The organism is Dyadobacter sp. CY261 (assembly GCF_021440085.1).
GTDB lineage: Bacteria > Bacteroidota > Bacteroidia > Cytophagales > Spirosomataceae > Dyadobacter.
Genome location: NZ_JAKCPW010000005.1, coordinates 57,672 through 115,342 on the forward strand (window position 1 = coordinate 57,672; position 57,671 = coordinate 115,342).

General features: G+C 48.6%; 43 protein-coding genes (2 of these 43 cut by a window edge). 14 read left to right on the plus strand and 29 right to left on the minus strand.

Features of this window, described 5'->3' with window-relative positions; translation table 11 throughout:
- Window positions 1-672 carry the beginning of a C25 family cysteine peptidase gene (locus tag LZD49_RS15345; RefSeq protein ID WP_234668457.1) on the minus strand. 2,283 nt of this gene lie to the left of the window's left edge, so the window shows 672 of its 2,955 coding nt (coding positions 1-672); its start codon is at window positions 670-672; the stop codon falls past the left edge of the window.
- Window positions 673-976: 304 nt separating this feature from the next.
- Between LZD49_RS15345 and LZD49_RS15350 the strand changes: the two genes are divergently transcribed.
- Window positions 977-1,573, plus strand: a complete 597-nt coding sequence (locus tag LZD49_RS15350; protein ID WP_234668815.1) for a collagen-like protein — start codon at window positions 977-979, stop codon at window positions 1,571-1,573.
- Window positions 1,574-1,829: 256 nt separating this feature from the next.
- Window positions 1,830-3,356 (plus strand): malate:quinone oxidoreductase, encoded by a 1,527-nt coding sequence (locus tag LZD49_RS15355; RefSeq protein WP_234668458.1) that lies wholly within the window; start codon window positions 1,830-1,832, stop codon window positions 3,354-3,356.
- Window positions 3,357-3,405: 49 nt separating this feature from the next.
- Here LZD49_RS15355 and LZD49_RS15360 read toward each other — a convergent pair whose 3' ends face one another.
- The 15 genes from LZD49_RS15360 to LZD49_RS15430 all read right to left on the minus strand — a co-directional run bounded on the left by LZD49_RS15360 (window position 3,406) and on the right by LZD49_RS15430 (window position 30,603).
- The gene (locus tag LZD49_RS15360; RefSeq protein WP_234668459.1) at window positions 3,406-3,996 is read right to left on the minus strand and encodes a Uma2 family endonuclease; all 591 of its coding nucleotides are present in this window, start codon (window positions 3,994-3,996) and stop codon (window positions 3,406-3,408) included.
- A 107-nt stretch (window positions 3,997-4,103) separates the two neighbouring features.
- Entirely contained in the window at window positions 4,104-4,949 is an 846-nt protein-coding gene (locus LZD49_RS15365; protein WP_234668460.1) for a sugar phosphate isomerase/epimerase, read from the minus strand.
- A 6-nt stretch (window positions 4,950-4,955) separates the two neighbouring features.
- Window positions 4,956-6,038 carry a VCBS repeat-containing protein gene (locus LZD49_RS15370; RefSeq protein ID WP_234668461.1) on the minus strand — a complete coding sequence of 361 codons (1,083 nt, stop codon included), beginning with the start codon at window positions 6,036-6,038 and terminating at the stop codon, window positions 4,956-4,958.
- A gap of 160 nt (window positions 6,039-6,198) precedes the next feature.
- The gene (locus LZD49_RS15375; protein WP_234668462.1) at window positions 6,199-9,735 is read right to left on the minus strand and encodes a PVC-type heme-binding CxxCH protein; all 3,537 of its coding nucleotides are present in this window, start codon (window positions 9,733-9,735) and stop codon (window positions 6,199-6,201) included.
- Between the two features lie 123 nt (window positions 9,736-9,858).
- The gene (locus LZD49_RS15380) at window positions 9,859-11,658 is read right to left on the minus strand and encodes a hypothetical protein (RefSeq protein ID WP_234668463.1); all 1,800 of its coding nucleotides are present in this window, start codon (window positions 11,656-11,658) and stop codon (window positions 9,859-9,861) included.
- 203 nt (window positions 11,659-11,861) lie between these two features.
- The gene (locus tag LZD49_RS15385) at window positions 11,862-13,550 is read right to left on the minus strand and encodes a hypothetical protein (protein ID WP_234668464.1); all 1,689 of its coding nucleotides are present in this window, start codon (window positions 13,548-13,550) and stop codon (window positions 11,862-11,864) included.
- Between the two features lie 141 nt (window positions 13,551-13,691).
- Window positions 13,692-15,461 (minus strand): RagB/SusD family nutrient uptake outer membrane protein, encoded by a 1,770-nt coding sequence (locus LZD49_RS15390; protein ID WP_234668465.1) that lies wholly within the window; start codon window positions 15,459-15,461, stop codon window positions 13,692-13,694.
- Between the two features lie 15 nt (window positions 15,462-15,476).
- The gene (locus LZD49_RS15395; protein WP_234668466.1) at window positions 15,477-18,584 is read right to left on the minus strand and encodes a SusC/RagA family TonB-linked outer membrane protein; all 3,108 of its coding nucleotides are present in this window, start codon (window positions 18,582-18,584) and stop codon (window positions 15,477-15,479) included.
- A 35-nt stretch (window positions 18,585-18,619) separates the two neighbouring features.
- Entirely contained in the window at window positions 18,620-20,518 is a 1,899-nt protein-coding gene (locus LZD49_RS15400) for a RagB/SusD family nutrient uptake outer membrane protein (protein ID WP_234668467.1), read from the minus strand.
- Between the two features lie 10 nt (window positions 20,519-20,528).
- Window positions 20,529-24,026 (minus strand): TonB-dependent receptor, encoded by a 3,498-nt coding sequence (locus tag LZD49_RS15405; protein ID WP_234668468.1) that lies wholly within the window; start codon window positions 24,024-24,026, stop codon window positions 20,529-20,531.
- 22 nt (window positions 24,027-24,048) lie between these two features.
- Complete coding sequence (locus LZD49_RS15410; RefSeq protein WP_234668469.1) at window positions 24,049-25,122, minus strand: FecR family protein; 1,074 nt, start codon at window positions 25,120-25,122, stop codon at window positions 24,049-24,051.
- Window positions 25,123-25,208: 86 nt separating this feature from the next.
- Window positions 25,209-25,808, minus strand: a complete 600-nt coding sequence (locus LZD49_RS15415) for an RNA polymerase sigma factor (RefSeq protein WP_234668470.1) — start codon at window positions 25,806-25,808, stop codon at window positions 25,209-25,211.
- A gap of 117 nt (window positions 25,809-25,925) precedes the next feature.
- Window positions 25,926-27,164: a DUF6786 family protein gene (locus LZD49_RS15420; protein ID WP_234668471.1), complete on the minus strand. Its 1,239-nt coding sequence runs from the start codon at window positions 27,162-27,164 to the stop codon at window positions 25,926-25,928.
- 3 nt (window positions 27,165-27,167) lie between these two features.
- Entirely contained in the window at window positions 27,168-28,250 is a 1,083-nt protein-coding gene (rhaT, locus tag LZD49_RS15425; RefSeq protein WP_234668472.1) for an L-rhamnose/proton symporter RhaT, read from the minus strand.
- Between the two features lie 85 nt (window positions 28,251-28,335).
- The gene (locus LZD49_RS15430) at window positions 28,336-30,603 is read right to left on the minus strand and encodes a T9SS type A sorting domain-containing protein (RefSeq protein WP_234668473.1); all 2,268 of its coding nucleotides are present in this window, start codon (window positions 30,601-30,603) and stop codon (window positions 28,336-28,338) included.
- A 112-nt stretch (window positions 30,604-30,715) separates the two neighbouring features.
- Between LZD49_RS15430 and murF the strand changes: the two genes are divergently transcribed.
- The 3 genes from murF (at window position 30,716) to LZD49_RS15445 (ending at window position 33,492) form a co-directional block, all read left to right on the plus strand.
- The gene (murF, locus tag LZD49_RS15435) at window positions 30,716-32,023 is read left to right on the plus strand and encodes a UDP-N-acetylmuramoyl-tripeptide--D-alanyl-D-alanine ligase (RefSeq protein ID WP_234668474.1); all 1,308 of its coding nucleotides are present in this window, start codon (window positions 30,716-30,718) and stop codon (window positions 32,021-32,023) included.
- A gap of 216 nt (window positions 32,024-32,239) precedes the next feature.
- Complete coding sequence (locus tag LZD49_RS15440; protein ID WP_234668475.1) at window positions 32,240-32,791, plus strand: peroxiredoxin; 552 nt, start codon at window positions 32,240-32,242, stop codon at window positions 32,789-32,791.
- Between the two features lie 110 nt (window positions 32,792-32,901).
- On the plus strand, window positions 32,902-33,492 hold the full coding sequence (locus LZD49_RS15445) for a carboxymuconolactone decarboxylase family protein (RefSeq protein WP_234668476.1): 591 nt from the start codon (window positions 32,902-32,904) through the stop codon (window positions 33,490-33,492).
- Between the two features lie 92 nt (window positions 33,493-33,584).
- Here the strand turns inward: LZD49_RS15445 and LZD49_RS15450 are convergent, their stop codons facing one another.
- From LZD49_RS15450 to LZD49_RS15485, 8 genes are all read right to left on the minus strand, one after another.
- Window positions 33,585-34,340, minus strand: coding sequence for a carboxypeptidase regulatory-like domain-containing protein (locus LZD49_RS15450; RefSeq protein ID WP_234668477.1), 756 nt, complete (start codon window positions 34,338-34,340; stop codon window positions 33,585-33,587).
- A gap of 13 nt (window positions 34,341-34,353) precedes the next feature.
- Window positions 34,354-35,184, minus strand: a complete 831-nt coding sequence (locus LZD49_RS15455; RefSeq protein ID WP_234668478.1) for a hypothetical protein — start codon at window positions 35,182-35,184, stop codon at window positions 34,354-34,356.
- Between the two features lie 61 nt (window positions 35,185-35,245).
- Window positions 35,246-35,716 carry a hypothetical protein gene (locus LZD49_RS15460; protein WP_234668479.1) on the minus strand — a complete coding sequence of 157 codons (471 nt, stop codon included), beginning with the start codon at window positions 35,714-35,716 and terminating at the stop codon, window positions 35,246-35,248.
- Window positions 35,703-36,026, minus strand: coding sequence for a hypothetical protein (locus LZD49_RS15465; RefSeq protein WP_234668480.1), 324 nt, complete (start codon window positions 36,024-36,026; stop codon window positions 35,703-35,705). Before LZD49_RS15465 ends, LZD49_RS15460 begins: the two co-directional genes overlap by 14 nt.
- 96 nt (window positions 36,027-36,122) lie before the next feature.
- Complete coding sequence (locus tag LZD49_RS15470; protein WP_234668481.1) at window positions 36,123-36,464, minus strand: hypothetical protein; 342 nt, start codon at window positions 36,462-36,464, stop codon at window positions 36,123-36,125.
- 10 nt (window positions 36,465-36,474) lie between these two features.
- Window positions 36,475-37,941 carry a PKD domain-containing protein gene (locus tag LZD49_RS15475; RefSeq protein ID WP_234668482.1) on the minus strand — a complete coding sequence of 489 codons (1,467 nt, stop codon included), beginning with the start codon at window positions 37,939-37,941 and terminating at the stop codon, window positions 36,475-36,477.
- Between the two features lie 148 nt (window positions 37,942-38,089).
- Entirely contained in the window at window positions 38,090-38,815 is a 726-nt protein-coding gene (locus LZD49_RS15480; protein ID WP_234668483.1) for a LytTR family DNA-binding domain-containing protein, read from the minus strand.
- 2 nt (window positions 38,816-38,817) lie between these two features.
- On the minus strand, window positions 38,818-39,915 hold the full coding sequence (locus LZD49_RS15485; protein WP_234668484.1) for a sensor histidine kinase: 1,098 nt from the start codon (window positions 39,913-39,915) through the stop codon (window positions 38,818-38,820).
- A 314-nt stretch (window positions 39,916-40,229) separates the two neighbouring features.
- Between LZD49_RS15485 and ahcY the strand changes: the two genes are divergently transcribed.
- The 3 genes from ahcY to LZD49_RS15500 all read left to right on the plus strand — a co-directional run bounded on the left by ahcY (window position 40,230) and on the right by LZD49_RS15500 (window position 43,491).
- Window positions 40,230-41,546 (plus strand): adenosylhomocysteinase, encoded by a 1,317-nt coding sequence (gene ahcY, locus LZD49_RS15490; RefSeq protein ID WP_234668485.1) that lies wholly within the window; start codon window positions 40,230-40,232, stop codon window positions 41,544-41,546.
- 291 nt (window positions 41,547-41,837) lie between these two features.
- Complete coding sequence (locus LZD49_RS15495; RefSeq protein ID WP_234668486.1) at window positions 41,838-42,164, plus strand: T9SS type A sorting domain-containing protein; 327 nt, start codon at window positions 41,838-41,840, stop codon at window positions 42,162-42,164.
- 496 nt (window positions 42,165-42,660) lie between these two features.
- Window positions 42,661-43,491 (plus strand): hypothetical protein, encoded by an 831-nt coding sequence (locus tag LZD49_RS15500; RefSeq protein ID WP_234668487.1) that lies wholly within the window; start codon window positions 42,661-42,663, stop codon window positions 43,489-43,491.
- Window positions 43,492-43,552: 61 nt separating this feature from the next.
- On the opposite strand, the gene LZD49_RS15505 is transcribed toward LZD49_RS15500, so the two are convergent.
- A complete protein-coding gene (locus LZD49_RS15505) occupies window positions 43,553-44,467 on the minus strand; it encodes a mechanosensitive ion channel family protein (RefSeq protein WP_234668488.1) in 915 nt (304 codons plus the stop codon).
- A 221-nt stretch (window positions 44,468-44,688) separates the two neighbouring features.
- Between LZD49_RS15505 and LZD49_RS15510 the strand changes: the two genes are divergently transcribed.
- Window positions 44,689-44,850, plus strand: coding sequence for a hypothetical protein (locus LZD49_RS15510; protein WP_234668489.1), 162 nt, complete (start codon window positions 44,689-44,691; stop codon window positions 44,848-44,850).
- A 781-nt stretch (window positions 44,851-45,631) separates the two neighbouring features.
- Entirely contained in the window at window positions 45,632-46,471 is an 840-nt protein-coding gene (locus tag LZD49_RS15515) for a hypothetical protein (protein ID WP_234668490.1), read from the plus strand.
- A 55-nt stretch (window positions 46,472-46,526) separates the two neighbouring features.
- On the opposite strand, the gene LZD49_RS15520 is transcribed toward LZD49_RS15515, so the two are convergent.
- Entirely contained in the window at window positions 46,527-47,291 is a 765-nt protein-coding gene (locus LZD49_RS15520; protein ID WP_234668491.1) for an SHOCT domain-containing protein, read from the minus strand.
- Between the two features lie 195 nt (window positions 47,292-47,486).
- On the opposite strand from LZD49_RS15520, the gene LZD49_RS15525 reads away from it, so the two are divergent.
- Together LZD49_RS15525 and LZD49_RS15530 are read left to right on the plus strand one after the other, a co-directional pair.
- The gene (locus LZD49_RS15525) at window positions 47,487-48,374 is read left to right on the plus strand and encodes a hypothetical protein (protein WP_234668492.1); all 888 of its coding nucleotides are present in this window, start codon (window positions 47,487-47,489) and stop codon (window positions 48,372-48,374) included.
- A gap of 500 nt (window positions 48,375-48,874) precedes the next feature.
- Window positions 48,875-49,771 (plus strand): hypothetical protein, encoded by an 897-nt coding sequence (locus LZD49_RS15530; RefSeq protein ID WP_234668493.1) that lies wholly within the window; start codon window positions 48,875-48,877, stop codon window positions 49,769-49,771.
- Window positions 49,772-49,837: 66 nt separating this feature from the next.
- On the opposite strand, the gene LZD49_RS15535 is transcribed toward LZD49_RS15530, so the two are convergent.
- Window positions 49,838-50,926 (minus strand): M48 family metallopeptidase, encoded by a 1,089-nt coding sequence (locus LZD49_RS15535; RefSeq protein ID WP_234668494.1) that lies wholly within the window; start codon window positions 50,924-50,926, stop codon window positions 49,838-49,840.
- Between the two features lie 18 nt (window positions 50,927-50,944).
- Window positions 50,945-51,904, minus strand: a complete 960-nt coding sequence (locus LZD49_RS15540) for a YjgN family protein (protein WP_234668495.1) — start codon at window positions 51,902-51,904, stop codon at window positions 50,945-50,947.
- Between the two features lie 159 nt (window positions 51,905-52,063).
- Between LZD49_RS15540 and LZD49_RS15545 the strand changes: the two genes are divergently transcribed.
- Both LZD49_RS15545 and LZD49_RS15550 read left to right on the plus strand, forming a co-directional pair.
- Complete coding sequence (locus tag LZD49_RS15545) at window positions 52,064-52,324, plus strand: filamentous hemagglutinin (protein WP_234668496.1); 261 nt, start codon at window positions 52,064-52,066, stop codon at window positions 52,322-52,324.
- A 141-nt stretch (window positions 52,325-52,465) separates the two neighbouring features.
- On the plus strand, window positions 52,466-56,644 hold the full coding sequence (locus LZD49_RS15550; RefSeq protein WP_234668497.1) for a carbohydrate-binding protein: 4,179 nt from the start codon (window positions 52,466-52,468) through the stop codon (window positions 56,642-56,644).
- A 56-nt stretch (window positions 56,645-56,700) separates the two neighbouring features.
- On the opposite strand, the gene LZD49_RS15555 is transcribed toward LZD49_RS15550, so the two are convergent.
- Window positions 56,701-57,671: the 3' portion of a GlxA family transcriptional regulator gene (locus tag LZD49_RS15555; protein WP_234668498.1), read on the minus strand. Its footprint extends 49 nt past the window's final position; 971 of the gene's 1,020 nt are visible here — the last part of the coding sequence; the start codon falls outside the window, past its right edge — the gene reads right to left on this strand; its stop codon occupies window positions 56,701-56,703.

Below are 57,671 nucleotides of genomic sequence, written 5' to 3' on the forward strand. Positions count from 1 at the left end.
CGGATCATTCCCCACTCTCTTTTTGAGTGCAATAGGAAACGCACTGTAAATAGTATCCGCTGCATTGTCGTCAAGCGCTGTCCCGGTCCTTGTCTGCCCTTCTTCCATGAAGCTGTTCAAGTTGGTGGGGCGCAGGGATACCTGAGACGCATGTGTATATTGATTTGAATAAACCGTACGATCCATTCCATCATGAGAAGTAAGCACGTTGGCGCCGGTAGCATCACTGATCGTTTCCGTAACTGCCCTTTTGCCATTATCAGGATCGATAGTGAGAAAATAAGAGCTTTCGTCGGAGTACATGCTATAATACGGATTGATGCGTGAGCTTGTAGGCCGGTACAACAGGGAATCGGAAGATCCGTCGTTGGGTAATCCGTAAAATTCGATTTCAGTGGTATTTGCTTTAAGCAGCGCAACCTCCAGTCCGCGATGAAACAATCGTAATTTGGCAGGATCCGCGCCACTCAAAAATCCTGCTGGCAAGGTTACGCGGTGAACTCCCCTGACCGTGACGCCAATACGGAGCCATTTCTGATTGTACTTCCCTTGTAACCACTCATTTCCAAATGTCCCATTCCATGGCGTGCCCTGCGAGCATACTTCACCACAAACCAACAAGGATAAAAACAGAACAGAGAAGAAGGTTTTCGTAAAAGTAAATTTGTTCATAATGTATTTATATTATAGTGCTATAACTGGTAAAATAAATGACAATAAGCCTTTTATATACAATTCATGCATAAAAATATCATTTTTTCATGAGATGTTCCCTAATTTCTTATCCTTAAAAAAGCTCATAGCAACTTCCTGATAAATGGCATGATTTTATTGTTCCTTTTCATGAATATCGGGTACCGCCCGCTATGTAAACGTTTTTGATAAATGAACGCATATACGTTTCAGTTATAACAATTGTTATTTTTTCAGTTACTTTGCGCCATATGGCTTTATTTTAACTAAACTCATCTTGACTATGCTCAAAAAGTTAACATTTATCTTACCGATTTTGATTGCTGTAATTTTCGTAAGCTGCGACGGAGACAAAGGCGACGTAGGACCCGCAGGACCGGCAGGGGCACAGGGACCGGCAGGGGCGCAAGGACCAAAAGGGGACTCCGGAGTTAATGGAGAGGATGGCAAAGACGGTGTTGGAGCTTTGATGATTTCCTCCGGTCCAGTTAAAAGTTATCAAGGCGGCTACGTCTTAGGAAAGTCAGGTCTGACAGCTGCTGATTCTGTGCTAATCTCTAAAAGCGCTGTCCTAACCTATGTCAAAAGCCAAAACAGATACTATGCTGTGCCAGGTGTCGTGAAATTTGATACAGATACTAAGTTCACCAATTTCAACGCATGGAGCCAGTATTTCGATACCAGATTCTATGTGGTGGTCGACCCGATAAGTTGGTCGGAGGACCAAGCGACTGCTCCTGAGCGAGATTTTCAAGACGTTAAAGCGATTATTGTTCCCGCTGAAAAGTACAGGTTGAACGGCAGCGTCGACTGGACGGATTACGAGGCGACTGTAAAATCTCTGGGCGCAAATGTGCGCGTTATTACGGCTGACAAATAAAAATCAGGCGACGAACATTAAGCAAGAGAGGCAGCGCAAATGCGCTGCCTCTCTTGCTTAATGTTCGTCCATATTTCCAATTATTAAAACAATCCAAGTTTTAATTGCCCCCTGCAAAGAACTTGCGATACCTCTTAATTTTTATTTTTGGAATTATACTATTTTCGAAACAAATATTGTTAGGATGATTGTTACCTAATAGCAATTTGTACTTTTCCGGGCTTAGGCCCTCTTACCATATTTACTTTTTTTCGTGATGAATACCAAAAAGTCTTCAAAAACGAGCTCACCTGACGTGGTTTTGATTGGGGCAGGCATTATGAGCGCTACGCTCGGGGTTCTGCTAAAAAAGCTTAGTCCTTCCATTACCATTTCCATCTTCGAACGCCTTGACCGCGTAACCGCCGAGAGCTCAGATCCATGGAACAATGCTGGCACCGGCCATTCCGCCTTCTGTGAATTGAACTACACGCCCCAGCTGGCCGACGGTTCTATTGAAACCAAAAAAGCCGTCAAGATCGCCGAGTCGTTCGAAGTCTCCAAGGAGTTTTGGTCATTTCTTGTTGAAAATGGGGTGATCGATTCACCTGATACATTTATCCACAATATTCCACACCTGAGTTTTGTTTGGGGTGAAGAAAACGTAGAGTATCTCCGCAAACGGTATGAGGCTTTGACAAGCCATCACCTTTTTCACGGAATGGAATACACCGAGGAGAAGGACGTGATCGCAGACTGGGCGCCACTAACGATGGACGGCCGGAATGCAGACGAAAAAGTAGCCGCTACCCGTATGGAATTGGGCACCGACGTCAACTTTGGCGCGCTAACCAAGGCGATGTTCGATTACCTTGAAACGCAAGATGGTGTCAATCTTTTTCTCAATTATGAAGTAGATGATCTAAAGCGCAATAAGGATAATTCCTGGCAGATCGAGGTAAAAGATCGCGCAACGAAAAAGGAAAGTGGGGTGCGCGCCAAATTTATATTCATCGGTGCAGGAGGGGGCTCTCTGCCTTTGCTCGAAAAATCGAATATCCCGGAAGGAAAAGGTTTCGGTGGTTTTCCTGTAAGTGGTCAATGGCTCGTTTGCAATAAGCCGGAAATCATTGAAAAGCATCAGGCCAAAGTATATGGTAAGGCTTCGGTAGGCTCGCCTCCGATGTCCGTCCCTCACCTCGATACCCGCATTATCGACGGTAAAAAAGCATTACTATTCGGGCCATATGCCGGCTTTTCTACCAAGTTTTTGAAAAACGGTTCATATCTGGATCTCCCGCTTTCCATTAAGCTCAATAATATTAAGCCAATGCTTGCGGCCGGTTTGCATAACATTCCGCTGACAAAGTATCTAATCGATCAGGTAAGGCAGTCACCGCAAGATCGTCTGGAAGCATTGAGAGACTACTTCCCAGAGGCTAAACTGGAAGATTGGGACCTTGAAACAGCGGGACAGCGTGTTCAGGTTATTAAGAAAGATAAAAAGGCAGGCGGTGTTCTGGAATTCGGTACCGAAATGGTGACTGCTGCGGACGGCTCCCTGGCTGCATTACTAGGCGCATCGCCGGGCGCATCCACAGCCGTATCGATCATGCTCGAATTGATCCATAAATGTTTTCCAGAAGCCAAAAGCCCGGAATGGCAACGCGAATTCAAAAAGATTATCCCATCATTCGGAAAATCACTTTCAAAAGAAAAAGACCTGGCGATAAAAACCCGCGCATGGACTACCGAAGTGCTACATTTGAGCGCCTCGCATCTCGAAGCTGAAGTGACTGTGTGATTTACATATATTGAAAAGAAACCCCGGAGATTGACTTTCGGGGTTTCTTTTATTCAGCAAAGATTTCTGAAAGGTTGACGGCAAGATCGGGAAAAACGGCTGATTGCAAAATTTCACCAATATTTTTAGGATGTTGCCCCACAAATTTACCGTCCTGATCAAGCAAATAAACAATAACGTGTTCATAGTCTGGGTAGACAACCCAATATTCTCGTACTCCGCATTCTTCATACACATTGTACTTGTGGTTCATTTCCTTCGAGGTATTTCCCGGAGAAAGAACTTCAATTACCAGATCCGGCGCACCAAGGCAACCTCGGTCGTCCAGTTTTGACAAATCGCAGACTACGCAAAGATCAGGTTGTAGAACAGTAGTGATTTCCTGATTGCTTTTTTTGTCTTTAATCGGCAATCTAACATCAAATGGAGCTGCATATGCCCGGCATGGATTGCTTTTCAAATGACTCCAAATGAACCCGCTTAAATTGAATACAACCTCCTGATGCCGACGCGACGGAGCCGGGGACATTTTGTAAATGTATCCCCTAATCAGTTCCAAACGCTCCTTGAATTGCCACTTAAGATAGTCAGCGTAGGTGTATTGTTTGGTAAGATCCAGCTGGTCGAAACTTGTGATCATAAGCCTGTTCGTTTTCACAATAATACCAAATCCCTGCACCTATTCCCACTGCGGATGCTAAACATCCAGGTTGACTGTGCAATGGCACCAACCGAATGATCCACGAGCTAAAACGCCAGCGACCGCAAAAACCGCAGCCCGTCAACAGCAATCGCTTCTCGCGAAGGCTCCACTTGCCGCCAAATGGAAGCTGCTTTGGCTATAACTTTTACATCCGGCGTAAAAGATTCGATGACGATATCGCCTTGGTAATGGATGCGATCCAATGCAGCGAAAATGCGGTCCCAGTTGATCTGGTCATTACCGGGTGTACCACGGTCGCTACCAGATGCATGCAGAAGACCTAGCTTGTTACCGGCTTTTTTGATGGCAAGGGCCGGGTCTTTTTCTTCCAGGTTCATATGAAAAGTATCCAGATGTACTTGCAATGCGTTGCTGCCTACGTCTTCGATCATACGCAGAGCCTGATCACACGTATTGATAAAATCGGTCTCATAACGATTAAGAGGCTCAATAGCAAGCTTTACGCCGTGCATTGTTGCAAAATCAGTGAGCACTTTAAGATTATTCACAACAAGTTCCCACTGTTTTCGCTTCTCGTCGTCGGGTACCAGCTCGGCCCTGCCAACGGCCGAGTAAATCGGACCGGCAATCAGCTTGCTACCCAGCACAGGTGCGATGCGGATAAGCGCCTCCACATACTCGATCGCCGTTACCTGGTCTTTCCGCGTGCCACGCAAGTCACGCCCCGGACCTGTCGCCGCACATACCGACCTGCATTCCAGTCCTGCTTCGTCCAGTGCTTTCCTAACCAGTTGCGGATCAATATTCGCAGGATCCTCCAACGCTATCTCTACAAAATCGAAGCCCCAATCTTTAAACTGAGGAAAATAAGAGGTGCTTTCGTTCGTGAATGGTGAAGAAAACAGGTAGGTATTGATACCGAACTTCATTGATGTTTACTTCCCTTTTTGCTGTGTGAAAATGCGTACGCCTTTTTTGTTGCCGGTGACAATGTCCAGCAGTCCATCGCCATTCAAGTCTTCCACGGTAACGTGTAAGCCTACACCCGAGTTGTCATCAATATCGTGCCGGAGCCAGGTCGGGACCTTGCCTGGCTTGTATTCAAACCACGAAATGAATGCGGGCTCGAATTCGCCCGGATCGTTACCATTGTGTGCGAAATAGCGCTTACCGGTAATAAAGTCGGGATGCCCGTCGCCATTAAGGTCCTTCAATGTCAAACCATGCGTTTGAGATATGGTTTTATCGATGTCGTGATGGATCCAGACAGTCTCTTTTCCTTCCATTTTCTGCTCATGCCACCAGATGCCATAGTTGTGAGCGGAGGCGCTCAGGACGTCGTTCAATCCGTCGCCATTCAGATCCAGCACATACATCTGTGAGCAATCCTGCCCCAGATCGGCCGGATGAAATTTCCAGTCTTTATCCTTGGGATATTTGGCCGGGCCTTCCGCAGGTCCCTCCCACCAGCCGTTTCTGACCAGCACGTCCTTGCGTCCATCGCCATTAATATCGCCATAACCAATCCCGTGTGTGTACATATGCGTTGAATTGTTCGGATCGTTGCTGATGACGTATTTCTCCCAGGTCGTTTCCCCCTTTTTCGAAGGAGATTTCAACCAGATCACTTTTTTACCCGTCGGATCGTTGCAAAGCAGATCCGGCCGACCGTCACCGTCGATATCCACCAGTTGTGGCGACTCGTTTCCAACGGATGAATAGATGGTATGCATCGGCCAATGGCCTGGCTTGTTTTGTGGGTTTTCATGCCAGGCAGCTGCTTTGCCCGGCCAGTCGATACGGATCAGGTCGATCCACCCGTCCTGGTTCACATCCATTGCGAAATCCAGGAAAGAATCGCTGTAACTGCCATTAACGATGAACGAATCCGGTTTGGCCAGCTCGTGCGCCTTCCAGGACGGTGCCTCGAACCAGTAGGCTCCGGAAAGAATATCTTTTTTACCGTCTTTATTGACATCGCCCATCGCGGCTCCTTCTGCAATGAATTTTTTGGTCAATTCGGTCTTTTTGAAAGTGGTGGCCGATCCGCCTTTCGCTTTTGTCTGCGCTGAAACACTAGATCCTGTTAGGACGATTATGTTGATTAAACAAAGCCATCTCAAAACTCTTCCGGTCAAAATCATCAGGTTTATGGGTTAGGATTAATACTTAAAACTATTATTTTACCCCCAGCAGATAGTCCAGCAATGCATAAAAGTCCTTTTCCGGAATGATATTACGGAACTGGTCGGGCATCAAAGTGTATTTAGAAGCCCGGTATTCCTTTATATCGCTTTTTACAACAGCAAACTCCTGCCCCGCCATGTCCGCGAACACCATTGTTTCGCCTTCGGTCCGGCGGTATAAGCCGGTAAGGGTCTTATCATTTTTCAATGTGATAGTATAAGTACGAAATGCCTCAGTTATATTCCTGTTGGGGTCAAGGATTTTTTGGGTTAATGCTTTGTGGCCCCAGTTTCCGATACCGTCAAGCTGAGGTCCCACTAGCCCGCCGGAGCCCTGAATCTGATGACAACCACCGCAATTCTGCACAAAAACCACTTTGCCGGCGTCCGAAAAAGCTGTCGCCGGCTTGAAATTGGCAATGCGTGCATCGATCAGCTTCTGGCGTTCTGCCCGTTCGTTTGCGCCGGTGGCAAGTAATTCCCGCATTTGCGTCTGCTGGCTTGCATCCGCATTGGTGGTAAGACGTTCCTGAACGGAAATCTCCGCAGCGATATCCGCGCCCAGCTCCTCATCTTTGAATGCGCTTAACAAATAACCGATGCCCTCCGATGTATTAGCGAGCACTGAGGCGATCACAATCTGAAGATTCCGTGCGCCGCTTGCCAGTTGCTTTTTCAAATTCTCATAAACCGAAGGCGACGCTGCTTGTCCCATCGCTACAACCAACTTCTCCCGTAATGTCGGCAACTCCGCCGGGTCATTGAAAACATCCGACAGCACATTCACATTATTCTGAGGATCGATATTCATTAAGGCCCCTGCCGCTGCGCTTCGAACTGAGTAATCCATCCATTTCGCTTGCAAAACGGAGCGAAGCGACGGTTCCAGGGATACTATCCGATACTCTCCGGCAATTTCCGCTGCCGCTATGCGCTGGTCGGAAGTGGTAGAGGGACCCTTTTCAGGAATGGCCACCACCGCGGGTTCAAACTGACCGATTCCGACGGAGCCGGTCTGTGAACTGTCTACCGCCTCGATATAACCCATTTGACCCGCATAGGCCGACAGATTGAACGTCGCATTCCGGATAAGGTCCTTGTACCGCATTGGTTCCGTCTGATTGACCCTGTATTCAGCAACGACCTTACCGCTTTCCGCCAGCCGTATTTTCACAGAGTTTTTAGAAACACCTTTTTTATCCGCCCTGTTATGTACATCATTGTCAAAAACATTCATTTTCAACGTTTCCGGCAGTTGAAATGGCACCGAGTACAGTGCCGACTGCGGGATATAACCTCCCTTCTCACTTAAAATGATATGGAAAGCAGGCATTACATCCACCAGGAACCGCTCCGAAACGGTCCACGAGTTAACGGGATCAGCACTTTTGACAACCCTCCTGATCTTCCAGCTATCGGTTTCGGCAGAAATGTTATTTAAGAACTTTCCGGCCAGGCGCTCGCCCCATGCCACCATTTTCGGGCTCGGCGATGCCCCGCTCTGCCTTACTCCCGCCTGGATCGTCCGGAAAAGCGAAAGCTGCGTCTCAGGTTCATTTATAAATCTCACGTCGATCAGATCGATTGCTTTTTCGACCTGATAAGGCGCTGCCAGCCGCCCGATGTATTCAAGATTATTCAAAAGGTCTTTCTGGTCCAGCTCATGCGTAAGTGTATAATCAAGTATGAATGCTGCACCAGCCGAAGAAGGAATATCGAGCAATGCTCTGTTGAGCAAGGACATCTGGCGATCGTTCCATTGCATAGCCGGAAGGCGCCACACCACACTCGGATTTTTGAGATTATCCCGAACACCGAGCAGGGCCGTGTAACGCAAATGGGTATCTTCCTGCGGTGTTCTTTCGTAAAGATCCATCAGCAATGCGAGATTCTCCGATTTTGGGAAGTGTGTCAGCACTTCCGCTGCCATGCGCTGTAGAAACGGATCGGTGCTCTTCAATGCTTCGGCAACCTGCCTGTAATGTCCTTCTGAAAGGGTTTCTCGCTCATTCAAAATGCGTAGCGCATGTATCCTCACGTCCAACTCATTATGCTTTAACGCATTATCAAGCAATCTGTCATCCAGCACCCCGAGCCGGTGCAGTATCCATAATACATGCACATAGGAAGTCGGATCGGTTGCGTTTTGTGTCAGAAGACCTTTCGCCGGGCCGACTGCCTTCCCTTTCCACGTATCCACAAGCCGGTCGGCTACCTTCAACCGGGTATTGAGCTGGGGATGTTTCAACCCGTTCAACAATTGCTCTAATGTGGCTTTCGACCAGTCAGTAACGGGCAGGTTTTCATGTTGTTCGGTACCTGTATAGGTTACTTTCCAGATTCGCCCGCTTACCCTGTCGCGCCCCGGATGGTTCAACGCGACCTCATAATGCCCGATAATACGGTTGTAAAAATCGGCGATGTATAAAGCGCCATCTGGCCCCACCTTGATATCTACGGGCCTGAACCACGGATCTTTGCTTACCAGCAATGGCTCTTCCTTTTTAGAGGAAGGTGTAGAACCATTGAATGTGATTGTGTTTCGGTCGATACGGCAGGTAACCACATCTCCCGTGAAAAAGCTGTTACGGTATTTGGCCGGGAATTGGGTTCCCGTGTAATAAACAAGCCCAGCCAATGCAGTTGAACCCAGATCATAAGTCATCATCGCCGGAGCGAAACCAAGCCCGACAGGTGTTTTTTTACCAAAATGCGGATACTCCCCGCCGAAAATGAGTTGCGTAATAGGTTTTGTATGGCAATCCACCGAATACAAAAAACCCTTCTCATCATATGCATAACCAAAAGGGTTGACGCGCCCGAAAGTGGTTTGCTCCACATGGCTGCCATCCATTTTTACCCTGAAAGTATTCCCGGAAGTCATCCGGATCGAATCGCCGTCCGTCCCCGCAACCACCGACACATTGGAAAACCCGTGACATACATGCAGCCAGCCATCGTATCCCCGCATGAGGTTGTTTACCATCCCGTGCGTATCCTTATGCCCAAAGCCGCTAAGCAAGATTTTTCGGGTGTCTGCTTTGCCGTCGTTATCGTTGTCTTTGAAATGATAGAGATTGGGAATGCTGTATGCAACGGCACCATCTGCAACCGGCATGATACCGATCGGGATGTTGAGGTTGTCATCAAAGTGGGTGAAAACATCTGCCCGGCCGTCGCCATTCTTGTCTTCCAGAATCGTGATGCGGTCTGTCCCGTCACTGGTGCCCGCCGCCACGGGATATTCCGACGATTGCGTTACCCACAGCCTTCCGCGATCATCGAATTCCATATTCATCGGCTTGGTGATATCCGGTTCAGAAGCAAATAATGTCACTTCGAAACCCTCGGGCAACACAAAACTCAGTCGCTCCTCTTCCGGTGTTTTGAAACTGCTGGTCCGGACATGCTCGGCGTAAATGTCCGTCGGCGTCTGCTGGACCGCAGTGGCGACCGTTACATTATTACCGGGTTTATTTTGGGGAGGTTTACAACTTTGTGCGTGGAACAGCAGAGAGGCGGTCAGCATAGCCAGACCGGTTTTGACTGTGCATCGGATTGTCACCATACGTTCAGGAGGAAAAGCAAGGTTCAGGATATATAATGGTAATAAACCTGTTCATTATGTTATTTTACTATGATTGTCAGGATTTTAATTAGATCCTGCCTTGTACCAGTAATTCCCCCGCCCACCTGGCGCCGCATCCCCATTCAACCAGAAATCCATCACCTCTCCGTCGTCCTGCATATTATCACTCCATTTAAATTCGAAGTTTGGCTCACCGTCAATGCTGAATACGGATTTAGGAACTTTGATTTCCAGCCCGTTTTTGGAAACGGCATATGCCACCTCGCCCGCTTTTTGCCAGTTCCAGCCCGCGTCGGTCTTTTCAATAATGGCTTTCTGACCTGGATTAAGGCGGTTTATTACAAAGTCGTAGCCCTCCCAACCCGTATTCTTGTCACGGTCGATATCGATAAAAAGCCGCATCCACCCCGCATCGGTCCGGGGTGTAAGGGCTTGCGCTGTTTCCACATAAAAATAGATGTGCTCCTGATCCCGTGCCATTTTGGATAGCACAATGTCGTTGCGCCCGGTATTATTGCGATATACCATACTCCCCCAGCCAGGACTGTTCCTGTGAACGGTGCTGCCCTTATGCGCTTCGAATACGGGGGTAACCTTATTCCATTCGCGGAACTGTCCGTCAATTTTGATAGATACAGATGCTGAAACAGGTTTCGGCGCAGGCAATCCCTTAAAACGACGGATGTTGGCGGCCATTTGATAATAATAGTTATCGCCATGCCCTCCTTTCATCGGCTCAATGTCGCGGCTTCCTTCCTGATCGAATTCGTCTGGAAATGCGTTGGTTTGCTGCTGCCACACGTCGTAGCGGCCGGCGATCCATTCGTTCCAGCCTGTAATAAATACAAGTTCCGGGTTAATCTCTAAGGCCCTGTCCCATTGCTCCTGAAAATTATGACCGTAATTCACCGCACCAGGCTCGGTAATATGGCCTTTGGCGTGGGTATAACTGCGACCGAAGGAGCCGGTCGCATTCAATGCGGTCAGGCCACGTTCCTTGGTCCAGTTTTGCGCCACGCCCACAGTCGCTTGCTCAAAAGTGCCGTCGGCATTCTTTTTAAAACCGTGTTGCGGAAAAATTTCCAGCCATCCCCAATGGTCGGGTTTTTCCGGACCTTTATTATAAACCGGCTGGCCTGGGCGAAACGTGAAGAATTCACGCATTTCCCTTTCCAGTTCCATCTGCACAGGCTGACCTTTGATGGTCTCGGTAAATGCGGGATCTGCCATAATGAACGGTTTCCCTTTCCACATAAACCATAAATCCTTATATTTGGCAGGCTTATAAAGGTCGCGATAAATTTCGCGGATAATCTCCTTTCCACCATCCGTCACCCAGAACGGTAGCATAAATGCGATTTGTGGCGTTTTAACTCCGTCCTTTCGTGCTTGTGTAAAAACCTCACATAGCTTTATATATGACTCCTTCCAGGTGAGATTGCCATTGGTACAATCGAAAATGATCATGTCTACACCTGCATCGGCCAGCATTTCGGCATGTTTCCGGAGCACCCATTCGTCGGTATCAACATAATAACCAAACAGCGGCTCGGCCCAGAACCACGGGCTGTTTCGCTTCGGCCAAACCGGATTTTTGAAATCATGGATTGCTTTCGGGTAGCGGGCGAGGTATTCTATGACGTTCAGTGGCGGATTGTTTTTGGCTTGCTGCGTATGCCAGGTCCAATAGAAAAGGCCTACGAATTTGTCCCCTTTCAAATCACCGGCCTGACTGTGATCAGGCAATTTCCGGCCTACCGCGTCGGTGGCGGTTACTTCGGCGGAGTAGTTTTGGGCGAACGTATCGGTACAAAGAAATCCCAAAAGGAACATCCACGAGACCTGGCTGTATTTCAAATTCATTGGTTCAAATATTAATACGCAATAGATGCCACCATGATACTGCGGCTACAAATATTTCGGTGCGCTGCACCGGGCATTATGCGCCCTGATCGCCTTGAATGAAGGGGCAGAGCTCCATAATGTTTGTAGAAATTATCGTGGTAGAGTAAATCAGGTGCTGAGCACCGTAAGACATTGCTGGGATGATACCCAACACAGACAATTCATTCATTTACCACAAAATTAAACCTACCCCCAGGCGCAACGTCCCCGTTCACATACCAATCCAGCGGGTTACCATCCTCCTGCATATTATCCGACCACTTGAATTCCATATTTAAGGGTGCCTTCAAATTGGTGAGGTAAGCGCGCGGAATAGTGACCATCATTCCAATGCCCTGAACCTGGTAAGCCACTTTTTTCACATCATGCCAGTTGCCGGCGCGGTATTGCTGCAAAGTATTGCCCGCCACAACACGGTAATCGTATCCCTTCCAGCCAGTATTCGGTTTTCGGTCGGTATCAAGGTAGAGGCGCATCCAGTTATCGCCGGAATTGGGACTAATTTCAGCGGCAGTTTGCGCATAGAAATAGAGATTTTTACTATCGTGCGCCACTTTCAGTTGATCGAAGTCGTTCCTGCCAGTTTTGTTCACATATACATGCGCAGGCTCTGTTTGCGCGCCTGGGTGGTTGCGTTCCTGCGTGTCGCCGGTGTAGTCTCGGTAGGTCACTTCTATGGCTTTCCAGTCATCGAGCTTTTTGATGGTTTGAGCTGGGCCAATGGAAGGGTTTGCCTCCACGCCTTTGTACCGGCGCACGTTGCTTACCAGCTGCATATAGTAATGATCTTTCAAACCGGCCGTCAACGAAGGTTCAATATCCCGGCTGTATTCCGGGCTGGCCTGATCGCAAAACCAGGAATGTTCGGGGTTCTTGTCGTGGCTTGGAAATTTACCGGCGATCCATTCATTCCAGCCGGTGACGTAGATAAACGGGGTGTTTTGTTTAATAGCAAAATCCCATTGCTCCCGCACATTATAGCCATAAGCAATATCCTTCTTGGGATCACCATGTGAGCCCTTGCGATAGCTTCGACCCCAGTTTTCCATATTGCCATAGAATGCCGAACCGCCCATCCCGGCCGTAGGGTTGGGGTGCTGAGCAACGGACACATTGATGATCTCACCTTCCCCTTTTGTATTATAATGTACCTTCTGCGGCCGGGTGAACGAAATCCACGGCCAGCCATTTTCCTTCTGCGTCTCGGTCGGCCATTGCGATTCGCGGAATCTGAAAAAGGATTCAAAATTTTTGCCTTTGGCTTCACTCGTAATACCGATGATAAGCGGCTTGCCGTCGAGCAAATACCAGCAATCGGGATGGCGGTATGGTGCACCTTCTTTGTAAAACATATCATAAGCTTCCTGCATGGTTTCGCCGGATTGTGTGTTGGTGTAAAACACAATTTTAGGAGCTTTTCGGCCTTGGGCGCGCACTGCGTCCATGGCTTTCATGAGCACATCGGCCTGTTTGGGATAGGTCAAACGGTTGGTGGCGTCGATGACCAGGAAATCTACGCCCGCGTCGGCCAGAAGCTGAACGCTGCGGAGGTGTACCCAATAGTCGTCTGCTTTGTAATAACCATAAATAGGCTGGCCCCAATAATACATGCCCAGATTCTTCGGATCGCCGCCCCAATGCGGGTTGTCAAAGTCTTCGAGCACTTCAGGGTGCTTGGACACAATCTCGTTTAAATCCCAGGCTTTGGCCGGGGCAACATCATGCCAGAGGAAATAGAACATTCCCACTTGCCTGTTCGCTTTCGGATCGCCCACTGCATTGTTTTGTGGTAAAGTCCGGCCGAGGTCGTCCGTACCAGCAAGCGGCTGCGCCTGCACAGTACGTGTCATGGCCAAAAGTATTATTATAAGATATAGCGTTATGTATTTTTGCATTCGTATAGGTTTTTACGACATGTCATTACACAATTGTTGGTGACTTGTCGGTGTTTTCATCAACAACGGCGGGGGAACTGCGACTGCCTCTCACCGTCAATCCAGCCAGCCAGGATTCTGCCAGTCCACCCCCGACAGCCCAATAATCTTATCCACCTCGCTCTGGTCGATCGGATACATTAAATACTTGTCCGAGAAAGCATTCCGGTTCTGGAATTTGAAGCGTTTGTAGACAAAATTGGAACCGCTTTTGGTAATGCGCATGCCTGTCACAAAACGATCCGTCTGATCGAGCACTTTCCATCGGCGTACATCGAAAAAGCGGTGTTCTTCAAAAGCCAGTTCGACACGCCGCTCGTTGCGGTATTTTTTCTCAAATGCATCTTTACCCATACCCAGCGGAAAGCCCGGCATCCCGGCACGCGTCCGGACGGCATTTACCGCGTCCCGCGCCGACATGGAGAAACTCCCCGCCTTCACCGCCACATCCGGTCCTGCCGACTGGTAAGCCGATTCCGCGAAATTCAGGTAAAGCTCCGCAAGCCTGAGCAGTCGTATCGCTCCATCGGCGTCATTGTTCTGCCCCGATCGGAAGTTGTTGAACTTACGCAGATAATAGCCCGTACGCGTATGCTTTCGGTTGATATCCGAAATCTCCTCTGCACCACCCACAAATGTCTCTACTTTCTTCCCACTTGGCTGGTCGAGATTCCTTACCGCCCCATTGTAATAAATGGAAGCATAAAAGCGTGGGTCACGGCCTGCATAGGGTTCGTCTTCTTTGTATCCTGATTTGGTATTGATGATAGGAAACGTCCTGCTCTCATCGGAATAGCCGGTAATGGGCGCTTCGCCGTTCGCCATTTCGTAGGCGTCTACGAGGTCCTGCGTCGGGCAGGGACCGGTTCGGTCCATACCAGGATTGGTCGGCATGCCTGCATACCGCCAAATCTGCATGGGATCTCCGGCATGGTAAATTGTTTCTTTATCGGTAGCGCGCTGGTCGTTCGAACTGGTGAAGAAATACAGCGCGTAAGCGTTTTGAGCAATGCTGGCCGCTGGTTTTTCATCGAATAGCCTGTACCCGTTAGCAAGGCATTGGGACAATGCCTCGGCGTTAACCTCCGTTGCTTTTGCCCAGGTGTAAGTCCCATCGCTCCAAAGCGGAGAAGCCGCGTAAGTTACCGCCTGACTTTTGATAGCATAAGCCACCGCCCGCGTCATAATCCCATATTGATTATCATAAATTTCCCAGGGCAAACCATCCCGCGTTGCGGGGTACGATAATGCTTTGTCACAATCCGAGAGAATAAAGGTGACCACCTCCGAAAATGTCGCACGTTTGTCGGTCGAGAAATCATGGCCGATTTCAAGCGGCTTATTAAAAATGGGAACGCCACCATACCGCTTGATGAGTTGCAGATAATACAATGCCCGCAATGTATGCGCCTGGGCTGTCCAGGCCGCCTTTTCACCGTCGCTTGCATACACGGGGGCTGTTTTTATATTCTCTATAAACACATTGCATTTGCGGATGCCCTCATACAAATCTCCCCACGGATTGCCGTCAGCTGAGTTCTTGCCGTAGGTGGTGGAAGTCACATTTCCTCCGTACCAGACGATGTAGCGCGAGCCCGGCGTAATGTCGTCGGCGTCCTGGGCCTCGTCCGTAAAAGAAGCCCTGTCCATGTAGGGTTTCGGAACGAAACCGTAGCAGGAATTGAGGTAGCCGCGTGTCCGGTTGTAGTCGCTAAAAACCTGATCCATCGTAATGCGGCCGTCGCTGGGCAGGTCAAGCTGCTCGTTGCAGGCAGCCAGCAAGGCGGCTACCGCGAAATTCAGCAGCAATATTTTATATTTTTTCATATCTAAAAACCTGTTTTAAAAAGTCATACTGATACCCGCATTGTAAACCCGGTAAGCTGGAAAAGCCAGGTAACCTGCACCCTCGGGCCCAAAATCGCCGGATTTCATCTTGTCCCATGTGATGAGGTTTTGCCCGCTTACCAACAGCCGCACTTTATCGGCGCGTATCACCTTTGACATTGCGAGCGGCAGCGTGTACGACAGTTCCACATTTTTGAGCCGCACATAGGATCGGTCGTACAGATAATAATCACTCGCCTCGTGGTTGACAGTCCGGGCCAGCGACAATGCCGGCGACGTGATCTTCCCACCGGCTGCATACCGTTCAGGCGTCCAGGCATTGCGATGTAAATCGCCAAAAACACCGTCGTAATCGGTTTCGAAGACGCCTGTCCCGCCGTACATCATCGAATAATTGCCTACTCCCTGGAAGAGCACGCTGAGATCGAAGTTCTTGTAGGTAACGCCCGCCGAAATGCCGTAAATCACGGTCGGAACGATCCCGGTACCGACGGGTGCCTTGTCGCGCTCGTCAATTTTACCGTCACTGTTCAGGTCTTGATAGCGCAGGTCGCCGGGGCGCGGGGTGCCGAAGCTGTATTCGAGATTGCTGGCGTCGATTTCCTGCTGAGAGTTGAAGAATCCGTTTCCATTGCTGTAATCGACCTGATAGCCAAACATCTGTCCGAAAGCATATCCTTCCTCCCATTTGCGGTAAACATAGTCCTCGGTTTTGCGCGCCTCGTTCCAACTGATGATCTTGTTTTTAGCATAACTCAGCATTAAACCGGCCCGTACGGAGAAGTCCTTGGTAAACATTTTGGCATAACCCAGATTAATATCCACGCCTTTGTTCTCGAAAATCCCCGCATTGATTTTAGGATAATTTTCCAAAGGAATACCCTGGTAAAGTGGGATCGTCGACAATGCGCCAACTACCATATTATCCGTCCGCTCTTTAAACACATCCACGGAAAGGGAAATCGCATTGAACAATCCCAAGTCAATCCCGAAGTTCTGTTTCTTCGAAATTTCCGCGCGAATGGCAGGATTGCCTACTTGCCCTTCCTCAACCAGGTATTGCAGCGAGCCGATCGGCCCACCGCCTTTGACGGTCACGTTGTCGAGGTACGCGAAACGCATCAGGCCACTTTGGTCGTTCGCCGTTTTTCCATAGGAAGCGCGCAGTTTCAGATTGGTCAGGAATGCATTGCTATTTAGAAACGCCTCATTTGAAATCACCCAGGCTGCCGAAACTGCCGGTGTGGTGGTGTACCGTACATTCCGGGCATATTGCTCGGAGCCCGAATAACCCACATCAAACTTCACCAGATAACGGTTATCGAAGCCATACGAAGCTTCGAAACCTGAACTAATGCGGTTGTAGGGTAACAATCCGGGCGACGAATTATCGGCTTTCGTGAGGTTCTGGTAAAACATATAGCCCATCGCCCCTACCCGATGCCTGCCAAAATCGCGCTTGTAGTTCATCGCGACATTATAGGTGAGATGATAATAGTAGGAATGCCCCTTGGAATAGGCCAGCGGCGTATCGTTCTGCGCTCCTTTTTTAGTAAAAGTCAAAGCCGAATCACCAGTTTGCACCCAGCGTTCATAATCCTGCTTGGTGGAAAGGCTTCCCACCGAATTGGTCTGATAGGCCAATGTGCCTGTCAGGTTAAGACCTTTTGTAAGAAAACCCATGTCCAGGGCAAGACCGAACTGCGACACGATATTGGTAACAGTGTGCCGTGTATAGCCTGTGCGGTTAAGCATACCATAGGTCGGCGATTCTACCCTCTCGGTGGTAATGACCTTGCCGCCGGGATCGAGAATTTCACCGGAAGGGCTCATGGTCGACGGGGTCACCGGGCCGTATACGGTCGGCGGAATCTGGAAAATGCTTGCATACACGGCTTCATTGCTCGCGCCCGCAGGCGTACGTTCCCGCTTTACATTACCCGCGAGGCGGATGAATGCTTTCAGGTAACGGTTCAGGCTCATGTCTATATTAGAGCGGTAGTTGACCCAGATGTTGTTCGCATTGGGATCATAGCGCGTCTGGTCGGTTCTGAAATAGCCCCCCTGGTGCATGAAATTGATATTCGAGAAAAACTGCACCTTGTCGTTTCCGCCTGTGACGTTCACGCTCGCGCGCTGCATGGTTGCGAAATCTTTGAGATAGCGCTTATACCAATTGTTGTTGGGATACAAATCGGGGTTCTGCCCAGACCTGTAACCATCGATCTGCTGTGGACTAAAAAGATAATTCGCGCCCAGGCCGTCATTCAATGCCGCCTGGTTCCGCATTTCGGCATATTCGGCAGCATTGTAGAATGCGGGTTTGGTTGTCACCTCCTGCATCGACTGGTCGAAGCGTGTTTTGATCTGCAGAGGGCCTCTCCGGCCACGTTTGGTGGTGATCACCAACAAGCCATTTGCTCCCTGAATGCCGTAAAGCGCCTGTGCTGAAGCATCTTTCAGCACAGTAATGGATTCGATTTCATTGGCGGTGATGTATTCCATTGTCTGGTTACTGTTGTATGCATTCATAATGCCATCAATGATCACGAGCGGGCCATTCGTGCGCGCCGCGGAAAGGCCGCGGACAGACAGATTCGTTGTCGCACGCGATAGTTCCGAGAATGCCTCCTGGGTAGTAAGTCCCGAAAGCCGGCCCGCGAGGGTTTGCGTCAGGTTGGCGACGGGCGATTTTTCAAGTTCCTCGCCATTCACCGTCGACACCGCGCCCGAGAGTTCGCTACGAAGCTGGGAAGTGTAGCCAAGTTGTACCACTTCGTCGTTTTTGTGCGCGTCCCATTTAAGCCGCACTTCCATTTCAGGTTTGTCGGAAACAGCCACTTTTTGGTTGCCATAACCGTAAAGCGAAAATACCAGCGCATTGCTGCCGTCGTCGACAGTCATGGTAAACTCACCTTTGATATTGGTGGCTGTCCCGTTCCGGCCATTTTCGGAGAGGATCGTGACGCCCGCGAGCGGCTGGCCAAATTCGTTGCGCACGACACCAGTGGCCGTTCCGGCAACCTCCTGCGCGTGGACCTGCAATGCGGCCACGAGATAAACCAGCACCGGTATTATTTTCGATTTGATAAAATGTATCATAATCCTTGAAGATGTGAATCTTGAAACTATTGATTTTACCAACCCGCATTCTGCCAGTCGGCCCCGGTGATCGAGCGGAGGCGGTTGGCCTCGTTCAGCGGAATGGGTACCCACAGGAATTTGTTGGTGTAGTTCTTGCGCTCGGTTCCACGCACTGTCCTGCGGGCGTAGGCGAAAGAATCGTCGGCATTGCGGGTGATTTCCATCGCGGTTACCCAGCGATCGGTATTCGCAAGATCGTCCGTAGGCTTCGACCAGCGACGCAGGTCGAAATAGCGGTTTTCTTCCATGGCCAGCTCTACACGTCGCTCGGCACGGATTCGTTTGACCAGTTCTGCCTTTGAAAGCGATGTGGGTAATACCGGCATTCCGGCACGGGTACGGATTTCGTTTACGGCTTTTGCAGCATCGGCCAGTTGTCCTGCCTCGGCAGCGGCTTCGGCAAAGTTCAGGATCACTTCGCCCAGGCGGAAGAGTTTCCAGTTAGCACCGGCAATGGGATTGTCACCACCCGAATTAGGATGCAGAAATTTCCTTTCATAATAACCTGTTCGCGTCGCCCGTCGCGTGCTCGGGTGGATGCCCGTTTGCGGTTCATTCTTATAGGTAGCGATCACACGCGTGCGGTTGCCAATGGGCGCAGGATAGTTTTCCACCGACTCCGGCGCTTCGGCAAAATTCCACATGGCCTTTCTTTTAGAACCGTTGTAATAAATGGAGGCATAAAAGCGCGGGTCGCGTTTGGCGTACGGGTTTTTCTGATCGTAGGTTTTGTTGGCAGCATTGTAATTGGGTCGCAAATGCTGCTCGTCCAAATAGGGTTTGTCCAAATCGAGTATCGGTTGACCGTCAATGGTTTCGTATGCATCTACCAGCTCTTGTGTGGGGCATGTGCCGGACTTATAACCGTCCTGCGAACCAATGCCATCAATATTCCAGATATTGCCCTGGTTTTCGCGGCTCTGATAAATGGTTTCCTTGTCTACCGGATTCGGCGCGTATTTCATGGTTTGGGTGAAATACTCGTTGTAAAGCGCCGTTTTCTCATTCTTGTCCGGCCCGAGAAATGCCACATCCGAGAGATAGGTTTGGGGCAGATTTACTTTATTGTACAACTCATAACCATTGGCCCGAAGGTTTTCCAATGACGCTTTATTGACCTGGTAAGCTTCCTGCCAATAATCCTGGCCCCCATTGTTCAAAGGGCTGGCTGCAAACAAGATCATCTTGGACTTGATCGCCTCCGCCATGGCCTTGTTGACCCGGCCGCCTTCGCTGTCGGTGGTAATGCGCCAGGGAAGCTCGGCCGTGTTCAATGCCACGTCGCAATCTTCCATGATGAATTTGACCACCTCGTAATAACTGGCGCGGGTGACCGTCGAAAAGTCTTGCTGGAAGTCATAAGGTTCGCGCTCGATCGGCAACACACCACCGAACCATTTCAACAGTTCGGAATAATAATAGGCACGGAGCAAATGGGCCTCGGCTTTCCAGCGGGCGCGGTCGGCAGGGTTGCGCACGGTCGCATCGCCAATGCGGCTGATGAATAGCGTGCAGTTGCGGATCGCGCTCCAATAGCGGGCCCAGTATTCCCCATTACCGGCCTCGGCGCTGATATTAGTGATCGGATGGTTTCCCGCGGAAGCATCGCCATTGTACATACGTCCCGACATGATCCACGATTCGGCTTCCGCGTCGGTATCCCACGATTCGTCGCTCCAATTGACCGGCCCACGGCTCCAGAAGAAATAGCGCGTGCCTTTAACCGGGATATTGCTGTAACAACTGTTCAGGAAAGCGCCTGTTTTGTCGTTGTCGGCAAAGATTTCATCCATCGTCAGCTTGCCGTCGGGTGCCATGTCGAGTGCGTCCTTGCAGGAAGTGACGGAGAGCGCCACGAGCATGAATGCAAATAGTAAAGGTCTCAGTTTCATAGGTCGCTCGTTAGAAAGTGATGTTCAAACCGAAATTGGCCATTTTGGTAACCGGGTATCCCAGCGAAGCATCGTTCTCGGGATCGAGATGCCCCATTCTCAGGTGATCCCAGGTGAAATAGTTCTGGGCGCTCACATAAACCCGCATTTTGCTTACCCCGACTGCTTTTAGTGAACCCGCAGGCAGGGTGTAACCAAGCACCAGGTTTTTCAGGCGCGTAAATGAGCGGTCCATGACGAAGAAGTCATTCGCATTGTGGTTGGTGTTGCTGTGGGTGCTGAGGGCGGGATAGGTGATCTTCTCACCAGCCGCATAGCGTTCGGGCGTCCACGCCGACTTGTGGTAATCGAAATAAGTCCCGCGGATAATGTATTCGTACACACCCTGCTGCTGGTAATTGCTCGAATATTTACCTACACCCTGAAAGAAAGTCGTGAGGTCGAAACCCTTATATTCGAAGGTGAGCGATAGGCCGTAGATCACACGGGGAATGTTGGAATAGCCGATCGGTGCCTGGTCCTTGTCGTTGACGATGCCGTCTTTGTTAAGGTCCATGTATTTAAAATCCCCTACACGCGGCTCTCCGAAACCATAAGTGGTGGTTTTGAGATAACTGTCCAGTTCCTCTTTCGAATTAAAATACCCATTTCCATTGCCATAATCGATCTTGTACCCCCAGGACTGGTTGAGCGAAAAACCTGTGGAGCGGTAGCGGTAAGCATAGGTTTCGTCCCGGGCCGATTCGTCGAGGAACTTCACCGTGTTGTGATTATACCCATAGTTTCCGGAAACCATCAACCTGAAATCCTTCGAAAACGCTTTGTTGTACGACAACTCGATTTCAAAACCCTTGTTATCCACAAGCCCCATATTCACCTTCGGAATCGCATTCAGTGGAACTCCCTGAAATTCGGGCACTGTTCCCCGCGAGATCAGGATGTTGCTGCGGCGCTCTTTGAATACATCCACCGAAAGGCTTAGATCGCGAAGAATCTGCAAATCCAGACCATAATTCTGCTTTTTGGCGATTTCCCAGGTAATGTTTGGGTTTCCGAGAAGCCCCTGGTTAATCGTTTGCCCTAAACCCAGACTACCCAACGGCCCGCTACTCCCGAGGGTAATATCGCTCTGGTAAAGAAACCGTGCGCTACCCATTTTATCGTTACCTACCTTGCCATACGATGCCCGCAGTTTCAGATTGGTGATGTAGCGGTTATTTTTGAGGAAGTTCTCATTGCTGATCACCCAGCCTGCCGAGAATGCTGGAAAGAAACCATAACGATGCCCCGGTGCGAACTGCTCCGATCCATTGTAACCCATATTGACCTCGGCCAGATAACGCTCGTCGTAGCCATAGGTAGCGCGTGCAGCCACGCCAAGCACATTAAAGGGAATTTCGCCATTGATCGATTCCCAGGTATCGCGCTGGCCGAGGATCATTCCCGTCACATCGTGCTTTCCTCCGAAAACACGCGCATAATTGATAGAACCCTGCATATTGATATTGTAACGCGAGTCGGCACTTTTCGAAAGGCTCAGCAGCGTTTCGTCCGAGCGCTTTATCGCATAACTCAGCTGGTCCTTCGCCATATCTATTTCAGCCAGGTACAACCGTTCCGATTTTTTGCTCTGCATGGCCGTGGTGGCCTTGGAATCGTACGAAAGCATACCTTTCAGGCTCAGCCCTTTTGTAACAACATTACTGAGATCCCATTCGGCACCGAAAGAGGCATTCAGGTTCGAGCGCACCTCGTTGCGGGCACCCATCCGATTCATAATCTCGAATGCCGAACGGTCCATATAACCAGGGTCGACGATTTGGCCCGGTGCGACACCGAAGCCTTCGATAGTGGTCGGGCCGGGTGTGATGGGCAGGATGGTCTGGGCTTGGTAAATGAGGTCGCTCATCATCCAGCCGGTGTCGTTGTCGCCATAGAGCCAGGCGGCGGGCATATTCACCTGCTCGATGTAGCTACCAATGTTCAGGAATGATTTCAGCGAGTTGGTGACCTTATAATCGAGGTTGGCGCGGAAGCTGTAACGGTCCATTTTAGCGGCCGGGTCATAACCCAGCACCGATTTCTGTTGGGTATTAAGGTTACCACCCTGATGCAGATAGCCCCCGTTCACAAAATAGGAAACCTTGTCGGTGCCGCCGGTTACATTCATGTTCACGCGCGTTTGCGGTGCGTAGCGCGAGATGTATTCGCGGTAATAGTCGTGGTCGGGATAAATGTATTTTCGGACCATCGCCTTTTTGGCATATTCAGGATCGTTCGGATCGAGGCCGGCGAGCGGGTTGGCATATTTGGCCATTACTTCTTCTGAAAAAGGTAAGGGTGTAATGCCGTCATTTTTCGATGCTTCGTTGCGTAATGCCATATATTCCAGCGAATGCAGGCGTTCGGGCTCGCGGGTAAAAGACGAATAGCTTTGTTCCGCACTGATCGTCAGTTCATTTTTGCCCGCACTACCGCGTTTGGTGGTGATCAAAATCACCCCATTCGCGCCCCTGACCCCAAAAACAGCGGTTGCAGAAGCATCTTTCAAAATTGAAACAGTTGCAACTTCGTTGGCGTCGAGTGTGCGGATATTGTCGCGCGGCACGCCGTCGATGAGGATCAGCGGGCTGCGGCCATTGGTGGTAGCGGCACCGCGGAGGTACATGGTGGCGTCATCGCGTCCCGGCTGGCCCCCACCCGATTGAATGGAGGTCAGGCCCGGTAAGCGCCCCGACAAAGAGTTGGCCAAGCTTGCTGATGAACTCTGCTGTAATACTTCCGACGTAACCGACGACACCGAGCCGGTCACTGACACCTTTTTCTGCTCGCCAAAACCCACGATGACCACCTCTTCCAATGCTTTTTCATCGACTTTCAAGGCAACGTCCAGATTTGTGGTATTACCGATCGTAATTTCCTGACTGATATAACCCACGAAACTGAATATCAACACATTCTTGTCCTCCGGCACCGCTAGCTGATAAACACCCTCAATGTTCGTGGAAGTGCCGACGGTCGTCCCCTTCACGACAACACTAGCGCCGGGAATTGGCTCTCCTTTTTCGTCGAGCACTTTGCCGGTAATTTCACGGTCGGCCCCCTGGGGAGCGAGGGCTTCATTTGCGTCGGTTTTTAATGATGTTTTCTTCTCCGCCTTTCTGAGCAATATGGTTTTTTTCGAAACCTTGTATTCAATGCCCAGAGGACCGAGCAACGTTTCGAGCACGGTATCGAGCCGCTGGTTCTGCGAATCGAGTGTAACCTTGCGATCGGCGTGGATCACCTCGGCGCTGTAAATGAACCTGACCTTGGTTTGGCCCTCTATTTTTTCCAACACTTTCTCCATATCCATTTCAGTAACGGATATACTTATACGCTGACTCAAAATCTCCTGCGCACGCAGATCCTTTGCCAGCGAAAGCTGCATACCGAGCATCCAAAGCAAACACGGGACAATGCTGATTTTCATGATCCGCAGACTGACCTCCTTGTAATGTTTTCCCATAAATAAAAAGGTTTAGTATAAGCTACTCGCAGCCTTCCGACGTAACGGACACCACGCTGCCGCGCGTTTCATACCGCGCATTTACGACTGCGCAGATGAGATCGAGCTTTTCGTGCATCGGCTCATCGCCCAGCTTCGCCGTGAGGGTGCAATGCGAAATCTTTTTAGCATCAAACTGAATGCTGATTCCATAGGTTTGTTCCAAAGCGGCAAACACATCGGCCAGCGGCGTTCGCCTGAATTCGAAATCCTGGTTTTCGACCGGCAAGTTGAGTAATACCGGTTTCTGGACCGTTTTGGTTGTCATATTTAAACTTTTACGATTGAAAGTAACTTGCTCGTTCGGTTTCAAAATCAGCTTCTTATGTTTTAAAACCCTGCTTGCCGGTTCATCTTCCAGGGCTGATACTTCCACTATACCAGTTTTGACCACCAACTCCACGTCCTCGTCCCCGTCATTGGCTTTAATGCTGAAACTCGTTCCCTTGACCTTTGTCACCATCGAGCCTGCGTACACCAGGAACGGCTGCTGAGGATTTTTGACTACTTCAAAAAACGCCTCGCCCCGAAGCGTTACTTCCCGATGGTTTGTGGCAAAAACCGCCGGATACGTAATCCGCGCATTCTTTTTGAGCACTACCGAACTGCCGTCGGGCAGGTTCACGAGCTGGAATGTAAGGGTTTGATTATGAACTTCAATCGATGTCGGCTTTTCCGGACTGCGGAGGTTGGCAACGAATGTTTGCAGATTTTCCCGTTCACGGAACAATGCAGTTACAATTCCCAAGGCAAGCAAAAGCATAGCCGCCAATTTGAGCCAGTTGCTTCTCCACCAGGGCAGTGCATGTGACAGCTCATCAGGTATTGCATTCAGGATCTCGTTCACCCGCTGCTTCACTTCCGACTCGGGCAGCACATCCAATTGACCGCGCACGGCCAACAGAATTTTCCTGGCTTGCTCTATGTTGGCCGTCTGCTCAGGATAACTTTCGATGATCCCCCGCCAGAATTCCTCGCGTTCGCCGTGGTACACCCAGCGTTGAAATGCTGAGTTATCGAGCCAATCCTTCATTTGGAAGTGACTATAACTATTCATGGAATTTATTTAACTATTTGCTTCAATACGATGAGTAGCTCACTTGCAAATAGTACCCATGGGTTCCTAAAATATTTTCCGTTTTTTTAATGCCAGGAAATTTCGGCACATAATGCGAACAAAATAGCGGTATGCTGCCAGTAGTCGCGGAGTTTCTGTATGCCGTATTGAAGATAATTGGCCACAGCTTGCCGTTGCAGACCCATCACGGCCGCGATCTCTTCATAGGACAGGTTTTCGTAGTATTTGAGGTAGAGGGCTTCTTTCTGACGTTTGGGCAGCGCTTCGATGGCTTGTTTAAGGAGCTGACTTGTGAGTTGATCTGTTTCCTGAACAATCCAGTCAGATTCGGGGGAGATATCGTCCTGGACATCGTCGTCGCGGATATCGGAAAACACCGATTGCCTGCGAATGCGGCGAATGATGTTATTCCGTAAAGATTGAAAGAGGTAAGGCTTAATAGCGCCAATGTAAGATAGCGTTTCGCGTTTTTCCCAAATTTCCAGGAAAAGGTCTTGCAGGCAGTCTTTAATCAGGTCACGGTCGGTGGTGAAGCGGGTGCCATAGTGGTAGAGCGCCGGGTAATTCGCTTCGGTGAGCTCTCCGAATGCGCTTTTGTCCCCTGCACAAAACTGCTGCCAGCGTGTGATCAGATAGCTTTCGGATAAACGTTCTGAATTTTTCACAGGATCAGGAATAGTCAGCGGTCTACAATATCGCCCCGATATATCCAATAAATTCTTGGCATCGGTATGTAAATATCTGTACAGACTCTTCCTCAACTATCCTGCCCTATCATGCTTTTATTTAAAAATTTCTCCGATTAGGTCAATATCTACTCCTAGCACTTTTTGGGCGATGCTGTTCAATGCGGCTTTATCGCCTTCGAAATGGAATGTGCTTTGGCGGTGGTTGATGGATTCTCCCTCCTTCAGTGCTTTTACGGACGAGTTTGATTCAAGCTCGTAAAATGGGCCCATTTGTGAACCATCGGCCAGTTTGCCATCATTATAGGCATTTAATGCATCGCCGTTATAAGGGTCCTTATGCAGCTCCCAGGTCGATTTCATGTAATGGCCCTGGGGATCGAGGTCGTATTGGATGATCGTCAGAATGCCTTTTTCGGCGTCGTAGCTGCCTGCTACATTCCTTGCAGATCTGGGTGCGATGCCGATCTTGCTGCGGTGCTTGCCGTCGGCTTTAAGAAATAGTGTCGAGTCTTTGATCACCAGTCTTCTAGAAGGTATTTTGCCAAAATAATCATCGGTAATAAGTGGCTTTTCGGACAATGCTTTTGAAAATGGCGCGATGATGGTCGTCTGATCCGATGGCCGGAACATGCCTAGCAGCCAGATGCCCAGCATACCGGTTTCAGGTTTCCATTCGGCGTCCTTGTTAGTCACGGAATTTGTGGAACGGTAAGCCACTGCCTTTACATTTTCCAATGCGGGTAAATCGAGCAGATCGGCCATATTTTCCTTGGTCAGCATTTGAATTTTACGGTTAATCTCGATCACGAACATGCGCCCGGAATAATTCTCGATCATTGCATTCACCTGAAACTGTACCGAGCTCGCATCCGATCCCACCACTTTATAGGAAACCGTATCGATCAATGCCGGCGTTTGCCAGTTTTCAAAGTCAAAAGTTTGTCCTTTCTTGAAATACACCGAAAACTGCCCGCCCTCTGGCGAGAGCCAGAAGCGTTCTTCTCCGCCAAAGCCATTCATATGCGGTTGGTACTCGCCGCTTTCAATAAGTTTGTAGTTGATCCAGCCGTAGCTATTGCCTGCGTCTCCCGTAGCCGTGCTGGTCATCACCCTGCCTTGAAAGGCCGGGTTGATGAGGGCTTTTGCGTCGGGATTGTCCGGGGCGGTCAGGACGATGGTTTCCTTGTGCTTCTTTAAAAATTCGAGGTCGTAGCCGAAAGTACCGGCTGCCTGCGGCTGGTTTGTTTCCAATTTATCACTTTTATTGTGGGACTGACAGCCCGTGACCGCCATCATCATCATTGCTAAAACAACCGGATAATGCGCTTTCATGGGCTATTCTTTCAAATAGTTGCCATAACCGACGATCAGTACCGACAGAACAATCACCAGAATACCGGTAACGATGGTCGTGATGGTCTTTTTACTTACGCTTTTCCACTCTTTTAGGACTAGTCCCCACGAGTTGGCGACGAGGATGATGAAAGCCATGTGCAAGATCCAGGAGCTTGGTCCGTTGCCTAACTTACTCTCCCCCATGCCGTAAAAGAAGAATTGGAGGAACCAGGTCGTACCGGCCAAAGCGGAAAAAATGTAGTTCGAGCGCAATGGCGTCGAAGAATCGGTGTAGTTGCCGAAGGTTTTGTTACGCGCATTGAGCAGCATACACCAGATAAAGTTGGTCGTTAGCCCACCCCAGAGGATTACAACATAAGTCACATTGTTTTGAAACAAAAATTCGCCCTCTCCCGGATTGGCCGCCTTCCATATCTCATTCGCCTCGTGAGCCATTACTTTTCCTGCATCGATCCCGAATGCGAAACATGCGCTGAGAATACCGGAAATGATAGAAACCGTAAGGCCAAGGCCGATTTTAAATTCGGTATTATCCGCCGCTACATGGCCCGATTTACGCAAATCGGCGTCTTTCATCGCGCCAGCTCTGCCGCAAATGACAATGCCTATGACGCAAACCAGCAATCCTAGTAAAACCATTTGCCCCCAGGCATTACCAAAAAGGATAGAAATCGTGTCTTTCCCCGGCTGCGGGTTGAGCTCGTAATAAATAGAAGGGATTAATGCGCCGAACACCGAACAGAGCCCGAGGATGATGGAACTCCCAAGCGCAACGCCCAGGTAGCGTACACCCAACCCGTACGTGAGGCCACCGATACCCCACAGCACGCCGAAAAAGTAAGTAAGGAACAGAATCCCGCCGTTGGTGTGAGCGATGATCTCGGTATAACCCGGAATAGTCAGATAAGCGGCAAGCGGCGGAACGATGAGCCAGGAGAAAAGCCCCCCCACGATCCAGTAAGATTCCCAGGCCCAGCCTCTGACCTGCTTGTAGGGAATATAAAAACTGCCGGAGGCAAAGCCACCGATGAAATGGAAGATAACACCCAGAAGAGCTTGCATGAATATTTTTGGAATTTTATCATGTAAGGGCGTTCTGCCGGGTATCTACTTGATGCTCCGGCAAGTCTTTCCCACTTTCACCGGCCTATTCCCCCACGACAACTTTCCTCACAACCCGGCTGTTGCCTGCATGCAATTCCACCAGATACAGTCCCGCAGGCCATTGCGCGGTTGAAATTTGCTGCGTCTCGTTGGCGCGGATCGGGCGGTTTTGAAGCATTCTCACACCACCAGTCGTCAATACGTCGAATGTACCGGTTTTCGAAGAATGTACTTTGAAAAATTCGACCGAGGGGTTAGGGAAAACCTTCACTTCCGCAGGATCGCCGGGCTCGACACCTGTTACGGAAACCGGCAGAATGTTGGTCATCAAGCGCACGCCACCTGCATTGTTGCCGATAGCTATGTCCGGCTTTTTATCGCCATTCAGGTCGGCAATCGCCAGAGATAGATATCTACCCAGATTGATATCAACGGGTTTTCCATTTACACTCACCAGCGAGCTCTGGCGCTCGGTCCATCTGCCCCAGTCGGCATTATTAAAAACACGGACCGTGCCGGTATGATCAACCGTTGCGAGGTCGGGTTTGCCATCGAGATCGAAATCGGTGACGGCCATTTGAGCAAAACGGCCTGCGAAATTGATGCCCACACCTGCGAATGCATCGGTTTCAAGCTTGAATGTATATTGCTTGTTGGTACCTGTGTTGGTATAGTAGTAAATATTGCCTTGCGTTTTACCTACCAGCAAGTCGAGGTCGCCATCGCCGTCGGCATCGTAGAAATAGGGAGAATCGCCTGTTTGGAGTTCGGTGGGTAATGCGATGGTTACTGCGTCCGCCAGATTAATCTGGGCCGCCGTGCCATTGGTGCCTTTATTGGGAATATAGCGGTATTCGAGTTTCAGGTTAGCGGTGGAAGTGGCCACGAAACCCAGATCGGGAACATCGTCACCATTAAAGTCGGCCCATTGCGGTTTGATATTGTAAACCGAAAGCTTAGAAAGCAATTCAAGATAATCCTGCGATTCCAGGCTAAAATCCGGCACAGTGGAGGTGCCATTGTTCTTTAACAGCCAGATACTTCCTTTATAACTATTCGTCACCGGATTACCACCCGTGCCGATGAGCATATCCAGATCGCCGTCCCCATCGATATCAAAAAACGACGGGACTGCATTCTCGCCGACGTCGATCATCTGGTCTTGCAGGAAATTCTTCCGCACGAGTTTGAAAACCGGCTTGTCGCTGGTGCCTTCGTTATGATAATACCAGCCGGAAGATTTAAAGTCAGTCAGATTAGCGTCATTGGCCGAAAGGCTTGGCGCGATCAGAAGGTCTTTCGACCCGTCAAAATCCACATCTTCGTAAAAAGCAGCCGGGAAAATATGCATCAACACCGGATCGACAGCCGGATAGGTGTTTGTAAAACCGGTGAAATTGGCGATAATCCCTTTGGCAGAATTGGGCAGGAACGAAATGTGCTCGTTGCTGATGTGGCCGGCGAGCAGGTCCTTGGTACCGTCGCCATTGAGATCGTGCAAGAATATTGAGTTACCGGCGTGCAAAATACGGGCGGGTGCGGCCTTCCGGTTGGACGGATCCGTCACTACGCCACAATCGGCACCTACGACAAAATCTTCGGCATCTCCTTTGTGAAAATTGCCCCAGCAGTCGCCATTACGCTGAAAAACCGGGCTTGCCTGCGTCCCCAGGCTGTCGGGCACGCCGAATTTTTCCATGCTCAGGTTTTGGTGGAGCTCGATGTATGTTCCTGAAAAATCGAAGGTCAGCAAATCGAGGTCGCCGTCGTCGTCCACATCTGTAATAGCTGGTACATCGGTACCCGACACCTGCATATTGATATTGCCCGAAAAACCTTTGGTATACAAAACATCCCGCACCTGCTTCCACGACCATGCATTGCCCATTTTCACCTGTTGGTACACCACGATACCCAGCGAGGTGCTCGCGAAAAGGTCTTTGAAGCCGTCGCCATTGTAATCGGCTAGGATCATCCAGTTATCTACCTGCGGGAACAATATTTCGTAATAGGGAGCATGTATGAATGTCTTTTTACCAGCCTGGACCGGATCAGACGCGGCGAGGAATGTAGTGACTTTACTATTGGTCCGGTCATAAACTACCAGATCTTCATCGGCGTCGTTGTTCAGATGCATTTTCAGGAACTGTGACGCGTTGAGGCCCCCGCCCCAGGGATTGGTCATTTTCACGCCGCCTGCCGAAATGCCCGTGAGCGTATCCAGCTTGAACCAGGCTTGCTGGGCAAGCAATACGGATGGTTTGTTAAAGCAGATCAGGAAGAGGATAAAGGAGGTAAATTTGGTTCGCATCGTTGAGGAATATTCTATTAGTTTTGCAGGCTTCCGCGGACATCACGCGCGGCTTGTTTATCCTAAACCTAACGAAATAAGCCTGCATTACTTTATAACGACCGGTCAATTCATGTATACTTCCATAGAAACGCTTTACGATATCTACCGCAAGGGTGCCAAAGTTTCCACCGACACCCGCCAGGTCACCGAGGGCTGCATTTTCTTCGCCTTGAAAGGCGATAAGTTCGATGGCAACCAATACGCTGCCGAAGCTTTGCAAAAAGGCGCGGCTTACGCCGTGGTAGATGATCCGGCGGTGGTTGCAGACGAGCGTTTCCTACTCTTCGCAGACGGCCTTACCGCCTTGCAGGATCTGGCTCGGCACCATCGCAAAATGCTGGAAATCCCTGTCTTCGCATTGACCGGCTCGAATGGCAAAACCACCACGAAAGAACTCATTGCGAAAGTACTTTCCATGAAGTTCAACACTTACGCCACGCACGGGAACCTCAATAACCACATTGGCGTGCCGCTCACCATCCTGAGCATCGACCCCGCGAAACATGAAATGGCGGTGATCGAAATGGGGGCCAACCACCAGCAGGAGATTGCGTTGCTCAGCAGCATTGCCCAGCCGACCCACGGGCTCATTACCAACATAGGCAAAGCGCATTTGGAGGGTTTTGGCGGTGTGGCGGGTATTATTAAAGGCAAAGGCGAGCTGTTCGATTTTCTTTCTAAAAAGAAAGGAACGGTGTTCGTGAATTCGACGCAGGATGTGATCCTGGAAATGGTGAGCAAACGCCGCGCATTTGGCGAGATCGTATTCTATTGTTCCGAAAACAGTCCGGTGAATCCTGCATTGGTCGAAGAAAATCCTTTTGTCGTATTTAAAAACGGTGGCAAGACTGTAACCACGCATTTACCCGGAAGATACAATTTCGACAACATCTGCGCTGCACTGGCGGTAGGTAAGCATTTCGGCGTAACCGACGAGGATGCTTACGAAGCGGTGGCAAATTATGAGCCGGACAATAACCGCTCGCAGATCGTTAAAAAAGGCACGAATACTGTTATTATGGATGCATATAATGCAAACCCATCCTCTATGGCGGCAGCAGTGGCTAATTTCGGGCGGATGAAGGCACCGCGAAAGATTTTGATCCTCGGCGATATGTTCGAGCTGGGCGATGCCGCGCCGGAGGAACATTTGTTATTAGGAAAACAGATCGCCGGTGAGAACTTCGACGTCGTAATACTTGCGGGAAAACTGATGCAGCACGCCCTGCCTGCATTGCCCAAAGCCTACTATTTCCCCGACAAGTTCTCACTTCACAACTGGATCATGGACAATCCGCAGGAAAATACACATTTCCTCATCAAAGGTTCAAGAGGAATGTCCCTGGAATCGGTGCTCGGCGTGATGCCCGATAGATAATTTAGAATTACAGTTATTATAAGTATAATTATATTGCCAAAGTTGATAGCCTTATAAGTAATATCTATAATTTCTTCGTTCCTATAAATAAAACTAAATCTATTTATTTAAAACAACTCTTTCCTGGCATAATACCAGGGCGGAGCTTGTCCGGTCTACTCTGCGTTCGTAGTTTTGTAACACAAAAAAATACAATTTATAAACAAACGAGCAATCATGGCTAATAGACTGTTATCGGTGGGATCGGAATTCCCTGAGTTCAAAAAGACATCCGTAGTTTCACTTGAAAAAGGAAACGAATTCTACGATATTACCTCAGAAGACCACAAAAATGCTGAGAAATGGATGGTAATGTTCTGGTGGCCAAAAGACTTCACTTTTGTGTGCCCTACCGAGATTGCTGAATTCAACAAACACACTTCCGATTTCGCTGACCGTGACACGATCCTGATCGGTGCTTCTACCGATAGTGAGTACGTGCACCTTGCATGGCGCAAAAACCACGATGACCTGCGCGACCTGCAATTCCCGATGCTGGCCGATACTTCTAAATCACTGGCAGAAGAACTGGGTATCCTGGAAGCTACCGAGAAAATCGCTTACCGTGTAACTTACATCGTTGATCCCCAAGGCATCATTCGTTGGGTATCTGTAAACGATCTTTCAGTAGGCCGTAACGTACCGGAAGTTCTCCGCGTACTGGACGCTCTGCAAACTGACGAGCTTTGCCCTTGCAACTGGCAAAAAGGCGAAGCGACTATCGCTTAACAAGCCATTTCGAAGCAGTTCACAGCGGTCAGTCATTCGTACGCCGGTTCTGTGAACTGCTTTTTTTTATCACCCACGGGAAAGTCCTTCCCGCTCAACTTCAAACAAACATGTATCCATTTGCAGCCACAGGGAACACGAAAGAGTCCCTGTATAAGGAGGTCAATTTGCCCGCAGAATTCGAAAGCGTGCTGATCAACAAGCTCGCGGCGCTTGACCATCGTTACCTTAAAGACCTGAAAATCAACGTAGGTAATGTATTAAAATCACAAACATTGAACCGCAAAGAAGCATTGTTGCTCGCATTAGCGGTGGCGGTGAACGAAAAGAATGCGGCGCTGATCGCGGCCTTGGAAGAACTGGCTACCCAGGAAGGTGCTGAGGAAAAAGAAATTGCGGAGATAACGGCCTGTGTTTCATTGATGAATGCGAACAACGTATTCTACCGTTTCCGTCACTTCATGCATAAGGAGTTTTACGATAATGCACCTGCGGGCATCAAAATGAGCATTATGGCAAATCCGGTGCTGGGCAAGGAGTTTTTCGAACTGACGAGCCTCGTCGTTTCTGCATTAAACGGCTGCGAAATGTGCGTGACTTCGCACGAGCAATCGGTATTGAACCATGGCGGCACACAGGCACGTATATTCGATGCGGTTAGGCTTGGAGCGATCTTCAAGAGCTTTTCTGTATTGCTATAAAACAAAACTAGCCAGGTCTTAAAGATCTGGCTAGTCCCAAATTATCCATCCTATTTCTCTATTGTTTTCTTGGTTGGATACTGCACATCATCCTACTCCAAATAGCTGATGTAAAAGGCGTTGCGGCCCCACATGGTACTGGGGTCGAAATCGATCATCAGCGTGCTCTCATACTCATCTTCTGAGAAGTGATTGCGCAGTTTAAGCGGCGTCTTGCCGTTCTCCCCGTTATAATAGGCGGTCATTTCGTACCGGCCCAGGGGAATGTCTACCAGATAGCCGTAATTCTTCGAATAAGGCTTTCCTGACTTCATTTTCAACGTCGAGCCTTTGGAACCGTCGATGAGGTTACCAACCGGCGTAAGTGTGAATTCAATATTTTCTTCGTCGTAAATACTGCTGTAAAGCGCCTTATTGACCCCGATCGTTGCGCCGAAAAACCCCTCGCCTTCCGGGCGCTCGCCAGTAAGTTTCCACTGGAAGTTCCGCACGGCGCCATCAATGCTGAATGCTTCGAAAACATCCGGGGCCAGGTCCATTTCGTATCGGCGACCATTGTACTCCTTCACGATCTGCGCCGAAGCCATAAATGTGCCGACTTTGGGCAGCTGGATCTCGTAGTTGCCGTTCGCATCGGTATTGCCGAGGGAGTAGGATGCGTGGAACATGGTATTGTCGATCACAACTTCCACGCCCTTAATAGGGTTCCCCTTCGTGTCAGTGACCTTTCCGGTCGCATATCCCTGTTTCGAACCTTGCGCGCCTACGCCGGGCTCGTCGTCGGTGGTGCAGGCAGCAACGAGCCCTATTGCCAGGACCCATTGCAGCATTAATGCCGATTTTTTCATGGTACCGCCGTTATTAGTCGATCTTGCGCAACTCCGTGGTAGAAGAATCCTCTTCAGTCTTTTCGATCGATTTTACTACCCCCACGCCAGGTGCAGTCCAGAGTGTTACATTCACCAGCTCGGTTGTGATTTCCGGGGGAGTCGCGTCGGTTTCGAACTTCACATAAACCTCATATGAGTACTCCCATTTGGTACATTTGAATTCACCCGCAGTGGTTGTAATCGTTTCCTCGCCGGTTGCCTTTCCATTTTTATAGGTAAGTTTCGTTTCAACCGCGGCATCTACCGAGCCTTCGTCCCCAACAGGGATTTCCAGCTTCATCAATATCTTGATCGGATCACCTTTAAACGTCAGCGCGCTGTTTATTTTTCCGTTGTTTTCCAATAACTGATATTGAGGGAAGCCTGTTACTTTGAAATCAGCGATATATGCGATGTCGTTGATCTCATTTACAAGTGCTTTCAATGCCGTTGGATAAGGCAATTCGTTCGTCGTCGTTCCGCCTTTAGCATACGCTTTCGATATCAGGGTCATTTCCTCTTCATTTTCCCTGACAAGGTTATGAATCGTGTGAACGGCAAGTCCGGCCGAGTCTTTTGTACTCACGATCTTTGTAGTCATGGTACCATCGGAACCGTCCGAATCGGTGATCTTGTAATGGTAACTTTTGTCCTTCGAAGGAATAAATTCTTTTTCGGTGCCGCCGCCGTTTCCGCCGTCAGGATCTACATTGTCGTCGTCGTCCTTACAAGCGGTGAAGGACATGGCCAGTACGGCTAGGGCAAGAGCCGATTTCGCGATTTTGCTAATCAGCATTGAGGGTGATTGGATTTTCTTTTTCATGGCTGTTTTTAAATAATAAAGCAGTTGATTTCAAAATATTAAAACACTAACTAAAAACGTATTAAAGTACCAGGCCCAGGAGCAGGATCACAAAACCCACAATAACAAGGTTGCCTCTGATGAAGATGTACTTCATCCATTCGGCCCGCGCATTGATGTAGCCTTTGCGTGTATTCAAAAGGCCGCTGTTGATGAGCTCATTTACCGGCTCGCTGGCTTTAAGCGCCAGCACCAGGTCCGCAACGAGCAGCAGGAAAGCAGCCAATACCGACCCATAGGAAAATAATCCACCGGATCTGATCGTCAGTGCCAGCCAGATAACCATGATCACCAACGACGACAAGTATATTGCCTTTAGGTTTTCCCTGACCCGCGGGTCCACCGCCTTACGCAATTCAATGAAACCTTCGGGAGAAATATCGAACAGCGCCTTACCGAAACCGACCTGATAGAAAGCGCCCTGCGATGCCAGGAAAAAGTACAGCACCAGGCCGATCGGACGCACGAGCGTCAGGATTTCAACGGATTTCATAAAGCTTGATGTTCGCCCCGTGGGTTGTATCCTTTTCCAGCTCCTTACGCAACTGTTCATTCAAGTATTTTCTGACGGAAAGCTTCCTGACATCGAGCACCTCCGGTTCGGCTACTTCCGACACCATGTGGTTGCTATGGGCGTAGTATTTTACAATGGTCGATTTTTTATCCGGTGACGTCTCCGTCACCCAGAACCCTTTTTCAGGGAATGGCTGCCGTGCCGGGCGCGTGGCTTTGCCTACGGCGTGTTTTTGAATGCCTCCGGCCATTAGCAGTCCGGCAAGCATGTAATGTGTGATTATTTTCATGGCTATATTTATCTCAACTAAAAAAATGGCTGATCACCGCGCGGCCCGAGCTAACAAACTTCGGCTCCTGCCAATGCGCCTTGACCAGGTTCCGGATCACGACCAGATGCGCGCAAAGGACCCGATTGGCGCACGCACAACATGTAGCATAATCAGCAAATCGACATTCATCCCGTCGGTGACCACTTTGCCCGGCCTGGCGAGAAACAGCCAGGCCATCAGGGCAGCGGGTGGGACCACCACAAGTAGCAGCCGGGGGATCATGGTATCGGTAACTTTAAAATATCCGGCGAGAGAGGCCCCGCACTGCACCGCTATCCAGAGAACAGCGGCGCGAGCAAAAAAACTGGTACCTTTAACAGCCTGGAAGAACGTAAACACCACCAGGAGGGTAATCAGGCCAAAGACGATACTGGTACAATACGTGGAACTGTCCATCACTACGCTCCTACTCTTTCAACAACTTGGCTTGTGCGTTGTCTTTGAAAGTGTTGACCGTTTCCACGTCGGCATTGATCGTTGCCTGGTAGTTCACAAAAATTCCGTAGCCGCCGCTGTTGGAGATCACCGACTTCCGGATTGCCATTCTGGCCTGCCCGCCGTAGACCGCAATGTTGGCCTTCTTGCCCGACACGATCGCGATGTTACCTCCGCCGGACACTTCCGCATGCTCAATCACATTCTGGTCGCTTGTCGAGAAGCAGATCATGCCTTTCCAGTAAGCAGCCGTATTTTCGGCTCCGCGGATCACAATTTTATTAGTCTCGGTGCCCACCGCATTGAAATAGCCGTCGTCGATGGTAATAAAGCCTGCGCGTCCCACCTCGATCGTCACGCCTGGCAACAATTTCCAGTTGGCATCGGAGGTAACGTTTTCGAGAATGCGATAAGGGGTTTTGTCTTTGAAACCTTTCCAAACCACTTCATTCGCTGCATTTTTAGGAAGTGCCGAGGCAAAAATCTCCACCACATTACGTCCATTGCCATCTGTGAATTTGGAATCTGTATCCAGGTTCTTCACATTCTCGGCACCGAGAAGGATACCTGCCTCCGTATTGTCTTTGAAATTATTCTTTTCAAATGAAGCCAGGCTTACCCCCTGCTGAATATAAAGGCCGTAGCCAGCATTCGCCTCGAACAAACAGTTTTTAATATTGACCTCCGCCTGACTTCCCAGAACGGCCATACCCGCTTTGGTAGTGCTGTACAATGGCTTGCTTCCTGCGTGCAGCACCTGCACATATTCCAGCGTGTTGGCGCTGCTCGATGAGCGGAACGTCACACCCGACCAGAAACCTTTGGTGGTCTCTTTTCCGATGAAACGGATCGGTTTTTCAGCTTCTCCTTTTGCGATCAGAATACCGCCATTGTCGTTGATTTCCAAACGGGTATCACGTGCAAATGCGATAACAACGCCGGGTTTGATTTCGAGCTCCGCATTCACTGAAACATTGGCATTGACAATGTAATCCGGAACGGCGGGGTTATCGACGCGGTCGTTCAAAGTCAGTTTAGCCTTGATGTTGGCGTCGATCACAGCCGGCTCGATGAGGATTACGGTGATGAGGACTTTGTCTTTGCTCTGGCCATTGGCATTGCTGACGGTCAGTTCCACTTCGTACTCGCCGGCGAGGTCCGCAGTGAAGGTCGGTTTGGCAGTGGTAGCAGAAGCCAGGTTGGCTGTACTACCGGCAGGTTTTTTAGAGAATGCCCAGCTGAACTCGAAAGGTTTGGCTTCACTGTCGGTGGAAGCGCTACCATCGAGATTCACAACAGAGCCTGCGTTCACATTCTGGTCCGCGCCAGCTTTGGCGGTCAATGTGTTGGATGGTTTTACATCTTCGTCCTCCTTGCAGCTACCCAGTAACAGGGTAAATGACAAGGCTGCCCAAAGAATTCTTCTTGTTTTTAACATGGCTAATAATCCAAATGATTTAAATAGATTTCATTCCATTTCTCAATGGCGCTGCAATTTTAAATCGATTTGGCGAGCATCAGAAGTCCTCAAAACGGAGTGTCGATCAACAGCGGGTTTTATCGACAAACGCCTTTTGCGGCGCCGGTTAAAAGGTGAGCTTAAAACGGCGCTGACAGTCGTTACGGAAGTTTCGGCCGATCGGCAGCTCCTTCCCGTCTATTTCGAGCTTATGCGAATGGTAGCTTTCGACTTTATCAACCGAAACGATAAATGACCTGTGAATACGGATAAAACCGTCCTCCGGCAGCAGCTCTTCCAGCAGGCTGATTTTTTGTTTGGAAATAAGGGCCTTGTCTTTCAAAACCACCTTGATGTAGTCCCGCAAACTTTCGATCCAGTAAATGTCGTCGACGTTCACCTTCACCATTTTACGGTCCACTTTTAAATATAAAAACACATCCTGGCTGGTCTGCGCATTTTTTTGTGCCACCGAAACCGTCTGGTTTGTAATATTCAAACCTGTAAAAACTTTGTCCATCGCGCGCAGGAAGCGTTCGAAAGGAATGGGTTTGAGCAAATAATCGACCGCATTCAAATCAAAACCTTCGACGGCATAGTCCTGGTAGGCGGTTGTAAAAACAACTTTGGGCGGATTTTTGAGACTTCTGAGAAGGTCTGTACCTTTCAGGCCCGGCATTTTGACATCCAGGAACATCAGGTCGATCTTTTGCTGCTGCAACACCTGAAATGCCTGGATCGCATCCTGGCAGCGCGCCGCGACCTCTATTTCGGCGAAATTGGCGAGGTAATTGTCCAGTACTTCGATGGCATGAGGCTCATCATCCACCAGAATGGCTTTCAGCTTCATCATTATCAGATATCCAATCGTTTATCAAGGTCTATTTCCAAAATCACAGCGAATACATCCTCCTCGTCCATGATTTTGAGGTTATGTGCCGCGGGATAGAGGATTTCCAGCCGCTTGCGCACATTCGCGAGGCCTATGCTCACATGATGCGGGCGCTCGTCGTGCACGGCAGTTTCGGGTTTGCTGTTCGAGATCTTAAATTTCAATGCGTTGCTCTTTACCCGCAAATCCATATTGATCCACGCCTGGCCGATCTGCTCGCTCGCGCCGTGCTTGAATGCATTCTCGACCAGCGGCAATATCAGCAGCGGCGCAATGCGGTACTCGGGCGACAAGCCGTTGATACTGAAATTAATATCCAGTCGCTCCTCATATCTGATCTTCTCCAATTCGATATAACTTTTGAGAATACTTATGTCCCTTTCCAGCTGTACGATCTCCGTATTGGCCTCATAAAGCATATACCGCAAAATCTCCGCCAGCCCCATCACCACGCCCGGCGATTGCGGCGATTGCTTCAAAGTCAATGCATAAAGGTTATTTAATGTATTGAACAAAAAATGCGGGTGCAGCTGGCCTTTGAGAAAATTGAGCTCGGCTTCCATCGCTGCCTGCCGCCGGTCGAACCACATTTTAAAAAACTTCACCGACAATGCGATCCAAACGAAAATATTGGTCTGCTCGAATGCGCTGATGAGGTACACCGGTTTCGAGAGCTGTTGTCTGAAGGTGCCGTCGAGCTTGTGCCATACAAAGGTCGGATCGTTTCTCTTGACGGCGTTATAAATAATGGGATCGGCAACGAGTATTTCCATCAGCCTGAAAGCGAACGTCGACCCCATGACGATCAGCAGGAAGTAGGCCACAAACTGCACGTACTTCTTCCTATCGAAATACCGCGGGATGATCACATAGGCGATCAGGTAAAAATAACCGATGTGGATTGGCATAAAAAAGCCCACAATACCGATCGTGAGCCAGTAGTCGGGCATGCCGGCACCATAAATAATCGTCAGGATCGTCCATACGGCGAGCCAGAACAATATGTGCAGTAAAATCCTTTTTTGTTTGGTATTATTCAAAAACGGGGCAACGGGGCGCATATAACAAAGATAACTAATTCGAAGGCCAATACAGGGATTGAAAAGCAATGTCGACCAATGTCATACTATTGTCGACAAACGACACCTGGCAGAGGGCACCCATCGGGTAATCCTCTGGGATACAGACAAAATATCTTTCGCAGCGTGGCTAATACGCGGCCCCTCACTTCATCATCGGGGCAGATTAGGCACTAGAAAGATAAATTATCTAAATTTCATCGTCATAATAGAATTTGTATCTGCATTTGTTCTCTCTGGTGGTTTTTCTACTTAGTTTTGTGCTAAAATTAAGATATTAACTAAACTGTAAAATAATGGCAACGTCAACCGAAACGTACATCCCGTACAAGGTAAAAGACATCTCGCTGGCCGAATGGGGCCGTAAAGAAATCACATTGGCAGAAGCTGAAATGCCTGGTTTGATGGCGATCCGTGCCGAATACGGTCCGTCACAGCCTTTGGCAGGTGCACGTGTTGCAGGTTGCTTGCACATGACGATCCAGACTGCCGTTCTCATCGAAACCCTTACTGCATTGGGTGCTGAGGTTACCTGGTCATCATGTAACATTTTCTCTACCCAAGACCACGCGGCAGCGGCTATCGCAGCAGCGGGTATCCCTGTTTACGCATGGAAAGGCATGAACGAAGAGGAATTTAACTGGTGTATTGAGCAGACTTTGTTCTTCGGTGAAGACCGTAAGCCGCTCAACATGATCCTCGATGACGGTGGTGACCTTACCAACATGGTTTTCGACGAATATCCTGAGTTGATCGACGGTATCAAAGGTCTTTCGGAAGAAACTACAACCGGTGTTCACCGTTTGTATGAGCGCTACAAAAACGGCACGCTCCACCTTCCTTCGATCAACGTAAACGACTCGGTTACAAAGTCTAAATTTGATAACAAATACGGCTGCCGTGAGTCATTGGTTGACTCTATCCGCCGCGCAACCGACCTCATGCTTGCCGGTAAAGTGGCAGTAGTAGCAGGTTACGGTGACGTAGGTAAAGGTTCGGCCGAATCACTTCGTGGGGCAGGCTGCCGCGTATTGGTTACCGAAATCGACCCAATTTGCGCATTACAGGCTGCGATGGATGGTTTTGAAGTGGTAACTATGGACGAAGCTGCTACCCGCGCTAACATTTTCGTAACGGCGACCGGTAACTACAAGATCATTACCGACAGCCACTTCCTTAAAATGCGTGACAAAGCGGTAGTTTGTAACATCGGCCACTTCGATAACGAAATCGATATGGCTTGGTTGAACAAATCTTACGGCCACACCAAATCGCAGATCAAACCACAGGTTGATATCTACAATGTAGAAGGAAAAGATATCATCGTGCTGGCAGAAGGCCGTCTGGTGAACCTGGGCTGTGCAATGGGCCACCCGTCATTCGTGATGTCCTGCTCATTCTCAAACCAGACACTGGCGCAGATCGAGCTTTGGACCAACACGGCTGCTTACGAAAAGAAAGTATACGTTCTTCCAAAAGCATTGGACGAAAAAGTTGCTGCATTACACCTCGCACACGTAGGCGCAAAACTGGATACATTGTCCGAAGAGCAAGCTGCTTACATCGGCGTATCCGTTGATGGTCCTTTCAAAGCGGAGACTTACCGTTATTAATAATAGGATTGATATTGAGGACCGGCCTGTTTTTACGGGTCGGTCTTTTTTTGTGTCTGCCTCAGCTGCGTGTAATAATTACCGTTTGATTATCCATACCTGATATTCCCTCATTGTTTTATTATTTGAAGATGCAACTCCCGAATATTTCATGATAAATATTGTGTAAACACTGATACACTTTGATCATGAAAAATTTTCTCCTCCTTTTCATCTCGATTTACTTATTGTATTTAGCGTGTCGTGCACAAGATACTTATCGTAGAGAGATCGAAAGATTCGCAACGCAATATGGACCGCCTTAAACTGGTAGACCTGGATGGCTCATTCGCTTTCAGCAAAATCGTACATCTCACTAACAGAAACCCCTCAAAAATGGAAGCTTACCCCAATCCTGCCGATCGGTTCATAACGATCGAAGTTCCTGACAACGACTTTGGATTTGCCAAAGTCGAAGTGATAAACAAGGCAGGCGTAAAAGTTTTGGATAATGAAAAAATGCCCCTGACAGGAAATAAGGTTTTCGTTAATATTTCCGGCATTCCCGCGGGCCTGTATCAGGTTGTGATCACCACGCCGGGCTCGGTACAAAGTCACCCGATCTTAAAGGTGCCCTAAACTCAATGTAAAGGGCGGGACTGCTTCTGATTCGGTCCGCCCTTTTCTTGCTTTACGCTTCGGGTTTTCCAGGCGGTGGTAGATCAACCGGCCTTACAGGCGTAGGGAAAGAGATATTATTCTCATCAAAAAACCGCTTCACCAATTTCATCGCCTTACTCTTCGCCGGCGATAAGCTTCCGCCGTTCAGCGATCGACTTTGACGGGGATGGGGTCTACAATTTTGGATATCTGGGCGAAAATCACGGGTACAAATGAATGCGGGCCACCCTATCGAATTAATAAGCGACTGACTTCCTTTAAACAGGGCAAAACTCGAAAATCTTGTATGGTTTGCAAAAATACGCTATACAAAACTACGGCCTGCCAGCCAGCCTCTTTTTACCGCAGGCTCTTCAGGCCCTACCATTCGCCCATTGCATTTCGTGTGATTCTGATGTCCACCTATGTTTGATCCGATTCAAAATCAATTTTATCACACTTAAACATGATGATTATGAAACTATTTCGAAGCACTTCACTTTTCATTCAAGGCATCCTGATCGCCGGTATGCTGAGCGCTTGCCAGAATGAGAGCGACACCGCCCTGGCACCGCAGGCACCTGCAAACACATCTGACCAAAATGCAAGAACTGCCGTGGCAGCCGGTACGCTAATTAAGGACGGCAATACCACTTTGGCATATAATAGCCAAGATCCGACTCTTCTCTGGAAGGAAAGTAATGCCAACACTCAATTCGTTTTTACCTACGCACCACAACTGATTTCGGCTATGAAGTTTACCTATGGTAACCCTGCACCAGAATACAAATACTTTCTCGATACGTTCGGACGTTGTGTTCAGACTGTCACGGACAAGACCTATATATACGAATACAATGCCGACGGGCAGCTCACCAAAATCTACAATAAATATCAGCCGGATGAACGAAGAGAATTTTCATATGCAGTGGATGCCACGGGTTGGAAAAAATCCCTGAGCACAGTAAAATTCTATGATGAGCAGGGCGCAAAAACCAAGGAACTAACATTCACTTATGGTGGTGCAACAGGGATTCCGGACAAACATCCTTTAAACCCAGATGTGTTCCCGGCCGGAGTTAGTAAGTATCTGCGGATATTCGGGAATTTCAACACCAATCTTGTTCAACTTCTGATTGAAGACAAATATCTTCCGAACGGCCAAAAAGCATCCAGTACCACACACGCGTATAGTTATACGTTAGGCACTATGGGTAAGGCCAAAAATATCACCGTGAAGAAAATCAATGGTACACTCGTCTCATCGACCGACAGAACATACACCATGCCGAAGTATAACTTTTAACAACATCAAGGATACGGCCCGCGGAGCCGCGGGCCGTATCCTTGTGTATCAAAGTCTAATTTTATTCTGGCTTGGAAGATCCTGGTTGATCGAGGTTGACGATATTTAGTTCAGGTGGCCGCGTCGGCGTAGGGAAGGAAATATTATGCTCGTCAAACACCCTTTTTACAATCTTCATCACCGTACTCTTTGCCGGTCCGGGCCCGATCCTGTCCTGCCTGATCCAGAACAGGATTTCAAAATCAACACTTTTTTCGCTGAAACGAAGAAAATTAAATTCGATCACTTTGAGCGGGTCGATAAAATCAAGACCCTTGATGGCGCCCAAGGCCAGGCTTTCTACAAATGCCAGGTCGTCCTTGTAGCCGATGCTACCCTCCATCCTTACACGTCTTTCCCCCGAATGTGTAAAATTCATGATCGGCTTCTGGAAAATATCCTTGCTTGGCAGCTCCACCTGCTGGCCTTCAAAATTATCCAGCTTCACCGAACGCAAGCCGATTGACAAAACTTTACCCGTAAAACCGTTGGTCTCGATCACATCACCCACCTGAATGGGTCGCTGTATGGCTATGAATGCGCCGGAAATGAAGTTAGTCGTCAGATCCTGAAATGCGAAACCCAGCGCGAGCGCCAGCACTCCCGCTCCTGCAAGCAACGAAGTGACCGTTTTGTCGAGTCCCAGTATGCCCAGTGCAAAGAAAAAACCCGTGGCGACAATCCCGATCCGGGTAATAGTCGATATCAATCCTACAAGCGCGATGTTCTGCGATGCATGACCCAGCACCCTTTCGATAAACTTACCTCCGAATCGGGCCAGAAACCTGAAGACAATGAGGATCAGTACAGCAATGACCAGGTTCGGAAGCAAGCGGTATACTTCCACCGTCCACCGGTCAAGCTTGACGGCAATGGGGTCTACAATTTTGGATATCTGTGCGAAAATCATGGGTGCAAATAAATTCTGACGGCGCATCGAACCAACAGGTGGTCGTCCACTCTAAACACTGCAAAACTCGTAAATGTTGTCCGGTCTGCAAAAATTAAGAATACGGGATGTGAGGGACAAGTCCGGCCGCTTCACGACCGGTAGCTCTCCCGCCACCACCATTCGCCCATCGCATTTTCGTCCGGGCCGATAGTCGGCTAAGTTGAGAGAAGTTCGAAATCATTTCATTCATCCATAAAAAAACGATTATGAAATTACTTCGAAACACGACCGCCGCGATTAAATGGATTTTGCTCGCCAACCTGTTAGGTGCCTGCCATACAGAAAATGACAATGCGCTTACTCCGCGGGCACCTGCTAACGATGTCGGACCGGAATGCGAAAGCAGCGTCGACTTTATTGCTCATTAAGGACGGCTATCAGCTACTCGAATATACCACCCAAGGAAAACCCGGCCCTCGAAGGAAATCAACCCTGCTGCAAAAAGATACAGAGCGTACACTTACGCGGCAAGCGAGGTTACCGGATATCAGTCCTTTATTGCAAGTGGTTTGAAGGCGTTCCCCAGCCACTATTACCTTGATGCGAATGGACGTTGTGAGGAAAGCAGCGCCAGCGGAAAGAATGGATCCCCATACGTCTCGACTTATAACTATGATTTTGCATCCGGAGGATACGTCAAAACGATGACTGTAACAAAACCGGATGGCAGTATCTCCTCCACAGAACACAAATACAATGCTCCGCTTGCAGATTAGTAACCACATTATTTAATCAAAAAGCCGGTATTACCGGCTTTTTGATTAAATAAACAGCTTCTACGACAACTCCTTTTTTGCTTCAAATTCTTCTATATTCTCACTGACCGATTTCCAGCCCTTTTTGATTGACACCTTCATGATGACGGTAATGGGGGCTACTATTTTAGATTTGAAAAGATCGTAGGTGCATATGAATTCTGCCGACACATCGAATTAATAGGCGACCATCAACTTTAAATATCGCAAAACTCGTAAATGTTGTGCGGTCTGCAAAAATTACGAATACGAGAAGCGACGGGCAAGTCCGCCCGCTTTACGACCGGTGGCTCTCCCGCCATCGCCATTCGCCCATTACATTTTCGTACTAACCGGTAGCCTGCTATGTTGGAAGAAGTTCAAAATCTATTCATTTACCAACCAAACAACGATTATGAAACTACTTCGAAACATGACCACTGCGACCAAAGGAATTTTACTCGCCGGCCTGTTAGGCGCCTGCCAACCTGAAAATGACAATATGCTTACTCCGCAGGCCCCGACGACGGTGTCCGATCGGAATGCGAAAACTTCACAAGCAGTAGGTCAATTAATAAAGGATGGTGATGTCAGTCTCGTTTACAACAATCAGGTGCCAAGCGCTTTGTGGAAAGAAATTTATAACAACGGCGCTTACCATGAATTTACGTACGGGACGCAATTAATCACAGGCAAAAGATATGTGAATGGTTTCAACAACGCAACCAAAGTATTCACTTATATCCTGGATTCCTATGGACGCTGCATTGAAACCGTTACAGACAAAACACACCTGTACGAATATGACGCTAATGGGCAGCTCACGAAGTATTACAATAAACTGCAGCCCAACGAGCGAATCGAATTTACATACAAGGCTGATGCCACCGGAACTGCAACTTCGCTATCCACAGTAACATTCTACGATGCCTCGGGTAAAAAGACCAGGGAAGTTGGGTTTAATTACAGTATTACAGAACCTATTCCGGACAAATCTCCTTTGAATCCAGATGTGTTTGCAGTAGGTGTCAGCAAGTATCTTCCAATATTCGGGAAATTCAGTACTAATCTTGTTCAGTGCTCGTCAGACAAAAAGTTTCTTTCGAACGGGCAACAAATTTCCTCCACCAACTATTATTATAATTATGTATTGGATTATGCCGGTAAAGTCAGGAATGTTACCGTCAAGAAATATGACGGCAAATTAGTTTCGACAACGGACAGAAAATACACAATACCGTCATTTAAATTTTAGCGTATTTCTACAAAAAGGGCCCGAATAATTCGGGCCCTTTTATTGCGCAAATTCGTTACAATCTCGACAACAACTCCTCCTTCTTGGCTTTGAATTCCTCTTCTGTAATCTGTCCCTTCTCAAAAAGCACATTCAGCTTCCCTATCGTCGAAATGATGATGTCCTGCGGGCTTTGGTCGCCGCTTCGAAGATCAGCAGTTGCGGTGACATCGTAAGCGATTTCCGGTGTTGGCTGACTGGGTTTATCAGGGTCGGAGACAATTTCCAGGCTGCCCAGATCTACTGCGCCTTCCTGGCTGGTAAACCGGTACGAACCGACCGCACCATGCTGTTGGGACACGCCCGATATCTGGTGATGCTTGGTATCATAGATCGTGCGCTTCCCATTTTCCTCAATCACCAGTCGGCGAACGGAGGCAAAGTAGGCGTAGCGAAAACCATTTTGTGAACCGCTCGAGGTGGGGTTTCCAAAAATGCTAGGCCAGGAGGTGTTGACTGGCCTAAAAGGCGATGTAATTTTTTCTTCTGAATCACCCTCCTTTTCTTCAAATAATATATCTGTCATAATCAGATCGGCCAACTCATGGCAAAGCTTGTCCACATTCGCGCGCAACGAATTGTTAAACATATCGCCTACCATCGTCATCCCGCCTTTCATCCATTGCCCTTGTCCCCCCAATTCGGCAAGATTGAACTGGGCCATGGTCCCACCTCCACGAATAATCGCGTTCAGGAGTGATTCGATGGTTTCGGTGTGCAAATCATATCGGCTCGCAATCTCATTAACCTTTTGCCAGCCTTCCGGGGTTAGTTTCTTCATCTTATATTCTGTTTACCACAAACGTTACAAAAACGATGCCATAATAACCTAAAAGTAGGAAAGTGAGAAACCACCCACCTTTAAACCGCAAACTAGCCGAAACCGTCCACACGCCCATCGCTTTTTTATGACGCCCGATCGGAGGCTATGTTTGGTGCAGTTAAATCATTTGTTCAATTTAATTAAACGCATATTATGAAACTTCACAAAACCACAAGTATTGCTTTACAAGGCATGCTACTTTTAGGCATGCTGGGCGCATGCCAGAATGAGGATGCGATTACACCATCTGAAACAGCAAATATCTCCGCCGATCACGACAACTCCAAAATCGCAGCGGGTGAGATAAAACTGGTTGACGATGGTGACAATAAGTTGCTGTATAAAAAGACAGGCCGTTACGTCGGTAAATTGTCAAAAGTCAGTGAACCGAATTACTACACCGAATACTCGTATGCAGATGGGCCAGTCGAGGGGGATTATTGGATTACCAGTAAGCGTTACTCAAAATCAAGCAATGCATTGGTTAAGGAAATACAATACCATGTCGTTAATAAAAAATGCATAAAAAAAATTGATGTCACTGACAATCAAAACTTCAATTTTAACTACGACGAAGCAGGCAGACTTAAAAAAATATCCAGAGAAGGAACCAATACAAAAATTGAATTATCATATATATTCAATGCCGGTGCAGGCGACGAACGTCTTTATAAAACCACCTTCTCTAATAATAATGGAGCATACAAGGAAATAACTTATCAATACTCTATATGGGCTGCTAACTACTCAGTGGATCCAAAGGCAGATAAGTACCCTTTAAATCCAGTACATTTAGGTCTTGACAGATATCTGCCCATATTCAGCAAATTCAGCGATGCACTTGTACAGCAGATTACAATATCTCCGCTGCCAGCCTCAGGTCAAAGCGAGCCATATTATAAGTATACATATGCATTTGACGGCAGTGGTTACGTAACATATCGGACAGAAGAATACTTTCCGCTCGGGCTTGGATATCAGGCCGGGAAACAGTCCAATTTCTCCCCATTAAAATACACCTCATGGGTTCCAGGACTCTAATCCACTAGCGACAAGCACTTTCGATACGACAAAGAGACCGCCAAGCTGACGGTCTCTTTGTCGTATCGAAAGTGCTTGAAACAACCAGCTCCGAATCGCCAATAACACGAGGTGCTATTGCAAATTTTTATGAATAATAGAATACATCTGCGATGACAACAATCTCGGCGGGCTTCTGATATTACCAGCAAACGGCATTAATAATCAAACAACGCGCTGGTAAAATATATCCGTCACAAAGTGTAAGCCGGGCCTTCTATCGAAATACCCAATTGTTCCACGTAGAAAGTATTAATGCGGACCGTTATTATTAATGATGCGCTATTTTTTGGTACTATGAAAATAAAACTACAAATGATACAAATAGCTCAAACGAACAAAATTATAACGTCCGAAAAATCATCAAAACACACCATTAATAAAACAGATTTTCATGTCATATCGATTAGCTCTAAGTTTGAATCGAAAATCAATTATTCATTTAACTATCAGTTTAATTTATGAAACAACTTCACATTGCAGGGAATTTATTGAAAAGTTTGACGCTGGCCGGGTTGCTCGCCGCATGCCATAACGATCAGGCAATTGCTCCTACTGGAACAGATGGTGTCGCAGTGAATGACCAAAATGCTAAGATATCGCCACTTCTAAGACTTGTCAAGGAGGGTGATGTTGCAATACAATACATTAAAAGTGGAAAGTTTCTCGGAAAAATATCTAGAATTGATGTCGGGAATAATTATAACTACTACTTTGAATACACATACAACGATAACAACCCATCTGGCGACCTATGGATTAGTAGAAAGCAGTATCAAAAAGGCACTAACTCATTTGTTCAAGAATGGAAATATAAGGTTGTTAACGGGCTCTGTGTTGCGAGTGAAAGCGTAGCTTTGGGAGATTCATATGAATACAAATACAATGCGCAGGGGCTCTTAGATGAAATAAAATCTTCTCATATCGGAAACCCTCATGTTATCTGGAAGTATTCTTACAATTACAATGCTGCTAGTAGTTCCTATCGACTTCACAAGGTAGCATCTTCCAATAGTCAATTTGGACCTGAAATCGAAACCACATTTACTTATACTTCAATACCCGCTAAATACTCATGGAACCCTGTAGATGCCACCATATATATGGATCAAGGGAATATTGACCGGTATCTCCCCATTTTTGGGAAATTCTCGGATGTTCTTGTGGCGAAAACTGTTGAACAGTCATTAAAAAACCCTGCTACCAAATCGTCCAATAAAGAATTTACCTACATAACCGATAGTGACGGACTTGTTACTTCCAGAATCACACAAACATCGAAAGGAAATAATCCGCCTGCATCTTCTCCGACCACTACAATCTTGAAATATTCTTCGAGTTGGCAGGGAATACCTTGAAATTGGTCTAGCCGCTAAGAACAAGCAAAAGGAAATAAATAGCGAGCCGTCAATCATAATGGTTCGCTATTTATTTACCATCAGCGACAATCTCTCCCACTTCCTCTCCAATTCCCTCTCCTCCCTCACACCTTTCTGCCGCTTCACCATCTCCTCCGCAACCCGCAGCCTCTCCTCCGTCAGCGGATGCGTACTCAGCAATTGCAAACTCCCCACATCCCCATGTTCGCTTTGCAGTAATGCGAACAAATCCACAAAACCTTGCAGGCTGATGCCGTCGCTTTGCAACACATCCATTCCCTTGCGGTCGGCTTCGGTTTCGAGTTCGCGGGAATAGGTGAGGTTGGCGAGTGTATTGGAATTGTCGGCTATGGTGGTGACGATGCCGTTGATGTCGTTCAGTAGCAATGAAAGAAACAGGTAGCCTGCCAGACTTCTGAAAATGTTTCGGAGTGAATGCCGGTAATGCACATGGGCTACTTCATGCGCCAGGAGTGCCGCCAGCTGCTCCTTGCTTTTCATCTGCCGGATGATCTTATCAAAAACCACGATATGCCCGCCAGGCAATGCAAATGCATTGACCTCGTCTTCCTTCACGACGGTGACACGGATGGGGTATTGCGTTTTGAAATCAATGGATTTCGCAAAGTCATTTACCGCATCCGTCAGCGGTTTGTCCACATCGTAGGCGCGGATCATGTTCTCGTACATGGTGTCACCCATTTCGACCTCCGCACTTACAGGAATGCGTTCTGCAACAGCACCGGCCAGCCATGGAAGGCCATACCAATAGGTGAGGCCCATCAGAATGAGAACGAGCAGCGCTACTCCCACAATAGCCGTATTACTCAATTTGAAGAGGTTGCTGATACGCTTCTTGAAAAATACCTTCTCCGGATACCGGTACCTCAGCGCCCCGGGCAGCTTTTCATCCTTGCATTCGATCGTCTGCTGTGGAAATTCCCCATATCGGAAAATGAACAGACCGCTGAAGTTTTCGTCGGTCACGATGCCCGGTATTGCCCAGCGGACCGGGACGAGCTCCTCCGACGGATCCCGGTAATGAATGAGCCAGTGGTCCGGCATGAGTGTGAGCGTGGCGTCGTGCGCGATGGAGCGCCGGCCGTCGTGGTAACGGACACTAAAATGCTGCATGAAAAAGGTCAAATGTGATTAAACAAGGCCAATATCGATCATATCTGCGAGATCTTCGCCAGTAGCGTCGGTATAGTCGGCTTCGGTTTGTGTGATTGAATTGACATCCATAGGCCCGTCGATGTGGATATTGTTAAACACAAAATGCATAGCCCGCACGATGGCCCAGGGCGTTGCGAGTCCGAGACTGAGCACGATGATGAGCAGATTCACAATGACCAGCTGGAAGTATGCTCCGCCAGTAGCGGTCGAGCGGAAATTAAGCTTCGTATCTCCCTGGTACATCCGGATGTTATCCACGTAATAGGCGAAAAGGTCTTTGGCATACCAAAAAGCGTAAATACCCAGCGTAAAAATCGACAGAAAATAGCCTTTTACATTAAGCCAGAAAAATGCCGCACCCTCGCCCTCATAAGAAAATGTAATGTTCCCGAAACGGAGGTGTTTGAAAATGTATTTCCGGATTTCAATAATAAACCAGGCACCATAAGTACCGAATGTAAAAATGGTAATCAGGCTGCCTACGATAAACATCTTCAGGAATTCTTTGCGGTCACCGCGATATCCGAAATGGATTCCGCGCCACGACGAGCGGGACGTTCTGTAACGAAGCGCGCCATGAATGGCTATCGGAATCAAAATCAATAATCCTATGTAAAAGACTGCGACACCAAGCATTTTAACAACCATACTACTGGACAAAAGTGCCAGAAACAGCAAGCAGTAAAGACCCAAGAAAATGCCGATTGCTTTAATAAAACCTTTAAACATTTCATTGCCTGTGCCATGAAATGTAAAGCGGCTCCCTTCAAATTCCGACTCTTCATACATATATTTCAGCAATGCGGCTTTTGCCCATGGATAATAAATGCCGAGTGTAATGAAAGTCAGAAGGATGTTAACAATGTAAATACCAAATAATTTGGCCCCTTCCCCGTGAAAGCTGAGCTGGCGGGTTTCGTTTTGACGCAGTTCCATTTAGTTAGATTTAATGTGAGGAAAATCAAATATAAAGATTTCAATCCTCGATTAGATTAATTCATCTTTACCATGACAAAAATTGGTGTTCGGAATTATCATCCGGCACAGTTATTTTAATGATGAGCACACAGCATTTCATTCAAACAACTCGAAACCATGGATATCTATCAACTGGCCAATGAGTACCGGGATTTCACAAATGGCGGAGGTGATCCCAGCGATCCGCGTGAGACGCCACCTTTCGATCCACGGCCGGAAGTTCCGTCACCTGACGTGCCGGAAGAAACACCACCTTATGAGAAAGAACCGGAGACTCCGCCTCTGACGCCAGAGCCAGAACTGCCGCCAGTAGAACCCGTGGTACCAGAAATTGAGCCACTCCCAGGTGAAGGACCCGGAATTCCCGCGTTCAAATAAGCAAACGTTTTGACTAGTAGCTATTTGAGGTCTGCCGCCACTTGGAAAGATTATTTATATACTAGTACGACAAAAACTTCTACAAAATTTGTAGCTAAGTTTAAATTCGTTGTATCTTCACTAAAATTGTAGACCCAACGAATGACTAAAACCTTTACGCTCTGTCTCTTAATTTTCTCCTTCTCTATTCAGGCTCAGTCGAATAAGATACTTCCAGGAAAGATCGAAGCAGAAGATTTTATCACCACGAATGCCACCGGCACTGAATCGACTTCGGATGCAGGAGGCGGTTTGAATGTCGGCTGGATACAGGATGGCAGCTGGTTAGACTATGCCGTTCAGACACCGTCGGCGGGCTACTACACGTTCCGCTTCAGGATCGCCAATGGTTATAGTCCAGAAGCTACATTGGCGTTACGATCATCTAACGGTGCTACCCTGGGCAGGGCTATTTTGCCACAAACTGGTGGCATGCAGGGCTGGCAAACTGTGTCATTTGCTGCTTTGCTTCCACAAGGGAATCAGACAATCCGCATTTTTGCCGAAAAAGGAGGCTGGAATTTCAACTGGTTTGATGTAAGCGCTTCCCGCTCGATAGCGTCCGGAAAGGTGGAGGCAGAAAACTTTGATACGATGCACGAAGTTCGCCTGGAAGATACCAGTGATGAAGGCGGCGGCCAGAATGTGGCGTATATTGATGATAACGACTGGATGGATTACAATCTCAGTCTGGCCAATGCCCGCGATTATGAAATGCAGTTCAGGGTTGCCAACGCATATGGAAACGGCATTATTGAAATACAAAACGCAGCAGGAGCGGTGCTGGGGCAGGTAAATGTCCCACAAACAGGCGCATGGCAAAGTTGGACAACCATCCATACCACCGTGACCCTACCAGCAGGTAGCCAGCTAATAAGGCTTTTTGCCAGACAGGGAGCATTCAACCTCAACTGGTTTTCATTCGTTTCGGCAGGCCAACGGGTTACCGGTACTATGTTGCCCGCGAAGATAGAAGCCGAGATGTATGACGCCTCTAACAGCGTACAATTAGAAAACACCACAGATACCGATGGAGGCCAGAATGTAGGATGGATCCAGGATGATAGCTGGATGGACTACGACGTAAACGTACCTGCTGCCGGAATATTTACATTCAACTACCGCATCGCGAACGGGTATAGTCCTGAGGCTACGCTCGTCATGAAAAACACGGAAGGTGCCGACTTTGGAAGTATCCTCTTGCCGCAAACAGGCGGAATGCAAGGCTGGAAAACCGTTAGCATGCTGGCGTCGTTACCGGCAGGGAACCAAAGATTACGTGTTTTTGCTCCTAAGGGCGGCTGGAACTTCAACTGGTTTGAGGCAAGGGCGTCTCGCGCACTGACGAGCAGAATTGAAGCAGAAACATTTGATGTGGCGTCAGACGTGCGTACCGAAGCAACGGGCGACGCAGATGGCGACCAGAACGTGAGCTATATCGACGATAATGATTGGCTGGATTACAATGTGAATGTACCCACGGCTGGCACTTACACAATCAATTTCCGGGTGGCTAATAGCTGGGGAAATGGTAATATTCAGTTCAAAAACACCTCTGGTACAATTCTAGGCAACGTGGATGTTCCACAAACAGGCGGATGGCAAAACTACACCACCGTACGCACGACTGTGCAACTGGACGCGGGAAGCCAGGTGTTCCGCATTTTTGCGAACCGCGGCGCATTCAATTTCAACTGGTTTGAGGTAATCCCCGGTTCAGTCCAGGGGCAATCCGTTATTACTTTTGAGCCGATTGGCGATAAAAATCTGACCGACGGCTCATTCAACCTAACAACCAGCAGTACTAATCCCGAAACGCCTGTTCAGTTTACGTCTTCCGACCCATCGATCGTTTCGGTTTCAAATGCGAGCGGCATCTGGAAAGCTTCCATCCACGCGGCTGGACAAGTAACCATCACGGCATCGCAGGCCGGCAACAACAATTATCTCACGGCCGAGAATGTCGCCAGGACATTTTCTGTTTCTGACAATTCAAACCCCAATAATCCGGCACTGGGCACCAAAATCCCCATCGACCCGAAGCGCTGGTACCAGCTTACCAATGCGGCCAATGGCCTGGAAGGTTTGTTTGATGGCAACACGCAGGAAAATGTGCAGACAGGCTGGGGCAAAGTGATCAACAATTACGAGGCATATTATCCGCTGAAAGATGGCGAGCAGATCACCCTCAATGGAATCAAATTCTTCGATTTTACGGGTACGGCGCAGGATTACCCACTGGTATTGTCAGTCATTACGGATCAATGGGAACGCATTCCGGTTGCTACCTTCACCGGTGAAATCTATAATGGCTGGGTAGGCCCCTACCCCAATCGCCAACTTTCCGGCGACGCGCAGTTCAAGTTCGACCAGCCGTTGAGCAATATCCGTTACCTGGTAATGACCATGTCCAACACATTACCTACCGAAATCGAGTTTTACGGTAGCTATACTCCTGGTACCGAAATCGTGAAACCGGCCCGCGTCAAACACATCAAACTCAGCGATATGCTGGGCGTGAATGGATACGAATGGAATTTCCAGGATGGCATGCATATTGAAACACTGGTTGAACCAAAAGTACAAGCTGCCAAAAGTTTTACAGGTTTACGGCATTATATGGACTGGGAGAAGCTGGAAGCGGATGAAGGTGTTTATTCCTATAATCCCACCCTAAGCGGCAGCTGGAATTACGACCTGATTTACGAACGCTGCAAGCAGGAGAATATTGAGGTACTCGCTTGCCTTAAAACGCAGCCCACCTGGCTGAGACAGACATATCCCGAAGATCAGCGTGATCCGGAGAATGTGCCTGTTCGCTATGGCAAGAGTTTCGCCGATCCGGTTTCATACATAGAACAGGCAAAAGTTGCATTCCAGTATGCAGCGCGTTATGGAAGCAATGCGAATGTTGACCCGTCGCTACTGAGCGTATCTACCACGCCAAGATGGAACCAAGACCCGGTTAACACCATCAAAATCGGCCTGAACCTGATCAAATACATCGAATGCGATAACGAGCGCGACAAGTGGTGGAAAGGCCGCAAGGGCTACCAGACAGCCCGGGAATATGCAGCGAACATGTCCGCATTTTATGATGGTCATAAAAATACAATGGGTGCCGGCGTGGGTGTAAAAAATGCCGATCCGAATATGAAAGTGGTCATTGCGGGATTGGTTACCGGTCCTGATTATGTAAAAGGAATGGTCGACTGGTGCAGGGAATTCCGGGGCTATAATGCCGACGGAACAGTGAATCTCTGCTGGGATGTTGTCAACTTCCATCTTTATACCGACAATGCATCTTCAAGCCAGAGCGGCACATCTACCCGCGGCGCGGCGCCCGAAGTGACCAATGCCAAGCAGATCGTAGAAAATTTCGTAAAAGTAGCCCGCGAAGTTTCCAATGACCTGCCGATCTGGAATACCGAAGCAGGATACGACCTGCATCAAAGCAGTCCGCTAAGAGCGATTCCTATCGGCAATAAATCGGCATTACAAACACAAGCCGACTGGATTCTGCGCACGTCGCTGTTTGCGGCCCGTAACGGTGTTGAGAAATTGTTTTTCTACCAAATGTACGACGACAACAGTGCCAGCGGTGGTATGTTCGGGACATCGGGATTCGTCAACGACGACCAGACACGCCGGCCATCTGCGGATTACTTCCTGCAAACCCAAAAACTGTTTGGGCAATACGAATTCAAGGAAACGCTCCATAACGACCCGATCGTAGACCGCTACGAGCTAAATGGAAAATCACTGTTTATCCTGACAGTACCAGACGAAGTGGGCAGAACCGCCGAATATACCGTCAACCTGAATCAGTCGGGCATTGCGAGAATTTATACGCCTACCGCCGGTGCCAGCAATATGGCGATGGTAGAACTACCGATCGTGGATGGCAAAGTAACGGTTACTGCGGGCGAAACGCCAATCTTTGTAATAGCAGCCGACGGTTCCAATGCAAGAATTGCAGCTTTGGAAACCGCTGCGCCAGCTTTGGAACCGGAAGTACCGTTGCACGTAGATGTGAATGTTTATCCCAATCCAACATCCGATTACTTCAGCATCGACCTCGCTAATGAAAAAACCGGGCAGATCGAGATCCGTATATTCGACGCCAAATCAGGACGGCTTTATAAGCAAATGCAGGTGAACAAAACGGCCAACCGTTTCTCACATCAGTTGAACATCACACAGCTTCCTGCGAGTGTTTACATTGTTGAAGTAAAGCAAGGCGATGACCGCGCTTTCCGAAAGATTGCCAAAGTTCATTAAACATCAACCGTATAAAAAAGCAAATCCCGGATCAGTGCGATCCGGGATTTGCTTTTTTAATCCAGATAGGCCGCCCCACTCATCTGGCGATTCAGCCGCCCTCCGCTTTCCAGACGGGCTATGTTAAATTTTTCCCTATATTCTTTCGGCGTGACGCCGGTGCTCTTCTTGAAAAGCTGCCTGAACGATTTCAGGTCATTATATCCTGAATTAAGCATTACTTCCAGCACACTCTGGTCCGTTTGTGCCAACAGCCTTTTAGCGGCCTCTATACGCGTCCGCTGCAAATACTCGATCGGCGTAACGCCAATGGCTTGTTTAAAACGCCGCACCACATTGCGCCGGCTTGCGGGAATGTCCTGAATAAGCACCTCGATGGTACTACCCTCCTGATATTCTTTTTCGATTTTGCGTTGCGCCATATTTACCAGCCCGTCGCCATGGTTCTGCGGTGGGGCAAATGTGCCAAAATAAGTTTGCTGGTCGCGGTCCATATCGATCGCAAACATTTTAGCGGTTCTTAATGTAAGGTCTTTTCCACAAAAACGCTGGATCAGGTAAAGCATCAAATGAAAACTGCTGGTCGCTCCGCCGCTGGTAAAGATGCCTTTGTCCTCGGTTACCACCGCATCACTTTTGATGATCACATCGGGAAAATTCGTTGCTAATGATTCGGCGGCATCGATGTGCGTGGTCGCGTGCTTCCCATTGAGCAGGCCGGCAGCCGCCAGCAAAAATGCGCCAGTGCAAAAACTCGCAAGCTCCGAACCGTTTTTATATTGCTCCCAAAGCCAGGGAATGCAGGCCTGGTTATTCATGATCGAATGCTGCACGTCCCCCGCCCCGAATGCGGGAATCAGTACCAAGTCTTGCTTGACAAACTGACTGATCGGCTGCATATGGTAAGCTCCGTAGAACTGTCCCGGTTCATTATCCGGTGAAAACAGCGTAATATTAAAAAAATGTGGTTGGTTGGCACGCTCATAAAAGCTATTCACCGATTCGAAGACATCCAGGATAGCCGCTA

Excerpts from the sequence above, each read along its gene's own strand:
- LZD49_RS15380 (WP_234668463.1), bottom strand. The coding sequence starts at position 11,658 with ATGAATTTGAAATACAGCCAGGTCTCGTGGATGTTCCTTTTGGGATTT.
- LZD49_RS15550 (WP_234668497.1), top strand. The coding sequence starts at position 52,466 with ATGACTAAAACCTTTACGCTCTGTCTCTTAATTTTCTCCTTCTCTATT.
- LZD49_RS15440 (WP_234668475.1), top strand. The coding sequence starts at position 32,240 with ATGGCTAATAGACTGTTATCGGTGGGATCGGAATTCCCTGAGTTCAAA.
- LZD49_RS15450 (WP_234668477.1), bottom strand. The coding sequence starts at position 34,340 with ATGAAAAAATCGGCATTAATGCTGCAATGGGTCCTGGCAATAGGGCTC.
- LZD49_RS15545 (WP_234668496.1), top strand. The coding sequence starts at position 52,064 with ATGGATATCTATCAACTGGCCAATGAGTACCGGGATTTCACAAATGGC.
- LZD49_RS15525 (WP_234668492.1), top strand. The coding sequence starts at position 47,487 with ATGAAACTTCACAAAACCACAAGTATTGCTTTACAAGGCATGCTACTT.
- ahcY (WP_234668485.1), top strand. The coding sequence starts at position 40,230 with ATGGCAACGTCAACCGAAACGTACATCCCGTACAAGGTAAAAGACATC.
- LZD49_RS15355 (WP_234668458.1), top strand. The coding sequence starts at position 1,830 with ATGAATACCAAAAAGTCTTCAAAAACGAGCTCACCTGACGTGGTTTTG.
- LZD49_RS15470 (WP_234668481.1), bottom strand. The coding sequence starts at position 36,464 with ATGGACAGTTCCACGTATTGTACCAGTATCGTCTTTGGCCTGATTACC.
- LZD49_RS15390 (WP_234668465.1), bottom strand. The coding sequence starts at position 15,461 with ATGAAAAAATATAAAATATTGCTGCTGAATTTCGCGGTAGCCGCCTTG.
- LZD49_RS15465 (WP_234668480.1), bottom strand. The coding sequence starts at position 36,026 with ATGAAAATAATCACACATTACATGCTTGCCGGACTGCTAATGGCCGGA.
- LZD49_RS15500 (WP_234668487.1), top strand. The coding sequence starts at position 42,661 with ATGAAACTATTTCGAAGCACTTCACTTTTCATTCAAGGCATCCTGATC.
- LZD49_RS15350 (WP_234668815.1), top strand. The coding sequence starts at position 977 with ATGCTCAAAAAGTTAACATTTATCTTACCGATTTTGATTGCTGTAATT.
- LZD49_RS15520 (WP_234668491.1), bottom strand. The coding sequence starts at position 47,291 with ATGAAGAAACTAACCCCGGAAGGCTGGCAAAAGGTTAATGAGATTGCG.
- LZD49_RS15515 (WP_234668490.1), top strand. The coding sequence starts at position 45,632 with ATGAAACTACTTCGAAACATGACCACTGCGACCAAAGGAATTTTACTC.
- LZD49_RS15400 (WP_234668467.1), bottom strand. The coding sequence starts at position 20,518 with ATGAAACTGAGACCTTTACTATTTGCATTCATGCTCGTGGCGCTCTCC.
- LZD49_RS15365 (WP_234668460.1), bottom strand. The coding sequence starts at position 4,949 with ATGAAGTTCGGTATCAATACCTACCTGTTTTCTTCACCATTCACGAAC.
- LZD49_RS15455 (WP_234668478.1), bottom strand. The coding sequence starts at position 35,184 with ATGAAAAAGAAAATCCAATCACCCTCAATGCTGATTAGCAAAATCGCG.
- LZD49_RS15460 (WP_234668479.1), bottom strand. The coding sequence starts at position 35,716 with ATGAAATCCGTTGAAATCCTGACGCTCGTGCGTCCGATCGGCCTGGTG.
- LZD49_RS15430 (WP_234668473.1), bottom strand. The coding sequence starts at position 30,603 with ATGCGAACCAAATTTACCTCCTTTATCCTCTTCCTGATCTGCTTTAAC.
- LZD49_RS15360 (WP_234668459.1), bottom strand. The coding sequence starts at position 3,996 with ATGATCACAAGTTTCGACCAGCTGGATCTTACCAAACAATACACCTAC.
- LZD49_RS15385 (WP_234668464.1), bottom strand. The coding sequence starts at position 13,550 with ATGACACGTACTGTGCAGGCGCAGCCGCTTGCTGGTACGGACGACCTC.
- LZD49_RS15410 (WP_234668469.1), bottom strand. The coding sequence starts at position 25,122 with ATGAATAGTTATAGTCACTTCCAAATGAAGGATTGGCTCGATAACTCA.
- rhaT (WP_234668472.1), bottom strand. The coding sequence starts at position 28,250 with ATGCAAGCTCTTCTGGGTGTTATCTTCCATTTCATCGGTGGCTTTGCC.
- LZD49_RS15540 (WP_234668495.1), bottom strand. The coding sequence starts at position 51,904 with ATGGAACTGCGTCAAAACGAAACCCGCCAGCTCAGCTTTCACGGGGAA.
- LZD49_RS15420 (WP_234668471.1), bottom strand. The coding sequence starts at position 27,164 with ATGAAAGCGCATTATCCGGTTGTTTTAGCAATGATGATGATGGCGGTC.
- LZD49_RS15485 (WP_234668484.1), bottom strand. The coding sequence starts at position 39,915 with ATGCGCCCCGTTGCCCCGTTTTTGAATAATACCAAACAAAAAAGGATT.
- LZD49_RS15475 (WP_234668482.1), bottom strand. The coding sequence starts at position 37,941 with ATGTTAAAAACAAGAAGAATTCTTTGGGCAGCCTTGTCATTTACCCTG.
- LZD49_RS15530 (WP_234668493.1), top strand. The coding sequence starts at position 48,875 with ATGAAACAACTTCACATTGCAGGGAATTTATTGAAAAGTTTGACGCTG.
- LZD49_RS15535 (WP_234668494.1), bottom strand. The coding sequence starts at position 50,926 with ATGCAGCATTTTAGTGTCCGTTACCACGACGGCCGGCGCTCCATCGCG.
- LZD49_RS15510 (WP_234668489.1), top strand. The coding sequence starts at position 44,689 with ATGAAATTACTTCGAAACACGACCGCCGCGATTAAATGGATTTTGCTC.
- LZD49_RS15375 (WP_234668462.1), bottom strand. The coding sequence starts at position 9,735 with ATGCTGACCGCCTCTCTGCTGTTCCACGCACAAAGTTGTAAACCTCCC.
- LZD49_RS15480 (WP_234668483.1), bottom strand. The coding sequence starts at position 38,815 with ATGATGAAGCTGAAAGCCATTCTGGTGGATGATGAGCCTCATGCCATC.
- murF (WP_234668474.1), top strand. The coding sequence starts at position 30,716 with ATGTATACTTCCATAGAAACGCTTTACGATATCTACCGCAAGGGTGCC.
- LZD49_RS15445 (WP_234668476.1), top strand. The coding sequence starts at position 32,902 with ATGTATCCATTTGCAGCCACAGGGAACACGAAAGAGTCCCTGTATAAG.
- LZD49_RS15395 (WP_234668466.1), bottom strand. The coding sequence starts at position 18,584 with ATGATACATTTTATCAAATCGAAAATAATACCGGTGCTGGTTTATCTC.
- LZD49_RS15505 (WP_234668488.1), bottom strand. The coding sequence starts at position 44,467 with ATGCGCCGTCAGAATTTATTTGCACCCATGATTTTCGCACAGATATCC.
- LZD49_RS15495 (WP_234668486.1), top strand. The coding sequence starts at position 41,838 with ATGGACCGCCTTAAACTGGTAGACCTGGATGGCTCATTCGCTTTCAGC.
- LZD49_RS15405 (WP_234668468.1), bottom strand. The coding sequence starts at position 24,026 with ATGGGAAAACATTACAAGGAGGTCAGTCTGCGGATCATGAAAATCAGC.